The sequence below is a fragment of the Marinobacter sp. DSM 26671 genome, from assembly GCF_900112835.1.
Taxonomy (GTDB): domain Bacteria; phylum Pseudomonadota; class Gammaproteobacteria; order Pseudomonadales; family Oleiphilaceae; genus Marinobacter; species Marinobacter flavimaris.
The window spans coordinates 229,532-287,202 of the sequence record NZ_FONF01000005.1 but is presented as its reverse complement, the minus strand read 5'-3'; the positions used below and the strand labels follow the sequence as shown (position 1 = coordinate 287,202).

Sequence of the window (57,671 nt, the reverse complement as noted above, 5' to 3'; positions counted from 1 at the left end):
CACCGTGACCAACAAAGTGTTCGCCCGGCTCGGCTGAAATATGGTGTTTCCGGGCACCTGTAGTGCTATCGAAAACGTAGAATGACCAACCCGGGCGGCGCTCGAAAAACAGGGTCTCTTGCTGGTGCGGTCGGTTGCAGCCGCTATGGCAGCGGGAATCGACAGGCGCCTGCCACACTATCCGGCCGTTGCGGTTGAATGCGCTGACTCCAAAACTGCCATCCGGGAACCCGACGGCGCCGGCATAGCCATCAGGTTGGACTGACGCTTTTCGGGGCAGCAGGGAACAGCCGGTCAGGCCCACGGCAACGCCACCGGCAATGGACGCCTTGAGAAGGGCTCTCCGGTTCAAAAGCATAAGATCAGGTTCCTCAGTCGCCATCGCTCGAGTTGAAGCCTCGTACTACGCCAAGTGCCACTGCCGCCTGGTCATTCACCAGCCTGGTCAACTGGGAAATATCAACGTAAAGGCTCTGCAGAGCCCGGAACTGGTCTTCTTCTTTCAAAGCCGTTGCCAGGGGTAGGTGGGCACCGGGAAAGTTCTGCTGAACCTCGTTGAATTGTTTGCGAATGCGGTCTGCCAGGTCGGACGCCCCCTTTGCTTCCAGCGAAATTTCGAGCCCTGGTAAAAAGTACCGGTTCAGGCCGTCGACAGTCGCCGCGACAGTCTGCAGGCTTTTGCCGCTGCGCCAGGCGTCCGCGATGTAAGGGTTGCGTTTGTTAATGCCGCGAAGACCCATGGGTTGGGCCAGCCTTCTTTCTTCCAGAATTTCCAGTGTTGCCATACCCGCTCGGATAGTGGTGTCGAAGTACTGCTCGGTCTCCAGATAGTGCGGTCTGAAAGCCTGCCAGCCAGCCATCAATGCGTCACTGTTGCTTTTCAAGTGTCCCGCGACGTTCGTTAGCAGCTCGCAGGTCCGGGCGACTGGGAGTGAAGTTTCCCCGGCATTGAACTCTTGGTCGAACAGCAGATATTCGATCATCGGGAAGCCTTGCACAGCGACACCGGACTGATTGATCACGCTCGGGGTGATCGGTTCGTCGTTTCCGATCAGGTAAGCCGCTTTCCGTGCAATCAGATTCTTCGGATCCGGCCAGAACTGGAACTGCCAGGAAAGGTTGTTGTTTTCGACCGGGCCGAAATCGACTAAGCGCACCTTCTGCCAGGCCAGGAAGGCATTCAGCCAGGCGGCTTCCACGTGTTCCCGGCTTCCCTCGGCTGGATTCTGGCAGTAGTCACGGGCGGATTCAGCCAGCTCTCCCGCTTCTGTGGTCAACGATTGATAGCCGGTCGCAATGCCTTCATACCACTGCTGGCGGGCCTGGATGTTGGCATCGCTTGCCCACGCCAGGGGCGAGGTTAGTGTCAGGATAGATGTGCACAGCAGTCTGGTGATCCCTTGCATGGCTGATCCTCAGAGTGAATTCAGGAAATCGATCAGAGCGGATCGATCTTCGGGCGACATCTGGCGGTATCGGTCGGCGGCCGCCTGAGCCTCGCCACCGTGCCAGAGCACGGCTTCTTCCAGAGTTCGGGCGCGGCCGTCGTGCAGGAACCCGGCTTGCGGATTCACCACTTGGGCCAGGCCAATGCCCCAGAGCGGCGGGGTTCGCCATTCATTGCCATTGGCCAGGAATTCATCGCGGCCGTCGGCCAGGGCAGGACCCATGTCGTGCAGCAACAGATCCGAATAGGGCCAGATAGTCTGATTGCTAAGGTCCGGGCGATCGGCAACCTCGCCGGTCTGATGTCTCGGCGTATGGCAGCCAGCGCAGCCACTTTCGTTGAACAGCCTTGCTCCCTGCCGGACGGATTCAGACTCAATATCTCGACGCGCGGGTATTGCCAGACTCTTGGCGTAGAAGGTCACGAAGTTGGCGACCTTGTCGCTTACTTCCGGTTCACCGCCATGGGTAAACCGCTCACAATTCTGCTCGGGCATGCAGTCGGTTTTAGGTTTCAGAGTAGAGGTCAGTCCCATATCTCCGGCGAACGCACCCATGCTTTGCTGGTGGACATCGGGCTCGGCTGCCTTCCAGCCGAATCGACCGGGCACTGTCTGTTCCGTTGCCAGATCCCAGACCTGGTTAAGCTTTCCGGAGATGCCGTTTCCGTCCGCATCATCAGTGTCTTGGAGGGCTTGCAAATCTTCGATGGGGATGGCTTCCAGCAGACCCATTCCGATCATCTGCGGTGCTACCCGGGGCGATACCAGAAGGTCCTCGGGCAGTGGCCCATAATTTGGGTTCTCAATGCGGTACACGGGCTTGCGCAGTTCCACCACCGTCCCATCCGCGAGTGTTTCCTTCACTGGCGTCCATTCGACGATCAAATCAGCCTCTGGTTTGGCTGCAGGAAGCGCGGCTGTCTGGAGCTGGCTGCCATATACTGGCGCCGGTTTAAAACCGTGTTTGCGCAGAATGTCCGCGTCCAGCTCCGGATCAGCAGGGACTGCCAGTCTCAAAAACAGGGAGACCGGCGGCTCGTCGACACCGGGTGGGTGTCCGCGACCATCCTTGATATGACATCCCTGGCAGGAGTTGGTATTGAACAGCGGGCCCAGGCCGTCACGGGCGTCAGTGCTTGCCGGGGCTTCGACCCAGGGGTTCCGGAAGAAACTGTTGCCGACACTGAAGTCCAGACGTTTGGTCATGGACAGATTGCCCTGGGGAAGCGAGTAGGCATTGGTGTCTGACTGTTGTACGGTGCCCTCACCACCAGAGGCCGGAGATGTCTGGATCGGATAGCCCTCGTGAGTCTGGGCACAAACGTGGGCGCTGGCGATCGCCAGCGCCCCGATTAAGGCAAGCGGTTTCATCATGCTCAGGACGCGTGGCCGGCATCATCGGGAGACAGGGCTTCAATGCCCAGGTCGCGCGCAGCCTGCTCAATGGAACCGGTCTGTGCGACCAGCGCCATGATAGCGCCGTTGACGATACGAGTGCCCTCGGCATTCCCGGGTGCAATCATGGTGTCAAAAGCCATGGGATTTTCGCTGCTCTCCGCGCGGGCCTTCATTAGCGCCAGGGCTTCCATGGAGGCGTCCAGCTGGTTGTTAAGACGCGCGTCCAGCTCTGGGTCGCTCTGCTGAACCAGATCAGACAGGGAAGGGCCGGTCACCAGGCTGCCATCCACGCGACGATAGGTACCCGTGTAGACGTTCTGGATACCCTGGCCGTTGTAGTAGTGCGAATTGTGGGTATTGTCGCTGAAGCAGTCGTGCTCGTCCTCATAGGAGTTGGCTTCCAGAGCAACCTTCATTCGCTCGCCGGCCAGCTCGCCCAGAGACAGTGAACCCATGCCGAACAGCATTTTCTGAACACCCTGATTGGCGTCTGCAGCGGTCAATTGCGCCCGGTAGTTGTCACTGTCGCCCGGCGCCCACTGGGCCACCATCCACTCGAGGTCGGATACCAGAAGGTCTGTTACCGCATCCAGGTATTCGCCACGACGCTCACAATTGCCATTGGTGCAATCAGCGCCCTTCGCGTAATCCGTGACCGGACGCTCACCGGCGCCGCTTTCAAAACCGTGGAGATCCTGACCCCAAAGCAGGAATTCAACCGCGTGGTAGCCGGTAGCAACGTTGGCTTCAGAGCCGCCAACTTCGTTCAGATCTGCGAGCAGTGCAGGGGAAAGAGATGCCACATTCAGTGTCTCACCACCCACATTGATCCTGTTGCTTGCGATGATGTTTGCGGTGGCACCGGCGTTGCCCAGCTCGTGCTGGTACCCGTCTGCCTTCACATAATCGATCAGGCCTTCATCAAGCGGCCAGGCGTTCAGCTGGCCTTCCCAGTCATCGACAATAGCATTGCCGAACCGGAACACTTCTGTTTGCTGATAAGGAACCCTAGCTGCCAGCCAGGCTTCTTTTGCGGTCGCCAGATTGGCTTCGGTCGGATTGGCGATCAAGCGGTCAGTTGCTTCGTCCAGCGCGCGGGCGGTGATCAGGGCATCTTCGTAGTTGGCATGAGCCAGATCGGCGTAGTGATCGACCACTGAGTCTTTGGTTGCTGGCTGATAGTCCTTGGTGGACCAGGGATGATTAGCGCAGCCTGCAGTGAGCAGAGCGGTTACTGTCAATGCCAGGGGTGCTGGACGAAACATGGACGTCATTCCTTTTCCCAAGTTCTGTTAATAGTAGTAATAATGAGAAATATTCGCGTTAAATATTATGAGTTCCGTTTTATCGAAACGCAAGCGGGAAACGGACTCGATCGATCAGGTTTGACGATTGTGCTCTTGCCCCGGGCAACCGTGATCGGGCTTAATGGCCCCGTCACCAGGGAGCTATTCTTGTATGTTGAGTTATTTGCACGCCTTCCACGCCGGCAATTTCGCCGATGTCCAGAAACATGGAGCCCTGGCACTGGTCCAGACCATGATGCGGGCGAAGGCCTCCGGTATTGCCTGTTTCGATACCCATGCCGGCAGTGCCATATACGACCTGCGAAGTGAGCGGGCCCGCAAGACTGGAGAAGCCGACCACGGAGTTCAGAGACTTTGGGGCGCCAGAGATCGGTTGCTGTCCGGGGACTGGAAGCCGTTTCTGGACGTGCTGAAAGGATTCAATGCCGGCGGTGGTGAACTGTCCGTTTACCCCGGTTCTCCTGCGTGGTTTCAGCATTTTCTACGGGATGGAGATGCGCTGACGCTGTTTGAACTGCATCCATCTGAGGGCGAGCAACTGGCGGAATGGGCTTCCGAGGCTCCGATTCGGGTGCTCAGACAGGACGGCCTGGCAGGTCTGCTAAGACAGTTGCCTCCCAGACAGCCGCGCCTGCTGACGCTGATTGATCCCTCTTACGAGGTCAAAACCGACTACATTGAAGTGGCGCAAACTTTGGGGAAAGCATGGCATAAGTGCCGTCATGGCATTTTTCTTGTCTGGTACCCGATACTGACCAGTGGCCTGCAGGAACAGTTGAAAGATGCGGTCAGGGGCACTGATGCGCGCAAGATACTCTGCAGTGAGGTGCATCTGAATAATCCGCCGGAGCGAGGTATGGTCGGATCGGGCATGCTGGTGGTAAACCCACCCTGGGGTTTTGACTCCCGGTTTGCCGCAATGATGAGCGATGTTGCCGGGTCGGACGTTTTGAATTTGTCTCACGATATTGGTTGGCTGGTTCCTGAGTAATTGAAAGGACGGCAAGCAAGGGAGCAACGAGGTTGAAGGATAAGCCAGTAAACAAGGCAGGATCCGTGTGGATGCCCGGCGGCCTGATTCCGGTTGAGCAGTGGAAAGTGCCTGAAACGTCCGTGAGACGTTCACTCAAAGATGCGTTGCGCCATGCCCTGGCCCAGATTCGGGCGGGCGTGGTTGCAGAAAAGGAAGTGTTTGAAAGCCTCGATAACCTTCCCGAACTTTCAGCCGCCCGGCTCGAATCCTTTGCACCCCGGCCAGATCCAAGCGTGCTGGCGGAAGTGCTCTCAAGGGCCCTTGAAGAGCTTGGGCTAAACCATGATTCCGGCAAGAGAGTTGCGTTACTGGTGGCTCCACCGTTCTCAGGTATTCGTTCTGCCCTTGAGTGTTTTCCCGAGCTTGAATTGCAGCAAGAGGGCGAGGCGGGCCGGTGGTCGCTGATCCTGCCACCCGAGAATCTGCTTCTTGATGAACAGGGCGCCAGGGAGTGGTGGGACACGCAGGATCTTTCCAGGCCGTGGGTGATTCCGGAACTGGCTGATTTCTGGCTGCGCCATCTGTCCGGACTGGCTCTGGTTCGGGAATTACTCCGTCGGGTTGCCGCGGGAGGCACTGCTCCTGGCGCTATTGGTTGCTCGAGCTGGTGTTGGCAATTCTGGTCCTCTTACTTCAGGGATGCGCACTTTTCGCCGATGACACCTGCGCCGATGGCAGCAGTCGAACTTGGTGAATGGTTTGAATCCCTTGCTGCCGGTGATAGTGATTACTCAATCACGGCCCGAATGGCAGACGATGGCCTATGGGTATTGCCGATGACGGAAGGAAATGACGGGAAAAAGCGCAAACACAGTGGCTTTCTCCGGGATCTCGCCTCAGTAGCAAGAGGTAATCCCGGTGTTGCGCTGGCTATATGGCGACGCGCGCTGAGAGACCGCCCTGAAGAAGAGGCGGGCACGGAGGAATCCGGCCCGGGTTCTTCAGACGGCGGTTCAGTCACCCGGGCCTGGGTTATCCCTTTTGATCAACTGGGTTTGCCAGCGGTCCCCCAGAGCCAGGGCGACAACATTGGCCTGCTATTGCACGCCCTGCTGTTGCACGATGGACTGGACGCCTCTCATCTGCAGTTGGTAACAGGGGTCGCGGAACATGAGGCAGGGTTTGTGCTGGCACGTCTGGCCCGCGCGGATCTGATTGAGCAGCAGTCATCTGGTGGTCGCTGGCAAGTCACCGCTCAGGGATACCCCTCGATTCGTCGGCATTTGCAGAGCTGGGGATTTCCGGTCGACACTTTCTAGGAGATGAGTGATGGGTGATCTTGGCATTCGGGAGGCGTTTTCAGCGATCACGTCGGAAGCGTTGCTGGAATCGTTGATGGTTGTGCTGCTGGCGACGGGCCTGATCATCGTAATACAGAAGCTGTTTCCGAGAATCGCAGTGAAACTCGGGGGCAAGCCCCGGTTTTATATCCTGGCGTCGGTGCCCTTGCTGCGATTGATCATTATCGTGGTGACCATCATCGTTGTGGTTCCGATCCTGGTGGAACCTTCGTTCGAGAACATGGTTGCCATTTTCGGAGCCCTGGGACTGGCTCTCGGGTTTGCCTTCAAGGATTACGCGAACAGCCTGATTGCCGGAATCGTAACCCTCTACGAAATGCCGTATCGGCCCGGCGACTGGATCGAGGTGGACGGGCAGTACGGAGAGGTCCGTTCGATTGGCACCAGAGCCGCGGAACTTGTTACGCCGGATGATACCGTGGTGGTGATACCCCACGGCAAACTCTGGGCGTCCCTCATTGCCAACGCCAACAACGGAACGGATAACCTGATGTGCGTGGCGGAGTTCAACCTTGAACCCCACCATGACGTCAGCCGGGTTATGGCGCTCTTGCGGGATGTGGCCTACACCTGTCCTCTTACCCGCACGTTCCGGCCTGTCGTGGTGGTGGTCTCCAACAAACCCTGGGGCATGTGTTATCGGCTGAAGGCATACCCGATCGAGTTGAAGGATCAGTTCCGGTTTATTTCCGAGCTCACTGCAAAGGGCGCAAGTGCGTTGGCTTCAGAGGGCGTCAGGTTTGTCTCAGTCCCCGTCACCGGAAACCCCTGAGCTTTGCTTGCGGGTTTCCGTTTGCTCAATCAATTGATTCAACCTGCCGAGAATACGCTGCCCGCTTTCACCGGTGCGCTCGAGGTAAATGTCACGCACCGGCATGCTGGCTTCCCGAAACGCCTCGCGTTCTGAATCGGTCAGGCGGACCACTTTCATGTGGCCCCCTTCCAGCATCTGCTCGAGCCGGGTCTGATTTAGCTCCTCCTGAGTCTCCCAGGCGATCTGCGCGACGTCCTTGAGTCCGTTGTCGAGCCATTGTTGCTGGTTTTCGGGCAAGGCGTCGTACCACTCAAGATTCGAGACCACTGAAGCGACGAACTGGGCCGGTCGCGCCAGGGTCATGGTGGTCTGCACTTCGTAGAAATCCATTTCCTCGATGGCGAAAACCGGATTGCTCTGGCCATCGATCTTGCGCAGCTGCAGGTCACTGTATACCTGGGAATAGGGGATCTGGCTGGGCTCGGCACCATAGGCCCGGAAGGTTTCTTCCGCCATGTCGGAGGTCATGGTTCGGATTCGCTGTCCGGTGAAGTCTTCCGGCGACCGCAGCGCCTTGTTAGCTGTCCAGGCCATCCAGCCTTCAGGCACGAAACCCAGCAGTTTCATGTTCTGGTTGGCATAGGGTGATTCAAACAATTCGAGCAATTCTGCGCTGGCCAGAATCTCTCGTGTAACGTCGGCGTCGTCCGGAAGAACATAGTGCAGCGTGAAGAGACCGACTTCGGGGATGGTGTTGGCAAGATGCCCGGGGGAGGCGAACGCCAGGCTTATGGAACCATTGCGAACCAGTTCAGTAAGCTGTGCCGAGGTTCCCAGAGAACCGTAGGGAAAAATATCGATTTCAATCCTGCCGTCGGAACGCTCCTCAATCCGTTCCTTCAACGCTTCGGCATAAGCATGCTGAACGCTACCCTCGATCTCCTCAAGGGCAAAACGCCAGGTAACCGGGTAATCGGGGGGTTCCGGGACATCGGCGGTCTCGTCCTCACCGCTGGTCTGGCTGTCTGAACAACCGGTCAGTGCAATGGCCAATGCCAGGCTCAATGGCCAGAACCTGAAACGGACGGTGGGCATAACGGGAACTCCAGTTTTCTCGATCCTTGGTTGATATTGCCATACAAGGTAACACAAGAATGCGCACTGCCGTGGGTTACGGGGTTGGATTGAATTACACTGTCGACCCAGACGATCAAGTGCATATAGGAGACAGTTCATGGAGTTTCAGTGTTGGGCAGGAGGCCGGGAATGACAAACCAGAAGCAGGCGATGCTCTATGGCCTTGGCACGGTGCTGTTGTGGTCTACCGTGGCAACCGCGTTCAAGCTCTCGCTCAGAGAGCTCGCGCCCGTTCAGATGCTGCTGATTGCGTGCAGTGCGTCGGTGGTTGTGATGGCCGTCATCCTGATGCTTCAGGGGCGCTGGCACCTGGTGTTCTCGCTCAGTCGCAAACAGTATGCCCAGTCTTTTGGCATGGGGCTGATCAATCCCTGTCTGTACTATTTCCTGTTGTTCGGTGCCTTTGACCGACTGCCCGCCCAGGAAGCGCAACCGCTGAACTACACCTGGGCTCTGGTGCTGGCCTATATGTCGGTACCCTTTCTGGGGCACCGGCTACGCAAACTGGATATTGTCGCGGGCCTGATCTGTTATGCCGGGGTCGTGGTGATTGCCACCCGCGGGGCTGTCACTTCGCTGAGCTTCGAGGATCCACTTGGCGTTTCTCTCGCCCTCGGAAGCACAGTGGTCTGGGCGTCCTACTGGATTATCGCCACACGGGATACCCGGGATCCGGTGGTTGGCCTGTTCCTGAATTTCCTATGTGGATTGCCGGTGATTCTGCTCATTTGCTGGTGGACAGAGGGGCTCAGTTTTGCCCCGGGCACGTCGCTGGTTGCAGCGCTCTATGTAGGCGTGTTCGAGATGGGTATCGCTTTCGTGCTCTGGTCCTATGCCATGAAAAAAGCGGAGAATACTTCGAAAGTCAGCAACCTGATTTTTATCTCTCCGTTCCTTTCGCTGGTGTTCATCTACTTTATTCTGGGCGAGCATATCCTGCCCTCCACATACATTGGCCTGGTTCTGATCATGATGGGGCTATGGATTCAGCAGAAAAAAGTGAAGGATCGGGAAGAGGCCCTGAACCTTGGCTGACTGGTTTGTCTACATGGTTCGAACCGCCAGAGGTTCGCTCTATACCGGCATAACCACTGACGTTGAGCGGCGGTTCAATGAACATCAGGGAGGCGCTCCCCGGGGCGCGCGTAGTCTGAGGGGGAAGGGGCCACTGGAACTGGTGTTCAGCGCGCCAGCCGGAGACAGAAGCCGGGCTTCACGGTTGGAGTGGCGCATCAAACAATGGCCCCGGCCCAGGAAAGAGGCCCTGGCCCGGGGCGAGCTCAGTCTGCCAGATGACGTTTGATGTGTTCGCCTGCGGTTTCCAGCGCGGCAGTGGCTCGATCCAGCTGACCACTGTGTACCTGGAAAACGTGCCAAAGACTGTTATAGACCTCAAGGCGGGTTTCCACATCGTTCCGGCTTGCGGCCTCGGCGAGCCGTTCGGCGTCGTTCAGCAGGATTTCCTGGCTGCCTACCTGGATCAACAGGGGTGGCAGGCCGCTTAAATCCCCGAAGATCGGCGAGATCAACGGGTTGGTAAGGGGTTCCTTTCCGGCGTAAAGCCTGGCGGCCTTGCTGGTCCAGCTGGCCTGAAGTACCGGCTCAATTTCCGGCGCATAAAGCTGCTCCTGGGTGAGGTCTATCCAGGGTGAAAACGCCGTCAGCGATGCCGGAAGCTGCAGGCCCTTATCGCGCAGTCGCATCGCCAGGGCAACAGAGAGCCCCCCGCCAGCGGAATCGCCGGCGACGGCAATCTGGTCCGGTTTCAGGCCAGCCTCCAGAAGCCCGTTCCAGCAGGCTTCGGCATCATCCAGCGCAGCGGGAAACGGAAACTCGGGCGCCAGCCGGTAATCCGGCGTAACGATGGCGCAGCCGGTTGTTTTCGCCAGATGCCCGGTTATGCCACGGTGGGTACTCGAGGACCCGATGATGTAGCCTCCGCCGTGGAGATAGAGAACGGCGCCCCGGGGATCATTGCCGAAGGTTGTCCGGGTTGCTGGCACTCCCCCAATGGTTATGTTCTCGAATTTCGCGCCTCTCGGTGGTGTCGAACTCCGATAAGCCTGGCGAACAATGCGTCGCTGAAGTGGCACCGGTACCGCCGGGTTGAGAACCGGTCTGACCAGCCGGTTCATGGTCTGGCGCAACGCACTCTCTAAAACGTGTTGCAACATCTGTGTCTTTCCCCTGCTATGGGTTAGGCCCGCTATAGGTTAGGATTGAAACCCCGAAATAGATAACTCATTCATGACAGGCGTTTAACTCTACGTGTACTGGAAAACGGATACCATAGAAATACCGGATTGGGACAGGCACTCGCTCCTGGACAGACTCGAACCCTTCGACCCGACCCGCTCGCGTGATCTTAGTGATGAAATGGTGGCCTATTGTCGTTTTTATGGGCTGGATCTCTGGGTGGAACATCCGGACGTTGCTTATCATCAGGGTTACGTCAAAGCCTGCGGTCATGAAGTCATGGTGCATTATTTCCGATTGCCGGACCAGTCAACAGAGCGTGGCACGGTGTTCATTCTGCACGGCTATTTCGACCACGTCGGGTTGTACAGTCAGTTGATCGATCGGTGCCTGGGAGCCGGGTTTGATGTGCTGGCCTACGATCAGCCCGGCCATGGCCTTTCCAGCGGCACGCCCGCAGCCATTGGCAGTTTTCTTGAGTATCAGGGCGTTCTGTCAGACGTGATGGCTCAGGTCAGGGACAAGTTGCGTCAGCCCTGGTTCGCGGTTGGGCAGAGCACCGGTGGAGCGATCCTGATTGATTATCTGTTGTCCAACCATCACAGCCAGCAAACCTCCGACTTCCGGAAAGTGGTGCTTCTGGCGCCCCTGGTGAGGCCGGCCGGCTGGTTGGGCGCAAAAATACTGCATAGCATGGTGAAGCCGTTTATTTCCCGCTGGCGCAGGGTATTTGCAGAGAACAGTGGCAACGGTCGTTTCCTCAGGTTCTTGCGGGAGTACGACCCGCTTCAGGCGAGGGCAGTGCATGTCGACTGGGTGAGTGCACTCCGAAAATGGGTCCCCCATATTGAATCTGCGCGGCCGGTCGACTTTCCGGTGACCGTCGTGCAAGGTGAGAAGGATCTGACAGTCGACTGGCAACACAATTTGCGTATTATCCGGAATAAATTTTCCTCGGTTGAGGAACGGAAAATCCCTGACGGACGTCATCATCTTGTGAACGAAGCTCAGGATTTGCAGGCAACCGTATTCAATACCATTATTGATACATTCACGAACTCGGCGGAAAAGACCCGTTAAACCGGGTTGGCTGAAGAAACCAGGCACAGGAGAAAGCTGTGAAGAAGATGATTCTTGTATTTATGGTGGCAACTTTCGGTCTCGGCGGTTGTATGACCTACGACCCCTACACCGGTGAAGAGAAAACTTCGAATGCGACCAAGGGAAGCATCATCGGCGCTATTGGCGGTGCGGCTATCGGTGCGGCAACCTCCAGCAAGAGTGACCGCGGAAAAGGTGCCCTGATTGGTGCGGCCAGCGGCGCGGCCATTGGCGGTGGCGTTGGTTACTACATGGACAAACAGGAAGCCGAGCTGCGTCGCAAGCTGGAGGGCACTGGTGTTCGCGTGGTGCGCAACGGCGATGAGATTGAACTGGTGATGCCAGGCAATATCACCTTTGATCTGAATGAATCGAGCATCAAGCCGTCATTCAGCGGAACACTGGAATCCGTGGCTCTGGTACTGAAGGAGTATGACAAGACCATCATCCAGATTGAGGGGCATACCGACAGCTCCGGCTCTGACAGCTACAACCAGCTGCTCAGTGAGCGTCGCGCCTCATCCGTGCGTGACTTCCTCCTGAACCAGGGTATTGAGCCGAAGCGTACCCGTGCTGTTGGCTACGGCGAACGCTACCCGGTTGCCTCAAATGATACCGCGGCCGGCCGTGAGCAGAACCGTCGTGTTGAGCTGACGCTGGTGCCCATGCAGTAAGCAGGGCGTTCGCAGCCATAAAAAAACCGGAGCACAGGCTCCGGTTTTTTTATATCTGGCCGTTAATCAGAACAGTACGCGGCAGCGAATGGTCCCTTTCACTTTGAGCAGCTTTTCCTGCGCCAGTTCGCCGTACTCTTTGTTCACGTCGACGACAACATAGCCGATGTCTTCCTTGGTCTGCAGATACTGGCCGCAAACGTTGATGCCATTCTCTGAAAACACCTGGTTGATCTCTGACATCACGCCGGGAACGTTCTCGTGGATATGCAGCAGACGGTGCTGATTGGGGTGTGACGGCAGAGCGACTTCCGGGAAGTTCACGGAAGAAACCGACGTGCCGTTGTCGCTGTACATGGCCAGTTTTTCTGCCACTTCCCGACCGATGTTTGCCTGGGCTTCGATGGTGGAGCCGCCAACATGCGGGGTCAGGATGACATTGTCGAACTCCCGCAGCGGAGAGACAAATTCCTCGTCGTTGGATTTGGGCTCAACCGGGAATACGTCAATGGCAGCACCCAGCAGTTTACCGCTGCCCAGAGCATCGGCCAGGGCGTCGATGTCCACCACGGTGCCGCGGGAGGCATTCATGAGAATGCTGCCGGGTTTCATCTGGGCGAACTGCTCGGCCTTGAACATGTACTTGGTGGCCGGGGTTTCCGGTACGTGCAGGCTGACCACATCGGCAATGTTGAGCAGCTCCTGGAGCGTACCTACCTGGGTGGCGTTGCCGATCGACAGTTTTGAGACGACATCGTAGAAGTACACATCCATGCCCAGGCCCTCGGCCAGGACGCTGAACTGGGTGCCGATGTTGCCGTAGCCGATAATGCCCAGTTTTTTGCCACGGATTTCATAGCTGTCCTTGGCGGATTTCAGCCACTCGCCGCGATGGGCCTTGGCGTTTTTCTCCGGGACACCGCGCAGGAGCAGAATGGCCTGGGCGAGAACGAGTTCCGCGACGCTCCGGGTGTTGGAGAAAGGCGCATTGAAAACGGCAATACCGCGCCGGGTGGCCGCCTGCAGATCCACCTGGTTGGTGCCAATACAGAAGCAACCCACAGCCACCAGCTTCTTGGCGGCCTCAAATACTTTCTCGGTCAGCTGGGTGCGGGAACGGATGCCGACGAAGTGCGCATCGGCAATCTTCTCGATCAGCTCTTCCTCGGCCAGCGAGTGAGACAGGTACTCAATGTTGGTATAGCCCGCAGCATTCAGCGTATCAATGGCAGATTGATGCACGCCTTCCAGCAGCAGGATACGGATTTTGCTCTTCTCAAGAGACGTATTTGACATGGGCTTGCTTCCGAACCTTTCGTCACGTGAAATGACCCGTGGCCAGTGATCGTCAGGGCTGGCTCACAGAACAGGGGCGGTATGATACCATAAACAAAGATTTTCACAGCGCGCCGGTTTGCCTGAATCAACTGTCTGTGATTCCTGTTGCAGGATGCTCCGGCCCAAACCTGACGAGACCGAAAAATTCATGAATTCTGAACAGATCATTGCTTCTCTCAAAGACCTGATGGCCACCGGCGACGCGCCCGGCAAGGTGCTGACCGACCCGGCAGATCTGGATACCTACGGCAAGGACTGGACCAAGATCTACCCGCCCAAGCCCCTGGCGATCGCGTTGCCCAAGACCACCGAGCAGGTGCAGGCGCTGGTGAAGTTCGCCAACGAGAATCAGGTGGCACTGGTGCCCTCTGGCGGCCGGACAGGTCTGAGTGGCGGTGCTGTGGCCGCCAATGGTGAGGTGGTTGTGGCGTTCGACAACATGAACCAGATTCTGGACTTCAATGCCAGCGACAGGACGGTTCGGTGTCAGGCCGGTGTTGTGACCGAGCAGTTGCAGAATTGTGCTGAAGACAACGGTCTTTACTATCCGGTTGATTTTGCCTCCGCCGGTTCCAGCCAGCTCGGTGGCAACCTCTCCACCAACGCCGGCGGTATCAAGGTAATTCGCTATGGTATGAGCCGGGACTGGGTTGCCGGCCTCAAGGTCGTGACCGGCAAGGGCGATATTCTGGATCTGAACAAGGATCTGGAGAAGAACAACACGGGTTACGATCTGCGTCATCTGTTTATCGGCGCTGAGGGCACACTGGGCTTTATTACCGAAGCCACCATGAAATTGTCCCGGAAGCCGGATAACCTGACGGTGCTGGTGCTGGGTCTGAATGACCTGACCAACACCATGGATGTGCTGCAGACTTTTCAGAAAAAGATTGATCTCACCGCCTACGAGTTTTTCTCCCATCAAGCCATGGGACACGTGCTGGCCCACGGTCAGGTTCAGGCGCCGTTTGAAACCGAGGCGCCGTATTATGCGCTGCTGGAGTTCGAATCTGTCTCCGATCAGGTGATGGACGATGCTATGGCTCTGTTTGAACAATGCGTGGAGAACGGGTGGGTGCTGGATGGCGTGATCAGCCAGAGCGAAACCCAGGCCCAGAACCTCTGGCAGCTGCGCGAGCGCATTTCCGAGTCCATCGCGCCCCGCACGCCCTACAAGAATGATATTTCCGTGGTCGTATCCAAGGTGCCGGGCTTCCTGCAGGAAATTGATGCCGTGGTCACCGAGCACTATCCGGATTTCGAGATTATCTGGTTCGGGCACATCGGCGATGGCAACCTGCACCTGAATATCCTCAAGCCAGAGGACATGGCCAACGAGGATTTCTTCGAGAAGTGCCAACAGGTCAACAAGTGGGTGTTCGAGATTGTCGAGCGCTATCAGGGCAGCGTGTCAGCCGAGCACGGCGTGGGTATGACCAAGAAGCCTTATCTGCAGTACACCCGTAGCGAGGCAGAAATCGCTTACCTGAGGGGAATCAAGCAGGTATTCGATCCCAACGGAATCATGAACCCGGGCAAGATTTTCGACTGATGCAGGATCATATCGTAGTGCTGACAGGCGCGGGCATAAGCGCCGAAAGCGGTCTCTCCACCTTCCGGGACAACGGTGGGTTGTGGGAGCAGCACAGCGTCTACGATGTGGCTACGCCCGAGGCGTTTGCGCGCAATCAGGAGCTGGTGCTGCGGTTCTACAATGACCGACGCCGCCAGCTCGCCTCTGCCCAGCCGAACCGGGCCCATCAGCTGCTGGCGGAGCTTGAGCAGCGCTACCGGGTCACCGTGGTCACCCAGAACGTGGACGATCTTCACGAACGGGGTGGCGCGAGCAACGTCATTCACCTTCACGGTGAGCTTACCAAGGCGCGCAGTTCAAAATATCCGGAGCTGGTTTATGACATCGGTTATCGTGATATTAACCCTGGCGACACCTGCGACCGTGGCGCCCAGCTTCGTCCTCATATTGTCTGGTTTGGCGAGGAAGTGCCCATGCTGGACAAGGCTGCAGAAGTTGTCCGCACGGCCGATCACCTGCTGATCGTGGGAACGTCTCTGCAGGTATACCCGGCTGCAGGACTGGTTTACGAAGTGGACAGAGATGTCCCCATCACCGTGATTGACCCGGGCGAGCCGGCGTCAGTGTCACGGGCCCGGTTTATTCGCAAGGGTGCCGTCGAGGGTGTTGCCGAATGGGTTGCCCATTACCTGTAGGGTTCAGGCTTTCAGGTACCTTTCCAGTTCTTCCCTGAACGCAGCCTGAACACCCAGCCGCTTCAGCATCCAGTAATGACCGGCAATCATCCGGTCGATAAAGATGCTTTCCACCGGCGGCTTGAAGTAGTCGAGGTATTTGAACACGGTGCTGGTTTTCTCGGCCACGCGCTTGTGGATGTCGGCTTCTGCGAAGTTATAGGGCACCTCCCGATCCTCGAAGGGCACCACCAGAATGTCCCGCCACATAGCGTAGTAGGCTTCATCCACGGCTGGCTGGCTTCCGACACGCGCGCCCAGGTCAATCAGATGACGGTCAAGCGCTTCGTAGTCTTCCTCGAGGGCAGAAACCAGGGCGTTGCGGTAGGCGGCGATGATTTCCGGTTTCAGCTTCTTTACGCAGCCGAAGTCGTACATGACGATGGAGCCATCAGGCCGGTAGGCGAAGTTGCCGGCGTGGGGATCGCCATGGATGCACTGGAAACGGAAAAGCTGGTCCGCCATGAGCATGAAGATCCGGTGACCTATCAGGTTGATGGTGTCCTGGTCGTACCGGTCTCTCGTAACCTTGCTGACGTGATCTCCCTCAACCAGTTCCATCGTCAGGACACGTCGGGTTGAGTGGCTCTTCGCCACGGAAGGGATGAGCACCCAGGGCTGATCCTTGTGAAACTCCCGAAAGAGTTCGATATTTCGTGCTTCGTTCTCGTAATCCAGTTCTTCTTTCAGTCGCTCCCGGATTTCGGCGAACAGCCGGTCGACCGACTCCTTGGGCATTTTCAGCAGGCCGCCCAATCTCAGTGCCATGCGCAGTTGCTTGAGATCTGAATCGCAGGATTCGTCCACGCCGGGGTACTGGATTTTCACAATAACATCGGTGCCATCGTGGAGTCTGGCGCGATGCACCTGGCCGATGGAAGCCGCAGCGTAGGGTGTCTCCTGCAGGTACTCGAAAAGCTCGGAGACCGGTTTGCCCAGTTCCGATTCGATCTGCCCCACGATGACCTCAAAAGGCATGGGCGGGGCTTCTTTCTGAAGCTTCTCGAGCGCGTCCGAGAATTCCTTGGGCAGAAAGTCCTGGGTCTGGGAAGCGATTTGCCCGACTTTCATGACCGCCCCTTTCAGCTCGCCCAGGGTATCGGCGATCTGGTCGGCCATGCGTGTGTAGCTTTCGCTCTGCGCGCCCTCGTCATTTTCTGAGCGGAACAGGCGGCGCGCACGCTGGCCGGCATATTGCCCTGCCACAGAGGCAGTCATGCCAGCGAGTTTGAAGAAGCGACCACGTCGGGAGGTTACCGGTTTCTTTGCCATAAACAGATGTACGCCTTTGACCGGATTTGGGTTTAGCCGGCCCTGCACGTTAAACCACTTTGGTCTCCACGAACAGCAGGTCTTCCAGTTCAAGCGACAGGGTCTGGCCAGAAACCAGCGGGCCCACGCCTTTTGGTGTTCCTGTCAGCACCACATCGCCGGGCAGCAGAGTGAACTGGCTGCTGATGTGAGCGATCAGGGGAATGATGGGGTTGAGCATATCGCCGGTATCGCCGGTTTGCTGGCGGTTGCCATCAATGTCCATTGTGAAGTGAATGGGGGCATCGGGAAACTTATCGGCCGCGACAAACGGCGAAAGCGGACAGGCACCATCGAACCCCTTCGCTCTTTCCCATGGCTGGCCTTTTTCTTTGAGTTTGCCCTGTAGATCCCGCAGAGTCAGGTCCAGTGCCAGACCGTAGCCCAGTATCGCGGATTTGGCTTCGCTGGCTGAAGCCCGGGTCAAGGGGCGACCGATCAGAACCGCCAGTTCGGTCTCGAAGTGAACCGCCCCCTGGTCTCTTGGAAAATCCAGGGGACGGGTGATATGCACCGCCGAGGTTGCGGGTTTGATGAACAGCAGCGGTTCATCCGGCACCGGGTTATTGAGCTCCCGGGCATGCTCGGCGTAGTTGCGACCAATGCAGACGATCTTTCCCAGTGGCAGATGGACGGGTGTGCCATCCTTCCAGTGGTGTTGGTAATCCGGCATGGTCGCCTCCTGATTGCTGTTGATTATTCCCCTTCAAACGAGCAAACAGTATAAACCTGAAGGCCTTCGTCCTGCAGCTTGCGGGAGCCGCCGAGATCGGGCAGATCAATCATGGCTGCCACTTCCACAATTTCCGCGCCAATCCTGCGGATCAGACGGGTCGCGGCGAGCATCGTGCCGCCAGTGGCAATCAGATCATCCACCAGAACCACGTTGTCGCCCGGCTTGAACGCGTCCTTGTGCAGCTCTACGGAGGCAGTACCGTATTCAAGCTCGTAGTCCTCCACCAGCGTATCGAACGGCAGCTTGCCTTTCTTGCGGACAAGTACCAGGGAGGCGTTGAGCTCATAGGCCAGCGCCGAGCCAATGATAAAGCCGCGAGCATCCACCGCTGCCACGGCATCAATCTTGTGGCCGTGGTAGCGGTGTACGAAGGCATCAATCAGTTTCCGGAAGGCAGTCTTGTCTTGCAGTACCGTGGTTATATCGCGAAAAGCCACGCCCGGCTTTGGCCAGTCCGGGACCGTGCGAATGGCCTTTTTGATGCTTTCAGAAAAATAATCCATAAACGTTCCGGTTAATGCCCTGGAGGCGGATCAGGCCGCATCCAGGAAAATGAATTTCAGAACAAACACAACCGCAATGATAACAACACTGGCGTTCAGATCTGCCCAGCGGCCACTGAGTGCCTTCAGAATGGCGTAGGTGATGAATCCCAGGGCGATGCCGTTGGCAATGGAGAAGGTCAAAGGCATCATCAGGGCGGTGACAACAGCCGGGGCCGCGTCAGTGACATCCTCCCAATCAATCAGTTTGAGGCCGCTGGCCATCAGAACCGCCACGTAAAGCAGTGCCGGTGCGGTGGCGTAGGCAGGGATGATGCTGGCGATCGGTGACAGCAGCAAACAAGCAAGAAACAGCGCGGCAACCACGACAGCGGTCAGGCCGGTTCGGCCGCCGGCGGAGATGCCCGCGGTGGATTCGATGTAGCTGGTGGTGGTTGAGGTACCGAGGGCAGCACCGGACATGGTCGCAACCGAGTCCGACATCAGGGCCCGGCCGAGGCGCGGCAGTTTGCCGTCCTTGTCGAGGAGGCCACCGCGCTGTGCGGCGCCGATCAGGGTGCCGGATGTATCGAACAGATCGACGAACAGAAACGCAAAGATCACGCTGATCATGCCGATATTCAGGGCGCCCGCCAGGTCCAGCTGCATGAACGTCGGCGCTATGCTCGGGGGTGCTGAAACCAGACCGTTGTACTCCACCATTCCCAGTGCCATGGCTACGCCGGTAACCGCAATAATACCAATCATGACGGCGCCGGTTACCTGGCGGAAGGACAGTGCGCAAATCAGCACGAAGCCGCCGAAAAACAGCAGGCTCTCTGCCACTTTCACTTCACCCAGCCCCACAAGCGTGGCGGGGTGATCCACAACAATGCCGGCATTCTTCAGGGCGATCAGGGCCAGGAAGAAGCCAATGCCCGCGGAGATGCCGAAGCGCAGGGACATGGGAATGCTGTTGATGATCCATTCCCGCACCTTGAAGATGCTCAGCAGGAAGAACAGGAAGCCGGAAATGAACACCGCTCCGAGCGCTATCTGCCAGCTGTAGCCCATGCTGCCGACGACCGTGAAGGAGAAAAAGGCGTTGAGCCCCATGCCTGGTGCCATGGCGATCGGGTAATTGGCCCAAAGCCCCATGATCAGGGTGCCGATCACGGCTGCAAGACAGGTAGCAACAAAGACAGCCCCGAAATCCATGCCGGTCGATGACAGGATGCTCGGGTTGACCACGATGATGTACGCCATGGTCAGGAAGGTGGTAATGCCCGCAACCACTTCTTTACGAACAGTGGTGCCGTGGGCCTGGAGTTGGAACAGTCGTTCAAGCATGACGGGTGTCTGCCTCACAGGATGCTGAAAGTTTGTGTTTGGGGGTCTGGTCTGGACGGAATTCTTGAATTGCGTGAAAAAACGGCAATATTACCGGCTCAGCCTCCTGAGGCCAAGGGATGATTGACAGTTCGTCAAAGCGAATGTGGCGTTAGTTGCTGTGAGAGTCACGCTGGAGCCGGATATCGAAGCGGACCGCCAACATCCGCACGATGACGATAAAAAGCAGGCCAATGGTCAGCGGCAGGACCTCGTTGTCGAGGAACCACTGGCAGACAAAGTACAGCCAGCATCCGGCAAATGAAATCGAGGCGTAGATCTGGTCTTTGCGAAAAATATAGGGGACCTCGTTACAGAGGGTATCCCGCAGGGCGCCGCCAAAGGTGCCCGTCATCACTCCCAGCAGGGAAGCGACAAACCAGGAATGTCCCAGATCCAGGGCCAGTTGGGCGCCAAGGATGGAAAAAACGCCGAGTCCGATGGCGTCGGGGAACACAATTCTTGACTCCCGCAGCCGCTCAGCCTTTTTCCAATAACTGAAGACAACCGCCATGGCCAGAATCAGCATCGGTTGCTCTTCGTGCTTGATCCAGTAAAGAGGGTGGTTGTCCATGATCAGGTCGCGCAGGGTGCCACCCCCGAGTGCCGTGATGAAGCCGATGGTAAATACGCCCACAGGATCCATATTTTTGGAGCGCGCCACGATCATGCCGGAAATCGCAAACGCGACGATTCCAACCATTTCAAGCACGTAGATGATGTCGATCATGGCGAGCCCCGAGATAGGCCAGGAGTGGCCGGATGCCTAAAGTCGAAGCGCGCAGGATAGCGAAAAAGCGGATGGCTTTCACCTGAGGCCAGATAGGTGTCAGGAAGCGCGGGCCTCCGGACTGTGATCCATAGCGACAGTTCTGAACGTATCTTGCATTCAACTTACCTGTATCCTGTTGTACGGAGTTGCTATGTCCCTGATGCGCCTGGCCTATGCCAGTGAAGCCACGTTTGAAGCCAAACCGGTGGAAAAGGGTGTTGAACCCCACGTTGCACGAATTCTGATGACCTCCCGTAAGAACAATGCCAAAGACCAGTTGGTCGGTGGCCTCTACTACGGAAACGACCGGTTTTTCCAGTATCTGGAAGGTGAAGAGGACGCCGTCCGTCGCACGTATGACAGGATCCTGAAGGATGACCGCCACCGCAACATCGTCACCTTGATAGAAGAGCCCCTGAAGAGCCGAACGTTCAGTAACTGGTCCATGAAATACGTGCCGCTTTCGAGGGACGTTCGGGCATTTCTGGATGATCAGGGACTTGAATCCTTTGATCCGGCCGCGTTCACCTCTGAACAGTGCGAGAAAATGATCGAGCTCGTTCGCAACTCCAGCCAGGAACAGAATCTGTCTACCCGTGATGATCCTAAATCTGTCGGCGACGCGCCTCAGGTGCTGTCCTCAGGAATGAAAACTGGCCTGATTGTGGCCGGGGTGGTTCTGGTTGGCGCTCTCGTGATCGGCGGGACCATGCTCTGAATGGACTCGCTCTGAGAAATAAGCGCCGCTTATGCGCTTAGATAAAAGAACTTTATTTGCTTCATGTTAAGACTCTGTTTAGCTTGACGGATAACAATCACAGGCGCCTGTCGCCTGGAATCCGATCGAACAAAAACGGAGCACTCATGAAAGCCATCCTCTGCAAGGAATATGGTCCGGCCGAGAAGCTGGTCATCGAAGAAGTTCCCAGCCCCGAAGTGAAAGGCCGCGGTGTCAAAGTGCGCGTTAAAGCCGCCGGCCTGAATTTTCCGGACACCCTCATCATCGAGAACAAATATCAGTTGAAGCCAAGCCTGCCTTTTTCCCCGGGTGGCGAAATGGCGGGTGAGGTTATCGAGGTTGGCGACAAGGTAACCCGCTTCAAGGTAGGCGACCGTGTTGCTGGGCTGACAGGTTATGGCGCCTTTGCCGAAGAAGTCATCGTGCCGGAGCAGAATCTTCTCCCCGTCCCCGATGGCATGTCCGACGAGAAGGCTGCGGCCTTCACCATGGTTTATGGGACTTCCTATTATGCCCTCAAGCAGCGCGGCAACCTTCAGCCTGGCGAATCGCTTCTGGTTCTGGGCGCCAGCGGTGGCGTGGGCCTGGCAACGGTTGAGCTCGGCAAGGCCATGGGCGCAAAGGTTATTGCAGCCGCCAGTTCGGCGGAAAAGCTAGCGGTTGCCAAGGAAGCTGGCGCCGATGAGCTTATCAATTATGCCGAAGAGCCTCTTAAAGACGCGGTGAAGAAGCTTACTCACAGCAAAGGCGTGGATGTCATCTACGACCCCGTAGGCGGTGACTTCACCGAACAGGCTCTCCGCGCCATGGCCTGGAATGGCCGCCACCTGATCATCGGCTTCGCGGCCGGCGAGATTCCGAAAATCCCGGCAAATTTGACTCTTCTGAAAGGTTGTTCCGTTGTTGGCGTATTCTGGGGCAGTTTCACTCAACGCGAGCCGGAAGCCAGCGCCCAGAACATGATGGAGCTGATGAAGCTCTATGCCGAGGGCAAGATTGATCCGAAGATCAGTGCCGTCTATGACTTCGAGGATTACGCCTCTGCCCTTGGAGCCCTTACTGAACGCAAAGCGACTGGCAAGGTTGTGCTTAAAGTCGGCTCCTGAGTTTTATCGAAGCCTGAAAGCTTTGGGAGGTTGCCGGTTGGAAGCACCTCCCAAAAACCGCTACGAGCACATCCATGTGCGCTTGGCGTCGGCCATCCATGGCCGCCGACATTTTTGGGAAGTGCTTCCAACCGGCAACTTCTGGAATCAGTGGTATCTCTGAGTATCAAGACTATAACGCAATAGCCCGGTGGTGAGGGTGGGCACCTCCTCCCAAAAATGTAGAGGGCCATGGACGGCCCGAAACAAGCGCACACGGACGTGCTTGTAGCGGTTTTTGGGAGGAGGTGCCCACCCTCACCAATCCGCTAATCCATAAGGCTAGGGCCCAGACAAAAGGCCAATCATCAAAACCGGACCGAACCCGAGTCAATCTCCGAAACCAGCTCCGGCGTCAGCAGGGTATACCCATCAGTCCCGGGCAACCAGGCATAGACTTCCTCGCCGTCCCTAAGCGAATAGCCCAGCTTCTGGATATCCACCTTGCGGTATTTGAAGGTTCCGGTTTTCTCGATGGCGTGGGTGATGCGCACAAACACCGGTACTGCATAGGCCGGCAGATTGTCCCGCAGATAGGCGAATAATCTGTTCACATCGAACTCTTGGCCATTACTGTGGGGAACCAGGGTCACCATGCCGGCCTTACCGTTGGAGCCGGGGATCTCGACGCCGTAGACGATGGCTTCCTCGACCATCCCCGAGCCGTCGATGATGTTTTCCACTTCCGTCGTTGAGACGTTTTCGCCCTTCCAGCGGTAGGTATCGCCCATACGGTCGACGAACTGCAGGTGGCCGCACCCGATTTCCTTCAGGACATCGCCAGTGTTGAACCAGGCGTCCCCCTTCTTGAAAGCGTTGCGGAGGATCGATTTTTCCGTGGCCTCTTTCTGGGTGTAACCCTCGAACGACCATTTCTTGGTGATCTCGCCGATCAACAGGCCGGGCTCGCCTTTTGCGACTTCCTGCATGAAGCCTTTTTCGTTACGAACTGGATCCCGTGTGCCGTCGTGGAATTTCACCAGCTTGTAGGGGGCGGTGGAAAAGCCCACGGTGTTGTCCATATTGAAAAAGTTGCTGAAGCCGATGTTGCCTTCGCTGGAGGCGTAGAGCTCTGCGACTGTCTCTATCCCGAAGCGCTGCTTGAATTCCTTCCAGATGGAGGGGCGGAGGCCGTTGCCGATCATTTTGGTGAGGCTGTGGTTCCGGTCCTGTTCGCTGGGTGGCTGGTTCAGCAGGTAGCGGCAGAGTTCGCCGACGTAGCCGAAGGTGGTGGCGTGGTAATAGCGAACGTCGTCCCAGAAGGCGCTGGCGGAGAACTTGCGGCGCAGGGCAATGGCGGAGCCGCCGGCCAGGACGGACCCCCAGCAGACCAGCAGAGCGGTGCCGTGATAAAGGGGGAGCGTGCAGTAAAGAACGTCCTCCGGCTTCATGGCCAGAGACATCAGGCCAAACCCGCCGTAGGCCATTATAAATTTGCGGTGTGAGCCCGGGGCGGCCTTGGGCAGGCCGGTGGTGCCGGAGGTGAACAGGTAGATGGCGGTATCGCCCATTTTCGGCGCATCGCTCAGAACCGGGGCGTCGCTGTTGAAGGTGCTGACCTGCGCGGCCATGTTGGCGTAACCGGTCGGTGCGTCCCCAAAGGCGTTCAGCGTGTTGGTGTCTGCCAGAAACTGGAATGGCTGGGGATGGGCGGTCTTGAGATCTGTCTTTATGCCGTCGAACGCTTCGATCAGTTCCTCGCCAACCACCACCATTTTGGGCTCGATCAGGTTGATGCTGTGTTCGAGTACCTTGCCTCTCTGGGAGGTGTTGAGCATGGCGCAGGCGACCCCGAGTTTGGCTGCGCCGGCTACCACGGCCAGCAATTCGGGGCGGTTTTCAAGGAAGATCGCAATGGCATCCCCTTTGGCAAGCCCCTGGTCCTGCAGGTAGCGGGCGATGCGGTTAGCCCAGCCATTCAATTCGCTCCATGTGATCGAGCGGTCTTCAAACAGAATGGCGGGCCGGCTGCCCAGGTTCCGGGCGTTGTTCTCGATGAGTGTGCCGAGCGTAAGCTCACGGTTCTCGTTTTTCAGGGCATAGTAATACAGCCCCCGGGTTATGGCCGGCAAACGCCGGAATATTCCGGGCAGGCTGCGGGCAATGTCCAGTGCGGATACGTTGTCTTGGCTCATGGTGTTTCCATTGGTCCCTTTTATTGTGTGGACGTTGAGCCCGGAACAACGCATGCCTCGGGTTCAGTCCAGAAACAGGTCCGGCATCAGGGGCTTATCGCCCGGCTCATACCGGTAATGATCGAAGTCGGTGATACCGTCCTGCCGTAGCAGCTCCTCGTCGATCAGGGTCTGACCAGTCATAGTCTCAGACGACCGGTTGAGGATGCTGACAGCGGCATCGGCCATGATGTCCGGCTTCCTGCCCTGGGCCATCATCTGGGGCCCGCCAACTTCAAATTCGATGGCTGCCGTGGCAATCAGCGTTTTCGGCCACAGCGTGTTAACCGCAATGCCGTACCGCCTGAACTCCTCCGCCATGCCCAGGCTCAGCATGGTCATGGCGTATTTTGTGGTGGTATAGGGGCCATATTGGGCGAACCACCGGGTATTCAGATTCAGAGGCGGCGACAGGCTCAGGATGTGAGCCCGGTCCGACTGTTTCAGCCAGGGCAGTGCGGCCTGGCTGCAGGCCATGACGGCCCGGGCATTGACCTGATGCATCAGGTCGTACCGGCTGACCTTAAGGTTTTCCACACCGGTTAGCCGAATGGCGCCTGCGTTGTTTACCAGTGCGTCGATGCCGCCAAAATGCTCGCCGGCCTCATCAATGCGCTGGCGGATCTGCTTTTCATCCCGGACATCCAGAACCAGCGGTAGCGCTTTGCCTCCAGCATCCCGAACTTCCTCCGCCACCGTATGGATCGTGCCTGGCAGCTTCGGATGAGGCGTGTCTGATTTGGCGGCAATCACTACGTTCGCGCCCTGACGGGCGGCGGCGAGGGCGATGGCCCGGCCGATGCCACGGCTGGCGCCGGTGATAAAAACGGTACGATCACGCATGGTACTCATGCCTCGTTCTCCTGTTCGGCCGTCTCGTTGGCGGTTATCTGGACCAGTAACTGACTGCGTTTTACCTGGTCGCCTTTGCTCGCAAGAAACTCGGCGACTCTGCCGTCGCGGTCTGCTTTTACCGGATGCTCCATCTTCATGGCTTCCAGTATCACCAGCGTATCGCCCTGGTGAACGCTCTGACCAGCTTCAACTAACACATCAATGATGGCACCATCCATGGTCGCCTGGATGCGACCGCTGCCCGCGCCACCAGCAGTCCTGGCTGGTTGGTGGGTAACATCGCGCACCGACCAGGATTGCCCGAACGCCTGCAAATATAGGGAATCGCCCTGGCGGTGATATTGGCAGGCCTGACGAACGCCGCTGTCGATAATGCACAAATGGCCATCCCTCTGGCTCTCAAGTACCAGGGAATGCCGGGTTTCGCCCATACTGACAGACAACCGGCTGCCGCTGCGGGTCACCAGTAGCTCGACAGTGGTGTCGCCGGTTTCCAGCTTGATGGGGGTCATGGTGGCCGGCGCATTGCTCCAGGCGCTCTGGCCCGAAATGTCATGGTCGAGCACGCAGGCGGCCAGGGCCAACTGGCGAATGGTCAGGTTTTGCGGCTGAAGGGACGGATCGTCCTTGAAGGCCTGCTGCAGGAAGGCCGTGGTCGCCCCGCCGGCCCCGAAAGTCTCGTCTGCGATAATCCGGCTCAGGAAATGGCGGTTGGTGGTCACGCCGAACACGGTTGTGTCCTCAAGCGAGCGGATCAGCCGCCGGCGGGCTTCATCCCGGTTTTGGCCCCAGGCAATTACTTTTGCCAGCATCGGGTCGTAGTGGGGAGTGATAGCATCTCCAGATCGTACCCCGGTATCAAACCTTAAACCTTCGCCTTCGGCTGGTTCAAAGGCGTATAGCGGTCCGGTCTGGGGTGTGAATCCGTGGGCAGGGTCTTCTGCATAGAGTCGAACCTCAATGGCATGGCCATTCAGGTGAATATCGTCCTGGCCGAGCGGCAGCGGGCGTCCCTCGGCCACGTTGAGCTGCCAGGCGACCAGATCCTGGCCGGTAATGAGTTCGGTGACCGGATGCTCTACCTGCAGGCGGGTGTTCATTTCCAGAAAGTAGAAGTTTCGGTGCTTGTCGACCAGGAACTCGACGGTGCCGGCGCCTTCGTAGTTGCAGGCCAGAGCCGCTTTGACTGCAGCCTCACCCATGGCCTGTCGTAGTTCCGGCGTGACAAAGGGGGAGGGTGCTTCTTCCACTACTTTCTGGTGTCGGCGCTGTACTGAGCAGTCCCGTTCGCCGAGGTAGACCGCATTGCCGTGGCGATCCGCAAACACCTGGATTTCCACGTGGCGGGGCTCAATCACGGCTTTTTCCAGGATCAGTTCGTCGTCGCCGAAGGCCTGTTTTGATTCGGAACGGGCCCGTTTGATGTTGTCGGCCAGTTCGGATTCACTCTCAACCAGGCGCATGCCGCGGCCACCACCGCCGGCAGAGGCTTTGATCATGAGGGGGTAGCCGATGTCTTTGGCGGCGGTGATCAGTTCGTCGTCGTTGGCGTTGTCGCCTTCATAGCCAGGCACCACTGGCACGCCGGCCTCCTGCATGGCGATTTTGGATCGGCGCTTGCTGCCCATGAGTTCGATGGCCGAGGCGGGAGGGCCAACAAACACCAGGCCGGCGTCTTTGCAGGCGTTGGCGAAGGCGGCATTCTCGGAGAGGAAGCCGTAACCCGGGTGGATGCAGTCGGCGCCGGTTTTGCGGGCGGCTTCAAGAATTGCATCGCTGTTCAGGTAGGAGGCGGATACCTGTGCCGGGCCAATGCAGACGGCCTCGTCGGCGAGTTCCACGTGCATGGCCCTGGCGTCGGCCTCGGAGTAGACAGCTACGGTGCGGTAACCAAGGGCTTTCGCGGTGCGGATGACGCGGACTGCGATTTCGCCGCGGTTGGCTACTAGTAGTTTCTTTAACATGTTCTTGTTCTCTCCTTTGGAGTAAGCCGCGAGGCTGAGTGCCGTCTGGCTTCCAGAAAACCGCTACGAGCACATCCATGTGCGCTTGGCGTCGGCCATCCATGGCCGCCGACATTTTCTGGAAGCCAGACGGCACTCACCCTCGCTCCGCATCAGTCCGATTCGCTTGCCCAGGCTGGTGGACGTTTTTGCATGAAGGCCATGGTGCCCTCCGTTCCTTCGCTTCCCCGGATGGCTTCCGCAAATTTTTCAGCCGCGCTGTCCAGCAAACCGCTCATGGGTTCATGGCCAACCCTGTGTAGCAACGCTTTGGTTTCTGCCGTGGCAACCGGTGCGCAGTGGCGGACACGATCCAGAGCGCTTGTCAGCATCTCTTCCAGTTCATCCTCTGAAGAAGCCGCCTGGTGAACGATGCCAAGACTGCATGCTTCGTTCGCATCGATTCTCAAACCGAGCAGGGCCAGCCGCCGGGCCTGAGTGAGGCCGATTCGTTCAACCACAAACGGCGCAATCTGGGCTGGAATCACGCCGAGGGAGGTTTCCGGCAAGCCGAACTTGGCGCTCGGCCCGGCGATGGCGACGTCGGAAACGCAGGCCAAACCGAATCCACCGCCCATGACGGCGCCTTCGGTGATCGCAATGACCACTTTCGAGGATTCGTTGACCTGTTGAATCATCTGACCGAAGGCGCGGTTCAGACGATAGAACGGGTCCGCCTCACCCTCGGCCGCTTTCTGGCCGCGGGCTCCGGCCATGTCTTTGATATCACCACCGGCGCAGAAGTGCCCACCGGCGCCCCGGATGACGACGGCGCGAATGTGCAGGTCGTTTTCAATCTGGGTGAACACCGCGGACAGTTCCGCCACCATCTCGAGGCTCATGGCGTTGCGCACGTCCGGTCGGTTGATGGTGATAAACAGGGTAGGGCCCTGTTTTTCCAGAATCAGTGTTTCGCAATGTGGTACCTGGCCCATAAATGACTCCACCGTCCGTTTCCTAGTCGCGTTTCTTGCCCGGAAGGGTTCCCATCATCTTGCAGATAATCCCGAGCATGATTTCGTCGGCACCACCGCCAATAGACACCAGTCGAACATCCCGGTGCGCGCGGGAAATCGGGTTATCCCACATGTAACCGTTACCGCCCCAGTACTGCAGGCAGCTGTCTGTGACCTCACGCCCAAGACGTCCGGCCTTGAGTTTGGCCATGGAGGCCAGGCGGGTGACATCCTTGCCTTCAACGTGCAGCTCGCAGGCCTGGTAGGTGAGGGCGCGCAGGGCCTCGACTTCGGTTTGCAGTTCGGCCAGGCGGAAGTGGATTACCTGGTTGTCGATCAGCGGCTGGCCGAAGGTCTTCCGCTCGCGACAGTACTCGATGGTCTTGGTGATGCAGTTTTCCAGCGCCTTGATCACGTTCGCCGCACCCCAGATCCGCTCCTCCTGGAACTGCAGCATCTGCATCATGAAACCGGTGCCCTCGGCGCCGATCCGGTAGCGCTGTGGCACACGGACGTCGTCAAAAAAGATCTGGGCGGTTTCGGAAGAGCGCATGCCGAGCTTGTTCAGGTGCGGGCTGAAGGAGATGCCCGGCGTTTTCGTGGGCACGATGATCAAAGACTTGTTCTTGTGGGGCTTGTCGTCCGAGGTGTTGGCCAGCAGGCAGATAAAATCCGATTTGGGGCTGTTGGTGATCCACATCTTGGAGCCGTTGATGATGTAGTCGTCGCCGTCTTTCCTGGCGGTGGTTTTCATCCCCGCCACATCCGAACCTGCGCCAACTTCACTGACGCCAATACATCCCACCATGTCGCCGGCAATGGCCGGCGCGAGGAAACTGCGTTTCAGTTCATCAGATCCAAACCGGGAAATGGCCGGGGTACACATATCGGTCTGAACCCCGATGGCCAGCGGCACACCACCACAATGGGCCATGCCAAGCTCTTCCGCAGCCACGAGGTTGTAGCTGTAATCCAGCCCCATACCACCGTATTCTTCGGGCTTCTGGATCCCGAGGATTCCGAGGTTTCCGAGCTTTTTGAACAGTTCATGAATCGGGAATTCCCCGGCGGCTTCCCATTCGTCGCAGTGGGGATTGATTTCCTTCTCCACGAAATCGCGGACCGTTTTTCTGAGGGCTTCGTGTTCGGCTGTGAATTTCACGTTCTTGTTCTCCTGCTGGTAGAGAGTTCGTGCCGTATTTGTTTTGGTGGACGTTCTTTAGCTTGGCGGCAGGTGTGTGGGGCCGCTTCCAGAAAACCGCTACGAGCACATCCATGTGCGCTTGGCGTCGGCCATCCATGGCCGCCGACATTTTGGGCAGGGTGTCCCAACCGGTTCCTCCCGCAAAACAAGCAGACCTACAGGCGGGCCACACCAAAGGTATTGGGCCGCAACTGCCGAGCCTCGGCTTCCCGGCAAACGTCCAGAACCAGGGACAGAACGCGCCGCGTATCCCGCGGGTCGATTAGCCCGTCATCCCACAATCTGGCCGTTCCGAACAGCGCCGTTGAACCTTCCTCCAGCTTCTTCGCTGTGGCCTGCTCCAGAAAATCCAGTGTCTTCGGATCCGGCTCCATGCCGCCGCGGCGCTGCTTGTCTTCGGCTACGATACGCATCACCTTGCCTGCCTGCGCCGGCCCCATAACCGCGGTTCGGCTGTTGGGCCAGGCGAAGATGAACCTCGGGTCCAGGCCACGGCCGCACATGGCATAGTTACCTGCACCATAGGAACCGCCGATGACAATTGCGACCTTTGGCACCCGACAGTTGGCCACAGCCTGGATCATTTTCGAGCCGTGTTTGATGATGCCGTTCTGCTCTGAGTGAGTACCCACCATGAAACCGGTGGTGTTATGCAGGAACAAAAGGGGCGTTCCGGCCTGGTCGCAGAGCTGGATGAACTGGGCGGCCTTGGCGGATCCAGCCGGGGTGATCGGGCCGTTGTTGCCGATGATGCCGACTGAATGACCTTCAATTCGGATGGTGCCGCAGACGGTCTGGTCGTCGAACTCGTTCTTGAAGTCCATGAACTTTGAACCGTCGGCAATGCGGGCGAGGATTTCGCGCACATCGTAGGGCTTTTTGGAATCCGCCGGGATGACACCCAACAGCTCCTCGGCCGGGTAGAGCGGTTCCTCCCATTGAAGTTCGCGCCGGGGTGGCAGCTGCTCGTTCCAGGGCAGGGCTTCGAGGATGTTTCTGGCCTGGCGGATGCCGTCGGCGTCGTCTTCGGCCAGGTACTCTGCCGTTCCTGCCACGGTCGCATGCATCTCCGCGCCGCCAAGTTCCTCATCGGTGGCAACTTCGCCGGTTGCTGCCTTCAGCAGTGGTGGGCCGGCCAGGAACATCTTGGCTTGTTCGCGCACCACGATCACGTAGTCGGACAGACCCGGCTGGTAGGCGCCGCCGGCAGTGGCATTGCCGTGAACTACGGTGACCTGGGGAATGCCCGCAGCCGACATCCGCGCCTGATTGGCAAAGCCCCGGGCGCCGAGCACGAAAATATCAGTGGCGTAGTTCAGGTTGGCGCCGCCGCTCTCGGAAAGGGATACCACCGGCAGCTTGTTTTCCATGGCGATCTGCTGCAGGCGCAGCGTCTTGTCCAGGCCGGCAGGGGTAATGGTGCCGCCTTTGATGGCGCTGTTGCTGGCCACCACCAGACAGCGGATGCCGCTCACATAACCGATACCGGCGATGATCCCGCCGCCGGCGAGGCTGCCGTCCTTGTCGTCGTGCATCTTGTAGCCTGCCAGGGAGCAGAGTTCCAGAAAGGGCGTGCCGCGGTCCAGCAACCGGTTAATACGGTCCCTCGGGAGCAGCTTGCCCCGTTTGATGAACTTCTCCCGGGCGGCTTCCGCCAAATCCAGAACCTTTTGCTCAACGTCCCGGAACGTGGTGATGTGGGCGTCCATGGCTTCGGCGTTGGTGCGGAAGTCCTCGGACGTGGAGCTTACCGTGGATTCAAGTACCTGCATGGTCGGCTCCTCAGTCGTCGCTCAGAACTTTCGGGGTGATGGCCCGGTGAAAGCCGTTGTAGGGTTCGTTGTTCTTGGCTTTCGGTAGCGGCCAGACCCGACCTCCCTGTGACGCACCGCCGTCGATCCGCAGACAATCCCCGCTGATAAACGCTGCGCCAGGGCTGAGTAAAAAACAGATGGCCGAGCTGACTTCGGATTCGGTGCCCATGCGTTTGATCGGGACGTTATCACCAAGGCTGCGAATCCACTGCTTCATGTGTTCGGGGTAGTTATCCATGCCACTGGAGGCAATCCAGCCCGGAGCGACTGCGTTTACACGAACCCCGGACGCGCCCCACTCAACGGCGGCTGTCTGGGTAAAGTTCACCATGCCGGCCCTGGCGGCGCCGGAGTGTCCCATGCCGGGCATACCACCCCACATATCGGCCACGATATTTACAATAGCGCCCCCGGTTTTTGACAGCGCCTGGGTGTAGGATTCCCGTGCCATCAGGAAGCCGCCGGTCAGATTGGTTCGAACCACCGTCTCCCAGCCCTTCTGGTTGATCCCGGTCAGCGGCGCCTGGAACTGCCCGCCGGCATTGTTCACCAAACCATTCAGGCCTCCGTGTTCGGCAATGATCGCCTTCACCGTGGCCTTGACCGAGTCCTCTTCACGGATATCACAGACATGGGCGGACGCAATGCCGCCGTCCTCGGTGATCTCTGCTTTCACAGATTCCACTTTCTCGGCCTTGCGGCCGACCAGGGCAACCCGTGCGCCCAGGGCAGCGAGTTCATGGGCCGTACACCGGCCAATACCAGAACCGCCGCCGGTAACAATATACACCTGGCCCTTAAACAAGTCGGGATGAAACACAGACTGATAGCTCATAGTAACGAAGACCCTTTCAAAGTTCGGGCGCTCTGGTTGGTAGCGCGTTTCGGGACTGTGAGCAGCAAGGATGCTGCGATCAAGCCTACATGGATGTATTCACGGCGTGTCCCGGAACGCGCTATCAACCAGAGTGCATGCACCAATAAATCAATCTTTAACCAGACCAGAAGGAACAGGCACCGGAAACTCCAATAGCTGCTGCGCAAACGCCTTCCCTTGTGGATCAATCCGCAGGCTGGCCACGCCACCGCCGCCAAGGCTGTGCTCCAGCAGGAAATTGATGGCCTTCAGCCCGGGCATGGCCCAGCGGGTCACCCGGCCGGTTTCCGGATTCAGGGTATGGGCCATCCAGTCCGCAACCGCCGCTTCCGTCAGCGCGGTTTCAATGAACGGCAGAAATTCCGGTTTGCGGGCGATCACGCCAATGTTGGTGTGGTCGCCCTTGTCACCGCTGCGGGCCCAGGCAAGCTTCACCAGCGGCACAGTGGTGTCCGTTTCGTCTGTCTCGTGTGTGAACGACTGGGGCTGGAGGTCGCTGTTATCGAAACCGCCGCTGGTTTCGACTCCAACGGTTTGCCGCTCGCCGCCCAGATCCACGGACACATCAACTTCCGTTTTCGGCACCAGGCATGAATACAACCGGATCTTCGGCCACACGGTCGGCCGGCCACCCACAATCCCGGTGATTCCCGGTGCCATCCCCGTGGCTGCCTGGGCAATCTCGCGGGAAAACAGTACAAGGGCCTCTTTCTTGGGATGGGCGGTGCTGATCTTGACCACTACTTCGCGGCAATCCTCGCCACGGCCATGAGCACCGTAGGTCGTTTCCGTACCCAGAAGCTCAATACTGGTTTCGCTGTAATCAGGCAGGCCACGTTCGCTGAACATGCGTGAGGTCTTGGCCAGAATGGCCTGTGCGACAGTCTGGGCCTTGGCCCTGGCATTCATGCCTGCCAGCAGGAAGGTAACCGTGCACTTGAAACCATCCGGCCAGGTGCCCGATACCTTGTAACTGTCGGTGGGTGGTAGCCCCCGTGCGCCCCGCACCTGTACACGGTCTTTACCGGTTTCCTCCAGCTCTACACCTGTGAAATCGCAGGTAACGTCAGGCAGCAGGTAGGCCCTTGGGTCACCGATTTCGTAGACCAGCTGTTCCGCAACTGTGCCACGACTAACCAGCCCGCCGGTGTCTTCGGGCTTGGTGATAAAAAAGTCGCCGTTGGCACTCACTTCGGCTATCGGGAATCCCATGTTGGCGTAGCCGCCAGCTACCGCTTCCCAGTCGGTGAAGTTGCCGCCGGTGGCCTGGGCACCGCACTCGAGCAGATGCCCGGCCAGGCTGCCCTGCGCCAGTTTGTCGTAGTCTTGCCAGCTCCAGCCGAACTCGTGCACCAGCGGTGCCAATACCAGGGCACTGTCTGCCACCCGGCCGGTAATAACGATGTCCGCGCCCTGTTCCAGAGCCGCAACCAGACCTGGCGCTCCCAGATAGGCATTCAGGCTGACCATCATTGCGGGCATCGGTTGGCCGGAACCCATCTCCTTGACGCCCATATCTGCGAGATTTTTCTTTTTCATCAGAAGGTCGTCGCCCAGAACCAGGGCGATCTTCATGTCCACGCCGGCTTTTTCACAGAGAGCCTGAAGGGCGTCACGACAGGCCACCGGGTTGACGCCGCCGGCGTTGGCCAGCACCCGAATGCCCTTTTCCTTGATGTCACCGAGCAAGGGGCCCATGACCGTCTGTACGAAATCCCGCGCATACCCCTGGGATGGGTCCTTCATTTTCTGGCCCGCCATGATCGACATGGTGATTTCGGCCAGATAATCGGCTACCAGATAGTCGATATTGCCCTTGTGGACCAGCTGCGCGGCAGCCGTTTCCGTGTCGCCCCAGAAGGCGGCGGAGCATCCGATGCGAACAGTGTTGGGGGATTCAGCCATCTTCCTGTGCCCTGTAAATGATTGCTGATTGAAAATGGGAGCGGTGGCGGTTTTGCCACACGATGGAGATGACGATACCAAGCAAGCGCTTGGTTTGTAAACAGGCATGTTTCAGGTAGAATTAAAGGCCTCTTATGCCAACCGAGTAGCCGTAGTGAGCCAGAACCAGATCCTCCAGTCCCTGATCGCAGAAAACCTTGTGTCAGACCCCGAAGGCGCTCGCGGCCGTCTGCTCACTGAGGCGGCTCGGCTGTTCCGGGAAAAAGGCTACGAGCGCACTACAGTTCGTGACCTTGCCGCTGCCGTGGGTATTCAGTCCGGCAGCCTGTTCCACCACTTTCGAACCAAGGAAGAGATCCTCAAGGCAGTGATGGTAGAAACCATCCGGCTGAACACCGCGCTCATGCAGGCGGCTCTGGAGGCCGCCGATACCAGCAGGCAGAAGCTTCGTGGACTGATCCGCGCGGAACTTGAATCTATCAATGGCCAGACCGGCGAAGCGATGGCAGTCCTGGTATTTGAATGGCGGAGTCTGTCGGCCCCGTCCCAGGGCGAAGTGCTGGAACTTCGGGACATCTACGAGAAACTGTGGCTGGATGTGCTGGAATCATTGAAGCGCGAGGGCGCGCTGGAGGCGGATCCCTTCGTTGTTCGAAGGATGTTGACCGGCGCTCTCAGCTGGACCGTAACCTGGTACAAACCGGAGCGGGGAGGGCTGACACTGGATGGCCTGACCGATCAGGTAATGGCAATGATGGCTCTGTAAGCGGATTGGCGTTTTCAAAAGTCATTGTTTTATATCAATAATATTCTGGCAAATTCCTTTCCTTCCGGACCATTGGCCCGATCGGCATAACAAAATCGGCATTCGAGCCATTTTTGTAGGACAGTTTTCACCGCATTCTTGCACCCGTTGACAAAAACCGAGTTCAGATCGGGCAAACAAAAACAACGTGATGCAGGGTGAAATATGATCTCCTCTCTGGCAAAGCTCGGACCGCATGTCTTTGCGGCTCGCCTCAAGGCTCTCTCGCTGGCAGCCGTTGCCATACTCACAGGTTGCTCGGCCAACCCCATCTACACCACCACCGGCGTTGTGCTCTCCAATTATTCGGAGGGCGAAGCCACGCCCTACGTGTTGCAGATGTCCGACACCCAGATGGCGTGTGCGCTGGGCGAGGGCGTGGATCCGCTGCTCTATTCCTTCTCGCGGGTCACCGATGCACCTGACACCACCGGCTCCCTGTTGATGCTTCTGGCAGGCAATTGTGCGGAGTACAAGGCCTGGGAGGCTGAGCTCGCCTATCTCAGAGCGGATTATGAGGGAGATGTGGAAGCGGCAAAGGACGCCAGGGAAGTGGCAAAGCGATTGAATGCGCTGACCGCGAAACGTCGGTATGCCTCCTTTAAGCGAGCAATGGCCGCCTACGAGTTCGATCCCGCTGCTGAACCCCTCGAGTGCCCCTTTCTGTTCACCGAACAGGACGAAATCACCTTCCTGCTGGGCTTGCTGACCGGTATGCAGGCAATCGTAAACGATGCCAATTCCGGCGCCATGGCCGGAGTCCCCAGGAATATCGCTCCCCAGGCCGAGCGTGCCGCTACCTGTCTGGACAATGAAAAGTGGGGTGGTATGCCAAACGCCATCCGGGCCCTGGTCTGGCTGCTGCTGCCCGACACCCGTCCGGCTCTGGCGCCGGACCCCTGGCAGGTGCTTGAGCACAGCCGGGAACTGGGGGTTGAGAAAGGCATGCGGGTTCCGCACGCGCTTCAAGCGGTCGCCGCCGAAACCTTTGGTCGCCCGGAAAAGCTTGAGCAAGCCATCGCCAGTTTCGCCGCGGCCGATGCAACTATGGAGGTCTGGGACGAGTATCGTCTGGTGGATGAAGTCGCGGCGGGCGTGGTGCGCTTCTCTTCTGACAAACACTGGACCGCCAATTACGGCTACCGGACGCCGCAATCCTTCTTCGGCAGGATGAGCCCTGAGCGGCAAACCGACAACGTCGAAACCATGAATCTGGACGACCTGCTCTAAGGCAGGTTGCCGACATCCTCTGAAAACTGACAAACACAAGAATGACCCGGAGGTCGATATGATCCGCAAATCCCTCGCTGCCATGGCCCTTGTGGCCGCCGCTCCGCTGGCATCGGCACAGTCTGTTTCCATGTGCGTGTTCGATGTAATCGGCGCCAATGGCGACTTCTACAACTTCGTCAAAGACTATGCGCTAGAGATGAAGGGCCACGGCGTGGATTTCGAGCTGAAACCCTACACCGATGAGGGCGTGGCGATCGGTGATTTTAACGCCGGACAATGCGATGCCGTTGCCGCCACAGACATCCGGATTCGTCCATTCAACAAGTTCACGGGCAGCATCAGCGCTGTGGGAGCGCTGCCCACCTACGACAACCTGAAAACCTTGTTGGCCACGCTGGCGCAGCCGAAAGCCGCGCCATTGATGAAGGATAACGGTTACGAAGTGCTCGGCATCATACCGGTGGGTGCCGGTTACCTGTTTGTAAATGATCGCAGTATTGATACTGCCAGCGAGCTGGCGGGCAAGCGAATGGCAACCCTCGACTATCAGAAAGACGCGATTCACATGGTGAACTTCGTCAAGGCCACGGTCGTGCCCTCTGACATCACCAACTTCGCCGGCAAATTTAACAACGGTTCGGTGGATACCGCCTATGCGCCGGCCTTTGCTTACGAAGCTCTGGAACTCTATAAGGGCATCGGCGAAAGCGGTGGGGTTGTGGACTATCCGCTGGCACAGCTGACGCTTCAGATGGTTGCCCGTGATGACGTGCTGGACGACGACACAGCCCAGAAAGCCCGTGAAGTTGCCTGGAATATGTTTCCTCAGGCCATGGGGCTGATTGAAGGCCAGGAAGCAGCCATTCCCGAAGAAAAATGGGTGCGCATTCCTGAAAAAGACATCCGCGGCTATCAGGAGATGTTCCGGGAGAACCGGATCGAGATGCGCGATGGCCTGAACGGGGCGCCGGATGTGTATCACCCGAAAATGATGGGGCTGCTCAGCAAGATCCGCTGTGCAAGTAACCCTGCTGCAGCCGAGTGCACCGCGGACAACCGCGAATAACGGGGCGGAACCATCATGAACTGGCGAGCAATTACCGCTCCGGCAGCACGGACCCTCTACCCCGTACATCGCATTTACGGGGCGGTTCTGCTGCTTCTCCTGCTGTTTACCCTGCTGCTGGGGATGGGCAACTCGCTCCATTCCCGGTTGCTCTGGGTCGGAGAACAGACCTGGCCGAACTATTATCTGCTGAATCCCGAGGCGACAGAGCCGTCCTGTCAGTTGGAAATGGATGTTGATGCCGAAGTGGCTCGCCGGGTGGCCAATTACAAGCCCGACCCCGATGACCTGTTCAGCTCACCGCCCAATCCCGATGCCATCCGCAAATCGCTACAGAGCAATCTGGAACTCTGCCAGCAGCAATACGACGTCTATGAACAGAACCTGGCCCACGCTACGCCAGCCCTAGGGGCGTTCAAGACGGTAGAGCAGGGACTTGCGGACTTCCTGCTCGAGAACATTGAGCTGACCAAGTACCTGTTCATTGCGATGTTCGCGATGGCTGCGGCAATCGCTGCGCTGGACACGGACCACATAGCGTTGCGCCTGCCCCGCAATCGAGCTGAATGGCGGCTGAGCCAGGGTGTGCAGTTTGTGGTTAATGGTCTGATGGTGCTGTCGCTGAATGCTTACCTGGGCAAGCTGGCCACGTCGCCGGGTTCGGAGGGTACGATGAGCCTTCAATATGCCTGGGGCGGGGTCTTCGGCCTCTTTATAGTGATCAATGCAGTGCGTTTCCTGAACGTTCCGGAACGTATCCGCCCCGGCGGTCTTTCCGCTTCGTCCGGTCTGGTGATTCCTCTGTACTGTGCCATGGGCCTGATCGCCATAAGTTATTTCTTCCTGGTAGACGGGTATGCCTCGGGCCTGGCGATCTACTTTGGAATGATGTCCAACCTGTCATCCATGTTCATCAATATCGGACTTTACGTGCTGGTGGGCATGATGCTGAAGCAGACCAGAATTCCCGAGCTCCTGCTCAATCTCATCAAACCTTTTAATCTGCCAGCGCCGATGCTGGCTTCGGTGATTATCTTCGCAACGGCGTTTCCGACAGCGTTCACCGGCGCATCGGGCATTTTCATCCTGGCCGTGGGTGGTGTTGTGTATGACGAGCTGCGCCGAGCCGGGGCAGGGCGGCAGCTTTCCCTGGCAACGACTGCCATGTCCGGAAGCCTCGGCGTGGTGCTCAACCCGTGCCTGCTGATCGTTGTTGTGGCGGCTCTCAATAAGGAAGTGACAACCACTGAGATGTACAGCTGGGGTTTCTGGGTCTTTATCATGTCGGCAACGCTGTTTTCACTGATTGTCTGCAAGACCCAGGGAAACTGGAAGCCTCGTCCGGCGCCCGGCGCTTTCCGTGCGGCTCTCTCGGAAAGCCGGGCCCTGCTGCCTTATGTGGCCGTGGCAGCTCTGGTCATCCTGTCGATCTGGGTTGTTCTCGGCTTGAAGTTCAACGAGTACAGCGCTCCTTTGATCCTGCCCCTGGTAATGCTCGCGCTGGTGTTGCTGGATTCCGGCCGGAGTCGTGGTGAGCAGGGCCAGACCCGTTCCCAGGTGTTCTGGGCACGCAGCTCGGCCGCTGCCAGCGATTCGGCAGTGCACATTGGCGCGCTGCTGGCGTTGATCGGGTTTTCCATCTGCCTGGGGGGAATCCTGGAGCGCTCCGATATCGTTCACGCGCTCTTCCCGGAGGACCTGACCAGTCCCTGGATCGCCATGCTGGTGATCGTCGTGATGCTCACAGTTATAGGCATGGTCATGGACCCGTTTGGCGCGGTAATCCTGGTGTCGGCGACCATTGCCCAGCCGGCGATCCAGCTGGGTATTGATCCGCTGCACTTCTGGATTGTGTGCCTGGTGGCATTCGAGCTCGGCTACCTGAGTCCGCCAGTGGCGCTGAACCACCTGCTCACCCGACAGGTGGTGGGCGAGACCGAAGTGCTGGCGGCAGAGCGCACAGGTTCCTTCTGGCATCGCTATGAGCGGCTGCTGCTGCCCCTGGCCGTGATGGGCCCCACACTGTTGTTCGTTGCCTTTGTGCCGATGCTGTTCTACGCGTTGTAATGTTGAAGTGCGATAAAGAGGGCCGCCTGAGGGAAACTTCGGGCGGCTTTTTTGCATCTGGAATACAAGAGGAAACGTAGTTTGAACGAAACCGAACACGTGCAAGATGCGTGTTTGGTATACCCTATGAACTAAAATCGATCTGTTGCCAGTGGCCTGACCTATGAATTCGCTTGCCCACCTTAAATTGTTCTCGCTTTTCCTAACACTGTTTTCCTTTGTGGGTTGCGGGGGAGGTGGCTCCGGTAATGGAGAAGCTACACAGCCCATTGCCGTGGCTGGAACCATTGATATTGAGGCGGGCACACGGGTTGATGCAGATAATGCGGATGCACTCACTGGGAGAGCTCCCCTAACTACCATTCAAGAACTTCCTCCGGAGTTCGTGCTCGCTGGCTATGTCAGCGACACTGTTCAACCAAGGCCGTATCCTCTTCTGGAGTCACAGACTGATCTGTTCGAGTATTTTCCCGATGCTGATGATCGTTATGTGGCATCGTTGCAGGCGGGTTTGGAACTCACTCTCCAGAGCTTCACAACAAGGCTTGGAACAGCATCTGATTTGCTACTCACCGTAGAGGCTCCTGACGGTACTACTGTCGGGCAAGCTATTGCACCGGGTAACGGCGCAGCAGTCAGTGTAGCTATCGAAAGTCAGCAAGTGGGCGACTACGGAATAACTGTAACAGCTCTTGGCTCCTCGCCCATGCTGTATATCCTCTCCTCATCGAGAGCTGAAGCATCAAACATAACAAGCTATGACTGGTCAAAACACGAATTCGTAGAGAACGAAGCGATTATTTCTTTGTCTGGTCCTGGTGCGCAGAAGAACAGTCTCCCTCGCACTTCAATGACCGAGGCGGGCCTACAGATTGCTCCGGGAATCTGGAAAGTTCGCAGACCGGCCGGCTTTGCTGCGTTGAGTCACGTAAACGAAGCAGATCAGACGCTTACCTGGATTCAAAGTCTGCGGGCTGACCCCTCCATTCGGCATGCATCACCCAATTACAGGACTCGGGCCATGCTGACGCCGGTGGACGAGCCTTTCTATACAAGTGGAGTGCTGGCTCAGCAGTGGCATTACAGCCTGATCAACGGGCCGGTTGCGTGGCAACTGGCGCCCGGTGGTGGGAATGGTGTCAGCGTCGCTGTTTTGGATACTGGTTTGTTTCAGGACGGAGGTCAGTGGCATCCGGATCTTGCGAGCAATGTTATCGCTGGTTTTGATGCTGTGGACGGAGATGAGCTTCCAGCTGACCCAGGCAATTCGGTAGGTGGCAGTGTTTATCATGGTACCCATGTGTCAGGCACTGTGGCTGCTGCAGTTAATGGCAGCGGTGGCGCGGGCGTTGCTTTTGGATCGAGGCTGATGCCTGTGCGGGTTTTGGGTGAGGGCGGGACTGGAACGCTCAGTGACCTCCTTGAGGGGATGCAGTGGGTACTAGGGGATCAAAATAGGTCTTCAGCAGACATCGTTAATCTGAGCCTGGGGGGATTGCCTTGTGGTGACCCTGGCGTAGCTGTGACGCTGCAGCAGCTAATTGACGAAGGCGTAGGGAGAGGAATCTTGTATGTGGCTGCCGCAGGTAATTCCGCTACAAGCGAACCCTCCTGTCCCGCGGCACTCGAGAATGTATTCTCGGTCAGCGCTGTGGATGGTGCTGGAGTACCCGCATCGTATTCTAATTTTGGTAGTACGATTGATCTGGCAGCTCCAGGCGGAGACGCCAGCCGCGACGGGAATGGTGATGGAAGGGGTGACTTAGTCAGCAGCACAAGTGCGGCCATCGTCGATGGCCAGCTTCAGCCTGTCTACCGGGGATTACAAGGGACGTCTATGGCCGCTCCGCACTTCTCAGGTGTACTGGCACTTATGAAAGAAGCCAATGCAGCCCTTGATTCCTCTGCGGTTGAGGGATATTTGCGAAGTGGGGCATTAACCGAGCGGCCCTGCGAATCGGGCTGTGAACGAACCGACCAGTTGGGCTATGGTGTACTTGATGGTGGCAAGGCAGTTCAAGCGGTGCTTTCTGGAAATCCGCCGGAACTACTTACTTCCTCTCCGGCCATCGTAAATTTGTCCTCGGAATCCGGGCTTGCTGCAAACGATTCAATTGATTTGTCTCCGTTGGGCAATTACTCGGTAACAATAACCGATGTATCTGCTTCCCAGGACTGGTTTACTGCTTCGCTAACTTCTGCATCCTTACCATTGGAGATAGAGGCGAACCAGGTTGCTCAAGTAGAACTTGTTCTGGATCCGGACAAACTTGACCCTGGAGTTTCCTCTCGGGGTAATCTGGAAATCACATATGATTCGAGGACTGAAATTCAAGCACGATTGACAGTGCCCGTGATAGGTCAAAGGATCACTGATCAGCAAGCCCGAGACGCAGGTCGGCATTTCGTGTTGTTGGTTGAGCCTGAACCTGATCCCCAGACTGGCTTATATGTGACGGTCGGGCAGACTGTCGCCACTGTGAGCGATGGCCAATACACGTTCGAATTTGTTCCGGATGATGGTTTAGCCCCTTTGCTCCGGAACGAAGTGCCACCTGGGAGTTATGTCTTAGTGGCAGGGACGGATCTTGATAACGATGGCCTGATCTGCCACGCAGGAGAAGCCTGCGCCGAATACCCTGTTTCCGGTTTGCGCCAGGAAATTGAAGTGATTGAGGGCGGGTCTATTACCGGTATTCGCATGACCACTAGTTACTCAAGGCCCGCCTTATCCGTGGGTTCATCGGACCTGCTGCCGAGGCCAAATTTTAGGGGTTACCAACTACTACCAGAACAATCTGGTAGTCAATCAAATGCTAAAAGGGTTTTGCGGAATTGATGTTCTCGACGCACCTGCCTAAGGTCTGTTTAATTGTTTTGGGTGTTTTAGCGTCCGGGTGTTCTGTCAGTCAAACTGAGACTGAAACCGGTGCTCCCCTAGCGAGACAAATAACACAGTCAGCGCATTGCGGCTTAGTTGCTCCCGGATCCATACATATCGAGAGCCTGAAAGAGTTGCGACGTCTGGAAACGATGCCCATGAGAAATCTTTCATTAGAGTCAATGAAGGGAATTGATTATCAGCGTGAGCATATTGTGCTTGCTTCAATTGGCCAGAAGCCAACCGGCGGCTACAGTGTCACCCTTGACTTCTCTGAGATCCGTGGCGGAACCCTGGAGCTGAGGGTCAGAGTGGCTGAACCCGCCCCTGGCACCATCGTCACACAGGCGCTCACCACCCCCTGCGCGGTCATCGCGGTGACCGCTGAAGGCTGGGATGATATCCAGATCACCCGCGCCGAAAACAACCGTTGATCTTTCCTCACGAATCCCTAAGCTATGGCTCAGCTTTTCATATCAATCGCGGAGTCAGTTCCTGCCCATGAGCCAGCAACAATATAACGCCGATGCTATTGAAGTACTGAGCGGCCTGGATCCGGTGCGCAAGCGGCCGGGGATGTATACAGACACCAGTCGGCCCAATCACCTGGCGCAGGAAGTTATCGACAACAGTGTGGATGAGGCGCTGGCAGGGCACGCCAAACGCATCGACGTGGTGTTGTACAGCGATGGCTCGCTGAGCGTTGAAGATGACGGCCGGGGCATGCCCGTGGATTTGCACAAAGAGGAAGGCCTGCCTGGCGTTGAACTGATCCTCACCCGCCTGCACGCCGGCGGCAAATTCTCTCAGGGCAACTACAACTTTTCCGGTGGTCTCCACGGTGTCGGTGTATCCGTAGTCAACGCACTGTCCACCCATCTGGAAATAACCATCAAGCGCGATGGCCAATTGCACCGGATGACGTTTGCCAATGGCGACAAAGCGTCCGAGCTTGAAGTGATCGATACCGTGGGCAAGCGCAACACCGGTACCCGCCTGAAGTTCAAGCCCAACGTAACCTATTTCGACAGCCCGAATTTTTCCGTTAGCCGGCTCCGCCATAACCTGAGGGCAAAGGCGGTTCTGTGTCCGGGCCTGACGGTTACCTTCCTCCAGGAAAAAACCGGCGAAAAAGACGAATGGTTTTACGAGGACGGGTTGCGGGACTACCTGCGCACGGCGCTGGCCGATATCGAGGTTGTGCCGCTTGAGCCGTTTACCGGCAGCTTTTCCGGAAACAAGGAAGCGGTGGACTGGGCCATCCAGTGGCTGCCCGAGGGCGGCGAAGCGATCATGGAAAGCTACGTAAACCTGATTCCCACGGCCCAGGGCGGCACCCATGTGAACGGGCTGCGTACCGGCCTGCTTGAAGCCATGCGCGAGTTCTGCGAGTTCCGCAACCTGCTACCCCGTGGCGTTAAGCTCTCTCCGGAAGATATCTGGGAACGGGCAGCCTATGTCCTGTCCTTCAAGATGCAGGAGCCCCAGTTCTCAGGGCAGACCAAAGAGCGTCTGTCTTCCCGTGAGGCCGCGGCCTTCATCTCCGGCGTGGTCAAGGATGCCTTCAGCCTTTGGCTCAACCAGCACACCGATGTGGCAGAAGCACTAGCTGAGCTCTTCATCAGCAATGCCCAGCGTCGGCTGCGAGCCAGCAAAAAGGTGGCCCGCAAGAAAGTCACCTCGGGCCCCGCACTCCCGGGTAAGCTGGCGGACTGTTCCGGTGGGGATACCGCCCGGTCCGAGCTGTTCCTGGTAGAAGGTGATTCTGCAGGCGGTTCCGCCAAGCAGGCCCGGGACCGGGAGTTCCAGGCGGTGATGCCGCTTCGGGGGAAAATCCTCAATACCTGGGAGGTTGATTCGGGCGAGATCCTGGCGTCCCAGGAAGTTCACGATATTGCCGTTGCGATTGGTGTAGATCCCGGTTCTGACCAGCTGGATGGCCTTCGGTACAACAAGATCTGCATCCTTGCTGATGCGGACTCGGATGGCCTTCACATTGCCACGCTGCTGTGCGCGTTGTTCGTCAAACACTTCCGCCCTGTGGTTGCCGCCGGCCATGTGTTCGTTGCCATGCCGCCGCTGTATCGGGTAGATCTGGGCAAGGAAACCTTCTACGCCCTGGATGAACATGAAAAGCAGGGCATTATCGACCGTATTGCCGCGGAGAAGCGCAAGGGCAAGATTTCGGTGACCCGCTTCAAGGGTCTGGGTGAGATGAACCCGCTTCAGCTGCGTGAGACCACCATGGCCCCGGACACCCGTCGCCTGGTCATGCTGACCATCGAAGACGGGGATGATACCGATAGCCGGATGGACATGTTGCTGGGCAAGAAGCGCGCATCCGATCGAAGGGCGTGGCTCGAGACCTACGGCAACATGGCGGACATCGAAGTTTAATATTCTATAAGATGCTATAAAAAGCATCCTTTATTCTTTCTCTGTCTTCTGCAAAGTCGTTATCCTGCCAGTTTTCTGATCGGGAAGAACCGTTGATGGACTGGCAGGGCTGGTTTGCGCTGGGCCTCGCAGGCACCGCGTTGATACTGATGAGTGCAGGGCGATTTGCGCCCCATCTGGTGATGATGGGTGTGCTCGTGGTGCTCAGTGCCAGCGGGATTGTGTCCGCGGACCAGGCGCTCGCCGGGTTCAGCAACAGTGGTCTGATCACCGTGGTTGCCATGTTTGTGGTGGCTGCGGGCATTCATCATTCCGGCGGTGTCGATCTGCTGGTGCACCACCTGCTTCGCAATCCCAAGACCGTTCGTTCTGCCCAGGCACGGATTGCCCTCCCGGTATCCCTTCTCAGTGGTTTTCTCAACAACACCCCGGTTGTCGCCACCATGATCCCGGCGGTGCATGCGTGGTCCCGCAAGATCGGTATCTCACCGTCCAAATTGATGATTCCCCTGAGCTACTCCGCCATTCTCGGGGGTACCCTGACACTGATCGGCACCAGCACGAATCTGGTCGTCAACGGCCAGTACCAGCAGCTAACCGGCGAAGAGGGCTTCTCCATTTTCTCGATCACGGCGGTCGGGCTGCCGGTGGCGGTGATCGGCGTGGCCGCTTTGCTGCTTGTTATGCCCCGTGTGCTTCCGGATCGTAAGGATCAGCAGAAATTTGGCTCCATGAGGGAGTTTACCCTGGAGGTCGCGGTGTCGTTTGACGGGCCGCTGGTCGGCAAGACTGTTGGTGAAGCCGGGCTCCGGGAGCTTGAGCGATTGTATCTGGTTGAGATCGAACGCGATGGCAGCGTGGTTACGGCGGTGCCCTCGGAGGAGCGACTCAGGGGTGGCGATCGTCTGGTGTTTGCCGGTGATACCCAGGCCATTTCCGACCTCCTGCGGATAAACGGTATCGTCCCGTCAGTCCATGAAGACGAGCCGAGCTTGAGCAAGGATCGGGCGGAACGGCGTCTGGTTGAAGCGGCATTGTCGCCCCAGTCCGATGTGTTGGGGCTGACCATTCGCGACGCCCGGTTCCGGGACCGTTACGGTGCTGTTGTGCTGGCCGTTGCCAGGGGTGGGGAGCGTGTTTCCGGCAACCTGGGGAATATCCGCCTCAAACCTGGCGATGTGCTGCTTCTCGAAGCCCGCCCCGCGTTTGTCAGTCGGCAGCGCTACAACAAGGACTTCCTGCTCATTAATGATCTGGAAACCGAGACGCCCCGGCATGACCGGGCCTGGCTGTCCTGGGGAATCCTGTTGGTGCTGGTAGGGCTCGCCGCCTGTGGCACCCTGAGCATGCTGAATGCAGCCCTGCTGGGCGCCGCAGGAATGATTCTGACTGGCTGCTGCTCGGTGGGCCAGGCCCAGAAGTCCGTGGATGTGCCGGTGATCCTTACCATTGCGGCCTCCTTTGCCATGGGCGCGGCCCTGGAGCAGACCGGGGCGGCAGGCTTTGTGGCTGCAGGCATCCTTGAGTTCAGTCAGGGTGACGTCCTGTTAACGATCCTGCTGGTTTATCTCGTGGTGTCGGTCCTGACTGAGGTTATTACCAACAATGCGGCGGCGGTCCTGGTCATTCCAATCGTTTTGTCGATGACTAACAGTATGGGCGTGGCCGCCGAGCCGTTTGTGATCGCGGTGATGATGGCCGCGTCCGCCAGCTTTGCTACGCCGCTGGGGTATCAGACCAACATGATGGTATTCGGGCCTGGTGGTTACCGGTTCAGTGATTTTGTACGGGTCGGTTTACCCATGAACGTGTTTGTTGGTGCCGTTACCGTTGTGGTTATTGCCGTGGTCTACGACATCACTCCCGGTCTATGAGCGCTGTTCGGTCGGGTTGGCGAGAATGTCGCAGCACAGCACCTGAAGCTTGCCGTCCTGGTAGTACCCCAGTGACAGGGTCACGCACATATAGGCTCCGGTGACGCAAAGGTAGGGGGCGGTTACGTGCAGGCTTTCCGGTTGAGCCAGCGCCTGGCGAAGGAACTGCTGGCGAAACCAGTCGGCGCTGCTGGTGCTCTCCAGGGGTTTGAAACGCGGGTCCATACTGCGTGTGCCCGCATCGGAAACCAGGGTGTCGTCCATCTGAACGCCCTTGTCGTCGACCAGGTAGCAGCGGGAAACGGCTGGGTGGTTCAACAATTCCAGACAGGATTGCTGCATGCTCATCCCGCTGCGAAGCTTCGTGATTGCGTGGTCGAAGAAGCCACTGAAAAAGTCCACCAGTTGCCGGGTCGGATCCAGGGTAACCTGGTTGCGGGTTTTGTATTCCTGCAACAGATGATCGAAATCGGCGGGTGAGTGGGTCAGTTGGTCGAGGTCTGTGCTCGGTCTGCGGAAATAGAAGCCCTGAACGAAATCCACGCCCGCATCGATCGCAATCATTGCCTGATCACGGGTTTCCACGCCTTCCAGAAGAACCAGGCAGCCGGACTGGTGCAGCAGTGACACGATGCCGTTCAGAATCTGGCGAGCCTTGTGATCATCTGTCGCACGGGTAAGCAGTTGTCGATCCAGTTTCACGATGTCGGGTGACAGGTTCCAGATCCGCTCGAAATTGGAGTGGCCGGCACCGAAATCATCAATGGCCGTCAGACAGCCCAGTTTCTTGTAATAGGCAACCGTTTCCCGAAGCCTTTCGGCGTCGTCTGTGGGTTGCTCAACAATTTCCATAACAATCCGGTGTGGAGGTAGGCCGGTTTTGGCCAGAAGCTGTCCGAAGAACGAATCGGCCTGGCTGCCGCTGGTTACCACCTGGGGCGAAACGTTGAGGAACAGCCAGTTCAGCTGATCGCGGATGCCGCTGTAATTGCGTATGTGCAGATAGCGGCACAGGCGGTCAAGGAGAAGGTTCTCCGCCTCGGAAGCCGGTAGCTGGAACAGGTGCAGCGGCAGTACCGCGGAGTTATCCGTATCAAAGGCCCGGATCAGGGCCTCATAGCCGACGATACGTTTGTGTGAAATGCTGTAGATCGGCTGGAGCGCTGTTTTCAACGTCAGTCCGCGAAAATCTGCGGTCCATGTGTCACCGTCCCTGTTCAGCATAGGAGACAACAGGTCCACTTCCGGAGCTGTCAGCTTTTCAGGGAGGCGTCTCGACATAGATGATTCTGGTTGATTTAACGAACGCATCAGTCGCCCCAGTCTGGCGTCTGAACTGTCTTTTATCAGTACAGGTTTCGCCTGAAAAATCGGGAAGTTACTGATAGTTGGAAGGAAGATTGCCAAAAAACCGCGTTTATTACCACTGTTTCATTTAGAAACTGGAAACGGTTTGTATCTTTGAGGGTCTGCAAGGGGAAAGAAGAGAGGGGAGCCCAGCGGTCCGGACGGACCGCCAGAAAATCAGTTATTGCTGGGTACAACCACGCTTTCGTCGAATTCGAGTTCCATGTCCTGTCCTCTCGGTCAATGAGGCCCCAGACGGGGCAATCAAGTATGGGCCAATCTTATCGTTACTATAATTTTGAACAATCCGTAAAACCCCTATGCGACCAAAGGCAAAAGCCCGGGCGAATAGTCAGAATTTCTGATGTACCGCTGCAAAAGATTTTGATTTTTTTCGCACAACCAAGTTTCTAGACTTGGACTTAACGATGTAACCAAGGAACAGGGTGAATTCTCATCATGCAAATCAGGAACACGTCAGCCAGCTACGGTCTCGTGGCGATTATTATCCACTGGCTTGTAGCGCTGGTTGTCTTTGGCCTGTTCGGGCTTGGCTATTGGATGGTGGAACTGTCCTATTACGATGACTGGTATCGCAGAGCCCCGGACATCCACCGAAGTATCGGTATTCTTCTGTTGATGGTGATGGTTTTCCGGGTGGTCTGGCGAGCGGCGAATGTTTCGCCGGAGCCGTTGCCTGGCCACACACGCTGGGAAGTGCGCAGTGCCCACATGGCGCATTTTCTGCTCTATGTGCTGATTTTCGTCGCCATGGTGAGTGGCTACCTGATATCCACCGCGGATGGCTCTTCAATCAGTGTGTTCGATTGGTTTGAGGTGCCTTCAGTCACTGGCCAGATCAAGGGTATGGAAGACACCGCGGGGACTGTTCACTATTGGTCCACCTGGGCAATTGTTGGCCTCGCCGCAGTTCATGCGGCGGGCGCTTTGAAACACCATTTGCTTGATCGCGACCGAACATTGCGGCGTATGTTAGGGAAGTGATCCGACTGCGGCCTGTGTATTCATCTTGTAACGTCCGGAAGCCGGGCACCAATGAAATAAGGGAGATAACCATGAGAAAAGTACTGCTTGCCTCTGCCGTGTCGATGGCACTTGTCGGTGCAGTCCAGGCCAACGAGCACAGCGGCACCTATGCGTTTGATACCAAGGGCACTCACCAGTTCATTACCTTCAAGATTTCCCACCTTGGCTACAGCTGGCTGTACGGTCGTTTTAACGATTTCGACGGCGAGTTTGTCTACGACGCCGAGAATCCGGAGAACAGCACTGTCAACGTGACGATCGATACTGCGAGTGTGGATTCCAATCACGCCGAGCGCGACAAGCATCTGCGCAGCGAAGATTTCCTGTATGTGGACGAATTTCCGCAAGCAACGTTCAAGAGCAAGCGCGTGGTGCTGGATGAAGAAGGCGAGGCCGATATCATCGGCGACTTCACCCTCCGAGGTGTGACAAAAGAAGTGACCCTCGATGCCGAAATGCTTGGCCACGGGGACGATCCCTGGGGTGGCTACCGTATGGGTTTTGAAGCGGAAACCGAGCTTCGCCTGACAGACTTTGGCATCCCGATGGATCTCGGCAAGGCCTCCGAGACTGTCGAGATCATCATTTCTGTCGAAGGTATCCGGCAGTAAAACTGGCTGACCCTGTCAGAGGGGGTTCCGGGCGCAGGCCCGGAACCTCACTTCAGGATTCCCCTCTACGATGCATCATGATTGTCCGTGAATACAAATGCCGCATTCTGGCTGGTTCAGAGCGTGGATTCGCTCTGTGGATGATCTGACGATGACCTGTCTGTTTCACAAGATTTGCACAGGTGCCTTTGGCGCCAGAATTGTCCCGCGAAGATGACCAGCCAGATCAGCAAACCCGCCCAAAGGTAGGGCTCGGGAATCTGGAAGCTGCCGCTGATTGCAAACTCCACGAGGAGCATCAGTGCCACCGCCAGAACCGCATTTACCATGGCTGTCACCATGGCTTGCCCGCAGGCTTTGATGTTGGGTTTCATAGTGTTCCGCTTGTCAGAGAAGTAAAACGGTCTTCTATTCACTTCGACGGAGCATACGGCTCACCTTACGGACTCTCCATGCGGGAATTCCGCTATTGGAATCAGACGTCTGTGCGACACCTCGGCAGTTTTGGCCAATAAATCCGCAGGTTGTTGGTGTATCGGCGCCTTGCTCCATATAATGTGCGCTCCTGCTAACCGGTGATTATTCCGGGGCCAGGGCGTAGCATCACCGACGGTATTCAAATCAGGCAACACAGGCAATCAAAGAGGCATCCATGCCAGAGTTTCAGACAACGGATGAAGGCTTCGAGCGGGTTTCGCTCCGGGATTACACGGAAAAGGCCTATCTCGATTACTCCATGTACGTCATTCTTGACCGGGCACTTCCGAATGTCGGCGATGGCCTGAAACCGGTTCAGCGGCGGATCGTCTACGCCATGTCCGAGCTGGGGTTGAAATCCACTTCCAAGTACAAGAAGTCTGCCCGTACCGTGGGTGACGTACTGGGTAAGTTCCATCCCCATGGCGACAGCGCCTGCTACGAAGCCATGGTGCTGATGGCCCAGCCTTTTTCCTATCGTTACCCCCTGGTGGACGGGCAGGGTAACTGGGGCTCCCCGGACGATCCCAAATCCTTTGCTGCCATGCGCTATACCGAATCTCGCCTGGCGCCGTTTGCGGAAGTTCTACTGGGAGAGCTGGGGCAGGGAACGGTGGACTGGGTGCCCAACTTTGATGGCACCATGGATGAACCATCGGTGCTGCCTGCCCGGCTGCCCCATGTGCTTCTGAACGGCACCACCGGCATTGCGGTTGGTATGGCCACGGATATCCCGCCGCACAATGTGCGGGAAGTCACCGCGGCCTGCATTCGTTTGCTGGATCAGCCGGAAGCGACGGTTGAAGAGCTCTGTGAACACATCAAGGGCCCGGATTTTCCGACTGAAGCAGAAATCATCACCCCCCGGAAAGACATCCGGCAGATGTACGAAACCGGCCGCGGATCGCTGCGGATGCGGGCACGGTGGATCCGCGAGAGTGGTGAGATCGTGGTTACGGATCTGCCGCACCAGGTCTCTGGCAACCGGGTTCTGGAGCAGATTGCCCATCAGATGCAGACCAAGAAGCTACCGATGGTGGCGGACCTTCGTGACGAATCCGATCATGAAAACCCGACCCGCCTGGTGATCGTGCCCCGATCCAACCGGGTTGATCTGGATGGTTTGATGGCGCACCTGTTTGCCAGCACCGATCTGGAGAAAACCTATCGGGTCAACATCAATGTGATCGGCAACGATGGCAGACCGGGCGTGAAGGGATTGCACCAGATCCTTACCGAGTGGCTGACCTTCCGGCGCACCACTGTCATCCGCCGTCTCCAGCACCGCCTGGACAAGGTGCTTGCACGCCTGCACATTCTGGAAGGCCTGTTGATCGCCTATCTCAACATCGATGAGGTGATTGAGATCATTCGCACTGAAGACAAGCCCAAGGCCGAATTGATGGCCAGGTTCGGTCTGTCCCCGGACCAGGCGGAAGCCATCCTCGAACTCAAGTTGCGCCACTTGGCCAAGCTTGAGGAAATGAAAATCCGGGGCGAGCAGGATGAGCTCGCGGCTGAACGGGATGAGCTCCAATCCATTCTGGGTTCCGAGGAACGCCTGCGAGAACTTATCAAGAGCGAGATGCAAGCCGATGCCGAGACCTTTGGCGATGACCGTCGCTCACCGATAGTCGAGCGTGAGGAGGCCAAGGCATTCAGTGAAGTGGACCTGATCTCGAACGACCCCGTTACGGTTGTGCTGTCTGAAAAAGGCTGGGTTCGCGCCGCCAAGGGGCATGACATTGAGCCGGAAGGTCTGAGTTATAAAGCCGGTGACCGTTTCTCCCTCGCGGCTCGGGGACGGAACAACCAGCAGGCGATATTCCTGGATTCTACCGGGCGGGCCTATTCCTTGATGGCTCACAGTTTTCCATCTGCCAGAGGCCAGGGTGAGCCGCTTACAGGGCGCATCAACCCGCCCTCCGGTGCCAGCTTCTCAGGCCTGTTGATGGGAGATCCGTCCCGTAAGGCGTTGCTGGTTACCGACGGTGGCTACGGGTTTGTTACGTCGCTGAACGACATGATCAGCAAGAACCGCAATGGCAAGGCAGTAGTCAGTGTCCCCAAGGGCGCGAGGATCATGCCTCCACTGACCATACCGACGACCGAGAAAACGCTGTATCTGGGGGCGGTGTCCAACGAAGGACGGATGCTGGTGTTCCCGCTGAGCGAATTGCCGGAACTGGCCAAGGGTAAAGGCAACAAGATCATCAGCATTCCCTCTGCCAGGGTTCAGAACCGTGAAGAATATGTGGTGGCAGTAGCAGTATTTGCCGAGGATGACCAGCTGGAGATACGTGCTGGTAAGCGCAAGATGGGGCTACAGTTCAGTGATCTTGAACACTACCTCGGTGAACGAGGCCGTCGCGGCCACAAACTGCCCAGAGGGCTGCAGCGGGTGGATGGCATTGACGTGATTCCTTCCGCCGCACGAGCGCAGGAAGAGGCGGGCTCTGACAGCGAGGGTACCGACAGTGAGTGAACTGGTCCTGATTAATGTCTCCGGGCGTGACAAGCCTGGTCTGACGTCGGAAATCACCGGCATCATGGGGCGCTATGATGTGCGCATTCTGGATATCGGACAGGCGGTCATCCACGACCACCTGACGTGGGGCATCCTGATCGAGATTCCGGATGAGTCCAAATCCTCGCCCGTCATTCGTGACCTGCTGTTCCGGCTACACGCTCTGGATCTGCAGGTCAGGTTCGCACCGATCACCGTCGAGGAGTACCAATCCTGGGCCGCGGCCCGGAATCGGGCCTGCTACATCGTGACGCTGCTTGCCCGGGACATCAAAGCCGAGCAGATTGCCCGGGTTTCCGCCATCACGGCGCGTCATGGTCTGAACATCGATAACATCTCACGCCTGTCTGCCAGGCCCTCGCTGAATGCCGCAGACAATCGTATCGCCTGTGTCGAGTTCTCGGTAAGGGGCACACCATCAGATCTTGAGAAACTTCGGGCGGATTTCCTGCATATCGCTGGCGAAATGAATGTGGATATCGCCTTCCAGGAAGATTCCATCTTCCGCCGCAATCGCCGGCTGGTGGTCTTTGACATGGATTCCACGTTGATCGAAGCCGAAGTGATCGACGAGCTGGCTGCGGAGGCCGGAGTCGGGGAGCAGGTGGCAGAGATTACCGAAAGGGCCATGCAGGGCGAGCTGGATTTCAGCCAGAGTTTTGCCGAGCGCCTGGCACTTCTGAAAGGCCTGGATGAATCGGTCCTCGAGGGAATCGCCTCGCGGTTGCGGATGACCGAGGGTGCAGAGCACCTGATCCTCAGTCTCAAGGCGCTGGGATATCGCACCGCAATCCTGTCGGGCGGCTTCACCTACTTTGCGCGCCACCTTCAGCGCAAACTCGGTATCGATTACATCTACGCCAATGAACTCGAAATTGAGGATGGCAAGGTCACAGGCAAGGTTTCCGGGCAGATTGTCGACGGCAAGCGAAAGGCAGAACTGCTTTTGGAAATCGCCGAGAAAGAGCATATTTCCCGGGAACAGGTTATTGCCGTCGGTGATGGCGCCAATGACCTTCCAATGCTGAGCCAGGCCGGCCTGGGGGTGGCTTTCCGCGCCAAGCCCCTGGTCAAGGAATCAGCGCGCCACGCGATTTCGACGCTGGGGCTGGATGCGATCCTGTACCTGATTGGTTTCCGTGAGAGCGAAACCAATCAGAGTCTGGAAAACGCCGACTTCTGAGCCGTTCAGGCTCAGTTGTCGCCGAAGTCGTAGTTCATTTCAGGTACTGGTGCCTGCAGGTAGTAGCCCTGAATATAGTTCACGCCGGCCTGCCACAGGGTGGCGAGAACGCCGGCATTCTCCACAAGCGGGATGATGGTGAGCTTGCCGCTGGACTGCAGGCTCTTGACCATTTCCTTGACCTGTTCTTTGGCCTCGTCGCTCTTCTGGATTTCTTCCGTGAAGGAACCATCGATCTTCACATAGTCCGTATCGATGTGTTTCAGGGTGTTGAACGGATTGAGGGCGCAGCCGAACTGGGAGATGGATACCTTGCAGTGAAGCTCGTGCACCGCCTTGGTGAAGTCTTTCGCCTGCTTCATGTAGTTGTTGGCATCGCCTTCCCGGATCTGGAAAATCAGGGAATCGCCCGGCAGCCGTGCGGCTTTCAGGGCAACGCTCAGCCAGGGAGTGAAGGTTTTATCCTGCAGGGTTTCGGCCGTCACATTGAGGAACAGGCGGGTATCGTGGCCCCGTGAGCGATGGCTGGACAGCTGTTTGATGGTCTGCAGAATAACCCAGCGGTCAATCTTGATCGCGGTGTCGCTCGGACCTGTTGGCGGCAGGAAGTCATAGGGTGAGACTTCCTCATCGTCCTTGTCGAGCATGCGCACGAAGGCCTCGTAATGTTCCTCGCCTTCGCCACGCAGGTTGATTATCGGCTGGAACAGCAGCCGGAAGCGGTTTTCTTCCAGAGCTTTCTGAATCGCCTCCACCGAATTGCTTTGATCCAGAGCCTCGAAGTCGGCGGGGTTGTAGACCACCACACCGTTGCCCTCTGCATGACCTTCGAGCTTTCGTACTTCCGCCGATGCCGTATGGGCCCTGGCCATGAGTTCCTCGGCCTTCGGCGAATTCTCGGTAATCGCGGCGACACCGATGCTCACGGTCAACTGGACCGTGCGGCCATTGATATCAAACAGATGGTCTTCAACCGCCTTGCGGATGCGCTCTGCGTGCCCTGCCATGGTAGATTCATCGCAGGGCTGGCTCAGCAGACTGAAGGCATCATCGCTCAACCGGGCCAGGGCAAGGTCGCCACCGGCCTGCTCCTTGAGCAGGTTTGCAAGATCACCAAGCAGCAGGTCGGCGCCGGAAATGCCCACCTGGCCCTTCATGCTCATGAAGTTATCGAGGGCGATGTAGGCGAGTGCACCGGTTTCATTCTTCTTGCCGGCGTTGGCGATTGCTTCAGCGAGTGCATCCATCAGGTACTGACGATTATACAGCCCGGTCAGAAGGTCCTGGCTGCTGATCTGGCGCAGCTTTTCTTCCAGCTCTGCATCGCTGTGCTCTGGCTGCAGAACGATCTGCGTGCATTCCTCACCGTCGTAGGTGGCGGCCGAGACCGACATGGTCACGTTCAGTTCGTGGTCGTCGCTGCGTCGAGCCGTACAATTCATGGTCATGCCGTCTTCGCCCTTTTCGGCAAACGACTTCATGAATTCCTTGTACTTCTCCTGGCTTTCCGGGGTGAGGGTGTCCAGCACCGGAACGCAGATTAGATCGTCGATGTCATCGTACCCGAGAAACTCCATGTACGACTGGTTGGCGTAGATGTGCATGCCATCGTTGATGTAGGCAATCGCATCCTTGGAGCTTTCCAGCAGCAACTGGCACCGCTGTTCCGCTTCCCGCAGATGGGACTCCAGAACACGGCGCCGGCGACGTTCGTCAAGAGCTGCCAGCTCACGATTGACCTTCAGCACAATAAGATCGGTGTGCTCGAACGACACCGTATCCTGGGCGCCTGCCTTCATCATGCCTACTGTGCGCTCCCGGCTTTCTTCTTCCGTCAGGAGAATGAACGGAATGTCCTTGTCCATCCGGCGGATCATGGCGAGGGCGTCGTCGGCCGAAAATTCCTGCTCCAGGTCGCGGGCCAGAAGCAAATCCCAGTTTCCGGCCTTGAGCGTTTCTTCCAGATCTTCTTCCGAGGTGATTCTGTGGGCTCGGGTAGCCTTGCCGGAGTTACGGAGCAGGCTGACCAGTGATTCGGCATCGTTTTGCGATGGATCCAGGATCAGCAGGTGTACGGTCGCGTTCTTTTTCTGCATTCGAAGGGCATCTCGTGATACACGGTTCATTCACTAACGCTGAATGATGCAGGGGTTGCCGATCAATAACAACCCTCTGCGGGCTTCCGGTGTCTCAGTTTGGAGACCTTATAGAGATGGCCAGAGCGAGTCGAATTCGTCCTCGCTGGCTCCGGAGGATGCAGGCGGTGCGCCAGCATTCAGCGTTGCCGCGTTCTGCAGCTTGAGCTCGAACTGGCTGATGCTGCCAGTGGAGGACACCTTGCGAGACAACTGACCCTGATCTTCCCGGCCATCATGGAGCAGGGAGATGCGACTCCCCGACTGGAATGGCAGGCGAGGCGTGATCAGTGTGGCTGACTGGTTGACCACGCTGATTTCCGGTAACAGCAGGCCGCGCAGGTATTCACTGCTGTTGCCCACTTTCTGGATCAGGCGCACACCGCAGGGTGAAGCGCTCGGTGCGAGCAGCTCAATGCCCACCTGGGTGCCCTGGTTCTTGATCTGTCGAATCCAGCGCACCACCGCCACGCTCCAGGGATGTGAGCTTTGCTCACGAACGCCCAGAACCTCGCCGGCTTGCAATGACGGAGGCACATTGCTTTCCCATGCAACGCAGTAGCCACCGGGGCTGGTGTTGATCAGGAAAGAGTGGTGTGACTTTGGCCGGTTCCGGTCGGTCGACGGGGCCTGGGAGTTGCCGTAGGAACCCTTAAAGTTGATCGGCGTGTCGCCGGCGTGAAGCCGTTCGTCGCTGGGACTGGCGTCGTGGGCGCCCGACCAGGCGTCCTGCTTCTGGCGCGAAGACCGTGCGAACAGGTTTTCTTCTTCATGATGGCCGTTGTCGTTGCCATTCACGAATTCCGTAAAGGTTTTCTCGCCGGCAATGAAGTAGTGCGCGGCTGTGAGGCCCGCGCAGACTTCAAGGGACCCCTGGCTCGCGATGCGGTTGAAGTTCCGCTTCGCGAGAATGCCGAGGGCTTGGCTGAGGTGGGTGAGCAGGGTGTCGCTTACCTTTGCCGGCACCTGAAGTTCGTGGTCGGTATCTTTGTGCTCGCGACGGGCATGGAGCGTCTCCGACAGCATCGCCGAGAGATCCCGGGTATCAAAGCCGAAGCTGTCGTCACCTGGTTTCTGTTCGAGAAGGCTGCGGTAAACCGGCGGGTTGTCCCGTTCCATGTTGATTACAAAGAGGCTGTCGTCCTCAACATCCGGTCCGCATCGGGTATGGTCGGTCCAGGATTCGAAGAGTTCATAGACGTGCAGAAGCTCAGCCTGCCGAAGCTGATTCGGGCGCGCGCAGCCCAGCAGGAGGATACGCTTGTAGCTGTCGGCGACCGAGCTGCTGCGGCGATGCTGAAGTGTGTCGTCATCCACCTGAACCACTGAGAGCTTGTTGCGGTGTGCAAACCGGAATAGACGGTGACACTCCAGCCAGCTCTGGGCGGGGCTCGGGCAGTAGAGCTGGTGCGATCTCAGAATAGTTGCCGACAGCTCGGAAATGGCCCGGTGTGCGGCTGTGGCAATCTGGCGCCGATTCTTGTCCAGTCCCCCGTTGTCGATAAACTCCAGAACGCACAGCTTGTAGCCGCCGGCCAGATGTAATTGGAGCGCCTGGGACAGATTTGCGATCTTCCTTTGTTTTTCGGGCAGCGCCACGGCAAGACCGAGGTAGTGGCGGGAGAGCTCATTACAGACAAAATGAATCTTTTCCCGAATCAATTCCAGGAACTGCATGCGCTGCTGGGGCGCCAGGAAAAGGTG

General features: G+C 57.6%; 47 protein-coding genes (2 of these 47 running past the window's edge). 23 read left to right on the top strand and 24 right to left on the bottom strand.

Going from position 1 to position 57,671, the window contains the following annotated elements:
- The 4 genes in view from BM035_RS08105 to BM035_RS08090 are tightly spaced (at most 13 nt apart) and all read right to left on the bottom strand, a layout consistent with a single transcriptional unit that may run on beyond the window.
- A protein-coding gene (locus tag BM035_RS08105; RefSeq protein WP_092031050.1) for a DUF1513 domain-containing protein crosses the window boundary here: on the bottom strand, positions 1-358 show its start. It extends 737 nt beyond the left edge of the window; 358 of the gene's 1,095 nt are visible here — the first part of the coding sequence; it begins with the start codon at positions 356-358; its stop codon lies off the left edge, out of view.
- 13 nt (positions 359-371) lie between these two features.
- Positions 372-1,406 carry an imelysin family protein gene (locus tag BM035_RS08100; protein WP_092031048.1) on the bottom strand — a complete coding sequence of 345 codons (1,035 nt, stop codon included), beginning with the start codon at positions 1,404-1,406 and terminating at the stop codon, positions 372-374.
- A 9-nt stretch (positions 1,407-1,415) separates the two neighbouring features.
- Positions 1,416-2,822 (bottom strand): di-heme oxidoreductase family protein, encoded by a 1,407-nt coding sequence (locus BM035_RS08095; protein ID WP_053112746.1) that lies wholly within the window; start codon positions 2,820-2,822, stop codon positions 1,416-1,418.
- 2 nt (positions 2,823-2,824) lie between these two features.
- Complete coding sequence (locus BM035_RS08090; protein ID WP_092031047.1) at positions 2,825-4,111, bottom strand: imelysin family protein; 1,287 nt, start codon at positions 4,109-4,111, stop codon at positions 2,825-2,827.
- A gap of 193 nt (positions 4,112-4,304) precedes the next feature.
- Here BM035_RS08090 and BM035_RS08085 point away from each other — a divergent pair, with 193 nt between their 5' ends.
- Genes BM035_RS08085 through BM035_RS08075 form a run of 3 tightly spaced genes read left to right on the top strand, consistent with a single transcriptional unit; the run spans position 4,305 to position 7,259 of the window.
- Positions 4,305-5,144 carry a 23S rRNA (adenine(2030)-N(6))-methyltransferase RlmJ gene (locus BM035_RS08085; RefSeq protein ID WP_092031045.1) on the top strand — a complete coding sequence of 280 codons (840 nt, stop codon included), beginning with the start codon at positions 4,305-4,307 and terminating at the stop codon, positions 5,142-5,144.
- A 32-nt stretch (positions 5,145-5,176) separates the two neighbouring features.
- Positions 5,177-6,445: a hypothetical protein gene (locus BM035_RS08080; RefSeq protein WP_241956150.1), complete on the top strand. Its 1,269-nt coding sequence runs from the start codon at positions 5,177-5,179 to the stop codon at positions 6,443-6,445.
- A gap of 10 nt (positions 6,446-6,455) precedes the next feature.
- A complete protein-coding gene (locus BM035_RS08075; protein ID WP_008174028.1) occupies positions 6,456-7,259 on the top strand; it encodes a mechanosensitive ion channel family protein in 804 nt (267 codons plus the stop codon).
- On the opposite strand, the gene BM035_RS08070 is transcribed toward BM035_RS08075, so the two are convergent.
- Positions 7,233-8,336: a TRAP transporter substrate-binding protein gene (locus BM035_RS08070; protein ID WP_008174031.1), complete on the bottom strand. Its 1,104-nt coding sequence runs from the start codon at positions 8,334-8,336 to the stop codon at positions 7,233-7,235. The two genes, BM035_RS08075 and BM035_RS08070, sit on opposite strands and share 27 nt — an antisense overlap.
- 171 nt (positions 8,337-8,507) lie before the next feature.
- On the opposite strand from BM035_RS08070, the gene BM035_RS08065 reads away from it, so the two are divergent.
- Both BM035_RS08065 and BM035_RS08060 read left to right on the top strand, forming a co-directional pair.
- On the top strand, positions 8,508-9,413 hold the full coding sequence (locus tag BM035_RS08065; RefSeq protein WP_053112741.1) for a DMT family transporter: 906 nt from the start codon (positions 8,508-8,510) through the stop codon (positions 9,411-9,413).
- Positions 9,414-9,426: 13 nt separating this feature from the next.
- A complete protein-coding gene (locus BM035_RS08060; protein ID WP_014577843.1) occupies positions 9,427-9,681 on the top strand; it encodes a GIY-YIG nuclease family protein in 255 nt (84 codons plus the stop codon).
- Here BM035_RS08060 and BM035_RS08055 read toward each other — a convergent pair.
- The gene (locus BM035_RS08055) at positions 9,659-10,552 is read right to left on the bottom strand and encodes an alpha/beta hydrolase (RefSeq protein ID WP_092031043.1); all 894 of its coding nucleotides are present in this window, start codon (positions 10,550-10,552) and stop codon (positions 9,659-9,661) included. The two genes, BM035_RS08060 and BM035_RS08055, sit on opposite strands and share 23 nt — an antisense overlap.
- Before the next feature lie 94 nt (positions 10,553-10,646).
- Between BM035_RS08055 and BM035_RS08050 the strand changes: the two genes are divergently transcribed.
- The gene (locus BM035_RS08050) at positions 10,647-11,654 is read left to right on the top strand and encodes an alpha/beta hydrolase (RefSeq protein WP_008174039.1); all 1,008 of its coding nucleotides are present in this window, start codon (positions 10,647-10,649) and stop codon (positions 11,652-11,654) included.
- A 47-nt stretch (positions 11,655-11,701) separates the two neighbouring features.
- The gene (locus BM035_RS08045) at positions 11,702-12,349 is read left to right on the top strand and encodes an OmpA family protein (protein WP_227497835.1); all 648 of its coding nucleotides are present in this window, start codon (positions 11,702-11,704) and stop codon (positions 12,347-12,349) included.
- Between the two features lie 66 nt (positions 12,350-12,415).
- Here the strand turns inward: BM035_RS08045 and serA are convergent, their stop codons facing one another.
- Positions 12,416-13,645: a phosphoglycerate dehydrogenase gene (serA, locus tag BM035_RS08040; RefSeq protein ID WP_008174043.1), complete on the bottom strand. Its 1,230-nt coding sequence runs from the start codon at positions 13,643-13,645 to the stop codon at positions 12,416-12,418.
- A gap of 190 nt (positions 13,646-13,835) precedes the next feature.
- Here serA and BM035_RS08035 point away from each other — a divergent pair, with 190 nt between their 5' ends.
- Both BM035_RS08035 and BM035_RS08030 read left to right on the top strand, forming a co-directional pair.
- A complete protein-coding gene (locus tag BM035_RS08035; RefSeq protein ID WP_092031069.1) occupies positions 13,836-15,239 on the top strand; it encodes an FAD-binding oxidoreductase in 1,404 nt (467 codons plus the stop codon).
- Positions 15,239-15,916: an SIR2 family NAD-dependent protein deacylase gene (locus tag BM035_RS08030; protein ID WP_008174047.1), complete on the top strand. Its 678-nt coding sequence runs from the start codon at positions 15,239-15,241 to the stop codon at positions 15,914-15,916. The genes BM035_RS08035 and BM035_RS08030 overlap by 1 nt, the downstream gene beginning before the upstream one ends.
- Positions 15,917-15,919: 3 nt before the next feature.
- On the opposite strand, the gene BM035_RS08025 is transcribed toward BM035_RS08030, so the two are convergent.
- The 5 genes from BM035_RS08025 to BM035_RS08005 form a co-directional block, all read right to left on the bottom strand.
- Positions 15,920-17,227: an ABC1 kinase family protein gene (locus BM035_RS08025; RefSeq protein WP_008174049.1), complete on the bottom strand. Its 1,308-nt coding sequence runs from the start codon at positions 17,225-17,227 to the stop codon at positions 15,920-15,922.
- Positions 17,228-17,276: 49 nt separating this feature from the next.
- A complete protein-coding gene (locus BM035_RS08020) occupies positions 17,277-17,939 on the bottom strand; it encodes a fumarylacetoacetate hydrolase family protein (protein ID WP_008174051.1) in 663 nt (220 codons plus the stop codon).
- A gap of 23 nt (positions 17,940-17,962) precedes the next feature.
- Positions 17,963-18,505 (bottom strand): adenine phosphoribosyltransferase, encoded by a 543-nt coding sequence (locus BM035_RS08015; protein WP_008174054.1) that lies wholly within the window; start codon positions 18,503-18,505, stop codon positions 17,963-17,965.
- Positions 18,506-18,535: 30 nt separating this feature from the next.
- The gene (locus BM035_RS08010; RefSeq protein ID WP_008174056.1) at positions 18,536-19,834 is read right to left on the bottom strand and encodes an NCS2 family permease; all 1,299 of its coding nucleotides are present in this window, start codon (positions 19,832-19,834) and stop codon (positions 18,536-18,538) included.
- 151 nt (positions 19,835-19,985) lie between these two features.
- Positions 19,986-20,603, bottom strand: a complete 618-nt coding sequence (locus BM035_RS08005; protein ID WP_008174057.1) for a trimeric intracellular cation channel family protein — start codon at positions 20,601-20,603, stop codon at positions 19,986-19,988.
- 193 nt (positions 20,604-20,796) lie between these two features.
- Between BM035_RS08005 and BM035_RS08000 the strand changes: the two genes are divergently transcribed.
- Positions 20,797-21,363 (top strand): BLUF domain-containing protein, encoded by a 567-nt coding sequence (locus BM035_RS08000; RefSeq protein WP_008174059.1) that lies wholly within the window; start codon positions 20,797-20,799, stop codon positions 21,361-21,363.
- 146 nt (positions 21,364-21,509) lie between these two features.
- Positions 21,510-22,490 carry an NADPH:quinone oxidoreductase family protein gene (locus BM035_RS07995; protein ID WP_008174060.1) on the top strand — a complete coding sequence of 327 codons (981 nt, stop codon included), beginning with the start codon at positions 21,510-21,512 and terminating at the stop codon, positions 22,488-22,490.
- Between the two features lie 347 nt (positions 22,491-22,837).
- Here the strand turns inward: BM035_RS07995 and BM035_RS07990 are convergent, their stop codons facing one another.
- The 8 genes from BM035_RS07990 to BM035_RS07955 all read right to left on the bottom strand — a co-directional run bounded on the left by BM035_RS07990 (position 22,838) and on the right by BM035_RS07955 (position 34,317).
- Positions 22,838-24,664: a long-chain-acyl-CoA synthetase gene (locus tag BM035_RS07990; protein WP_008174062.1), complete on the bottom strand. Its 1,827-nt coding sequence runs from the start codon at positions 24,662-24,664 to the stop codon at positions 22,838-22,840.
- Between the two features lie 63 nt (positions 24,665-24,727).
- Positions 24,728-25,555, bottom strand: a complete 828-nt coding sequence (locus tag BM035_RS07985) for an SDR family oxidoreductase (protein ID WP_092031041.1) — start codon at positions 25,553-25,555, stop codon at positions 24,728-24,730.
- Positions 25,552-27,522 carry an acetyl/propionyl/methylcrotonyl-CoA carboxylase subunit alpha gene (locus BM035_RS07980; RefSeq protein ID WP_092031040.1) on the bottom strand — a complete coding sequence of 657 codons (1,971 nt, stop codon included), beginning with the start codon at positions 27,520-27,522 and terminating at the stop codon, positions 25,552-25,554. Before BM035_RS07980 ends, BM035_RS07985 begins: the two co-directional genes overlap by 4 nt.
- 152 nt (positions 27,523-27,674) lie before the next feature.
- Complete coding sequence (locus tag BM035_RS07975; protein ID WP_092031038.1) at positions 27,675-28,496, bottom strand: enoyl-CoA hydratase/isomerase family protein; 822 nt, start codon at positions 28,494-28,496, stop codon at positions 27,675-27,677.
- Positions 28,497-28,518: 22 nt separating this feature from the next.
- The gene (atuD, locus tag BM035_RS07970; RefSeq protein ID WP_014577830.1) at positions 28,519-29,679 is read right to left on the bottom strand and encodes a citronellyl-CoA dehydrogenase; all 1,161 of its coding nucleotides are present in this window, start codon (positions 29,677-29,679) and stop codon (positions 28,519-28,521) included.
- 197 nt (positions 29,680-29,876) lie between these two features.
- Positions 29,877-31,493 carry an acyl-CoA carboxylase subunit beta gene (locus tag BM035_RS07965; RefSeq protein ID WP_008174071.1) on the bottom strand — a complete coding sequence of 539 codons (1,617 nt, stop codon included), beginning with the start codon at positions 31,491-31,493 and terminating at the stop codon, positions 29,877-29,879.
- Between the two features lie 10 nt (positions 31,494-31,503).
- Positions 31,504-32,370, bottom strand: coding sequence for an SDR family oxidoreductase (locus tag BM035_RS07960; protein WP_008174073.1), 867 nt, complete (start codon positions 32,368-32,370; stop codon positions 31,504-31,506).
- Positions 32,371-32,520: 150 nt separating this feature from the next.
- Complete coding sequence (locus BM035_RS07955) at positions 32,521-34,317, bottom strand: acyclic terpene utilization AtuA family protein (RefSeq protein WP_008174075.1); 1,797 nt, start codon at positions 34,315-34,317, stop codon at positions 32,521-32,523.
- A 106-nt stretch (positions 34,318-34,423) separates the two neighbouring features.
- On the opposite strand from BM035_RS07955, the gene BM035_RS07950 reads away from it, so the two are divergent.
- From BM035_RS07950 to BM035_RS07915, 8 genes are all read left to right on the top strand, one after another.
- Entirely contained in the window at positions 34,424-35,083 is a 660-nt protein-coding gene (locus BM035_RS07950; RefSeq protein WP_008174077.1) for a TetR/AcrR family transcriptional regulator, read from the top strand.
- 204 nt (positions 35,084-35,287) lie between these two features.
- Positions 35,288-36,352 carry a hypothetical protein gene (locus BM035_RS07945; RefSeq protein ID WP_008174078.1) on the top strand — a complete coding sequence of 355 codons (1,065 nt, stop codon included), beginning with the start codon at positions 35,288-35,290 and terminating at the stop codon, positions 36,350-36,352.
- Between the two features lie 58 nt (positions 36,353-36,410).
- Positions 36,411-37,421, top strand: a complete 1,011-nt coding sequence (locus BM035_RS07940; RefSeq protein ID WP_092031036.1) for a putative solute-binding protein — start codon at positions 36,411-36,413, stop codon at positions 37,419-37,421.
- A 15-nt stretch (positions 37,422-37,436) separates the two neighbouring features.
- On the top strand, positions 37,437-39,488 hold the full coding sequence (locus BM035_RS07935; protein WP_092031034.1) for a TRAP transporter large permease subunit: 2,052 nt from the start codon (positions 37,437-37,439) through the stop codon (positions 39,486-39,488).
- A 163-nt stretch (positions 39,489-39,651) separates the two neighbouring features.
- A complete protein-coding gene (locus tag BM035_RS07930) occupies positions 39,652-42,327 on the top strand; it encodes a S8 family serine peptidase (RefSeq protein ID WP_092031032.1) in 2,676 nt (891 codons plus the stop codon).
- 200 nt (positions 42,328-42,527) lie between these two features.
- Complete coding sequence (locus tag BM035_RS22615) at positions 42,528-42,803, top strand: protease complex subunit PrcB family protein (protein ID WP_217646330.1); 276 nt, start codon at positions 42,528-42,530, stop codon at positions 42,801-42,803.
- Between the two features lie 67 nt (positions 42,804-42,870).
- On the top strand, positions 42,871-44,766 hold the full coding sequence (gene parE / locus BM035_RS07920) for a DNA topoisomerase IV subunit B (protein WP_092031029.1): 1,896 nt from the start codon (positions 42,871-42,873) through the stop codon (positions 44,764-44,766).
- A gap of 95 nt (positions 44,767-44,861) precedes the next feature.
- Complete coding sequence (locus BM035_RS07915; protein ID WP_008174090.1) at positions 44,862-46,640, top strand: SLC13 family permease; 1,779 nt, start codon at positions 44,862-44,864, stop codon at positions 46,638-46,640.
- Here the strand turns inward: BM035_RS07915 and BM035_RS07910 are convergent.
- Complete coding sequence (locus BM035_RS07910; protein ID WP_039882022.1) at positions 46,635-47,921, bottom strand: EAL domain-containing protein; 1,287 nt, start codon at positions 47,919-47,921, stop codon at positions 46,635-46,637. The two genes, BM035_RS07915 and BM035_RS07910, sit on opposite strands and share 6 nt — an antisense overlap.
- Positions 47,922-48,446: 525 nt before the next feature.
- Here BM035_RS07910 and BM035_RS07905 point away from each other — a divergent pair.
- The gene (locus tag BM035_RS07905; RefSeq protein WP_053112723.1) at positions 48,447-48,992 is read left to right on the top strand and encodes a cytochrome b; all 546 of its coding nucleotides are present in this window, start codon (positions 48,447-48,449) and stop codon (positions 48,990-48,992) included.
- Between the two features lie 71 nt (positions 48,993-49,063).
- A complete protein-coding gene (locus tag BM035_RS07900; RefSeq protein WP_053112722.1) occupies positions 49,064-49,645 on the top strand; it encodes a YceI family protein in 582 nt (193 codons plus the stop codon).
- 116 nt (positions 49,646-49,761) lie between these two features.
- On the opposite strand, the gene BM035_RS07895 is transcribed toward BM035_RS07900, so the two are convergent.
- Positions 49,762-50,019 carry a hypothetical protein gene (locus BM035_RS07895; protein ID WP_053112721.1) on the bottom strand — a complete coding sequence of 86 codons (258 nt, stop codon included), beginning with the start codon at positions 50,017-50,019 and terminating at the stop codon, positions 49,762-49,764.
- 278 nt (positions 50,020-50,297) lie between these two features.
- On the opposite strand from BM035_RS07895, the gene parC reads away from it, so the two are divergent.
- Positions 50,298-52,607, top strand: coding sequence for a DNA topoisomerase IV subunit A (gene parC, locus BM035_RS07890; RefSeq protein ID WP_092031027.1), 2,310 nt, complete (start codon positions 50,298-50,300; stop codon positions 52,605-52,607).
- Entirely contained in the window at positions 52,600-53,832 is a 1,233-nt protein-coding gene (gene serB / locus BM035_RS07885; protein WP_008174104.1) for a phosphoserine phosphatase SerB, read from the top strand. The genes parC and serB overlap by 8 nt, the downstream gene beginning before the upstream one ends.
- 11 nt (positions 53,833-53,843) lie before the next feature.
- On the opposite strand, the gene BM035_RS07880 is transcribed toward serB, so the two are convergent.
- Positions 53,844-55,928, bottom strand: a complete 2,085-nt coding sequence (locus BM035_RS07880) for an EAL domain-containing response regulator (protein WP_092031025.1) — start codon at positions 55,926-55,928, stop codon at positions 53,844-53,846.
- 108 nt (positions 55,929-56,036) lie between these two features.
- On the bottom strand, positions 56,037-57,671 hold the 3' portion of the coding sequence (locus BM035_RS07875; RefSeq protein ID WP_092031024.1) for a GTPase. Its footprint extends 171 nt past the window's final position; 1,635 of the gene's 1,806 nt are visible here — the last part of the coding sequence; its start codon lies beyond the right edge, outside the window; the stop codon is at positions 56,037-56,039.

Excerpts from the sequence above, each read along its gene's own strand:
- BM035_RS08075 (WP_008174028.1), top strand. The coding sequence starts at position 6,456 with ATGGGTGATCTTGGCATTCGGGAGGCGTTTTCAGCGATCACGTCGGAA.
- BM035_RS22615 (WP_217646330.1), top strand. The coding sequence starts at position 42,528 with ATGAGAAATCTTTCATTAGAGTCAATGAAGGGAATTGATTATCAGCGT.
- BM035_RS08090 (WP_092031047.1), bottom strand. The coding sequence starts at position 4,111 with ATGTTTCGTCCAGCACCCCTGGCATTGACAGTAACCGCTCTGCTCACT.
- BM035_RS07945 (WP_008174078.1), top strand. The coding sequence starts at position 35,288 with ATGATCTCCTCTCTGGCAAAGCTCGGACCGCATGTCTTTGCGGCTCGC.
- BM035_RS07935 (WP_092031034.1), top strand. The coding sequence starts at position 37,437 with ATGAACTGGCGAGCAATTACCGCTCCGGCAGCACGGACCCTCTACCCC.
- BM035_RS07895 (WP_053112721.1), bottom strand. The coding sequence starts at position 50,019 with ATGAAACCCAACATCAAAGCCTGCGGGCAAGCCATGGTGACAGCCATG.
- BM035_RS08005 (WP_008174057.1), bottom strand. The coding sequence starts at position 20,603 with ATGATCGACATCATCTACGTGCTTGAAATGGTTGGAATCGTCGCGTTT.
- BM035_RS07940 (WP_092031036.1), top strand. The coding sequence starts at position 36,411 with ATGATCCGCAAATCCCTCGCTGCCATGGCCCTTGTGGCCGCCGCTCCG.
- BM035_RS07985 (WP_092031041.1), bottom strand. The coding sequence starts at position 25,555 with ATGAGTACCATGCGTGATCGTACCGTTTTTATCACCGGCGCCAGCCGT.
- BM035_RS07900 (WP_053112722.1), top strand. The coding sequence starts at position 49,064 with ATGAGAAAAGTACTGCTTGCCTCTGCCGTGTCGATGGCACTTGTCGGT.
- BM035_RS07955 (WP_008174075.1), bottom strand. The coding sequence starts at position 34,317 with ATGGCTGAATCCCCCAACACTGTTCGCATCGGATGCTCCGCCGCCTTC.
- BM035_RS08055 (WP_092031043.1), bottom strand. The coding sequence starts at position 10,552 with ATGTTGCAACACGTTTTAGAGAGTGCGTTGCGCCAGACCATGAACCGG.
- BM035_RS07915 (WP_008174090.1), top strand. The coding sequence starts at position 44,862 with ATGGACTGGCAGGGCTGGTTTGCGCTGGGCCTCGCAGGCACCGCGTTG.
- BM035_RS08060 (WP_014577843.1), top strand. The coding sequence starts at position 9,427 with ATGGTTCGAACCGCCAGAGGTTCGCTCTATACCGGCATAACCACTGAC.
- BM035_RS07975 (WP_092031038.1), bottom strand. The coding sequence starts at position 28,496 with ATGGGCCAGGTACCACATTGCGAAACACTGATTCTGGAAAAACAGGGC.
- BM035_RS07930 (WP_092031032.1), top strand. The coding sequence starts at position 39,652 with ATGAATTCGCTTGCCCACCTTAAATTGTTCTCGCTTTTCCTAACACTG.
- BM035_RS07995 (WP_008174060.1), top strand. The coding sequence starts at position 21,510 with ATGAAAGCCATCCTCTGCAAGGAATATGGTCCGGCCGAGAAGCTGGTC.
- BM035_RS08025 (WP_008174049.1), bottom strand. The coding sequence starts at position 17,227 with ATGGCAAAGAAACCGGTAACCTCCCGACGTGGTCGCTTCTTCAAACTC.
- parC (WP_092031027.1), top strand. The coding sequence starts at position 50,298 with ATGCCAGAGTTTCAGACAACGGATGAAGGCTTCGAGCGGGTTTCGCTC.
- BM035_RS08020 (WP_008174051.1), bottom strand. The coding sequence starts at position 17,939 with ATGCCGGATTACCAACACCACTGGAAGGATGGCACACCCGTCCATCTG.
- BM035_RS08085 (WP_092031045.1), top strand. The coding sequence starts at position 4,305 with ATGTTGAGTTATTTGCACGCCTTCCACGCCGGCAATTTCGCCGATGTC.
- BM035_RS07950 (WP_008174077.1), top strand. The coding sequence starts at position 34,424 with ATGTTTCAGGTAGAATTAAAGGCCTCTTATGCCAACCGAGTAGCCGTA.
- BM035_RS08000 (WP_008174059.1), top strand. The coding sequence starts at position 20,797 with ATGTCCCTGATGCGCCTGGCCTATGCCAGTGAAGCCACGTTTGAAGCC.
- BM035_RS08070 (WP_008174031.1), bottom strand. The coding sequence starts at position 8,336 with ATGCCCACCGTCCGTTTCAGGTTCTGGCCATTGAGCCTGGCATTGGCC.
- BM035_RS07960 (WP_008174073.1), bottom strand. The coding sequence starts at position 32,370 with ATGAGCTATCAGTCTGTGTTTCATCCCGACTTGTTTAAGGGCCAGGTG.
- BM035_RS08010 (WP_008174056.1), bottom strand. The coding sequence starts at position 19,834 with ATGCTTGAACGACTGTTCCAACTCCAGGCCCACGGCACCACTGTTCGT.
- BM035_RS08045 (WP_227497835.1), top strand. The coding sequence starts at position 11,702 with ATGATTCTTGTATTTATGGTGGCAACTTTCGGTCTCGGCGGTTGTATG.
- BM035_RS08035 (WP_092031069.1), top strand. The coding sequence starts at position 13,836 with ATGAATTCTGAACAGATCATTGCTTCTCTCAAAGACCTGATGGCCACC.
- BM035_RS07905 (WP_053112723.1), top strand. The coding sequence starts at position 48,447 with ATGCAAATCAGGAACACGTCAGCCAGCTACGGTCTCGTGGCGATTATT.
- BM035_RS08030 (WP_008174047.1), top strand. The coding sequence starts at position 15,239 with ATGCAGGATCATATCGTAGTGCTGACAGGCGCGGGCATAAGCGCCGAA.
- BM035_RS07910 (WP_039882022.1), bottom strand. The coding sequence starts at position 47,921 with ATGTCGAGACGCCTCCCTGAAAAGCTGACAGCTCCGGAAGTGGACCTG.
- BM035_RS08100 (WP_092031048.1), bottom strand. The coding sequence starts at position 1,406 with ATGCAAGGGATCACCAGACTGCTGTGCACATCTATCCTGACACTAACC.
- BM035_RS08095 (WP_053112746.1), bottom strand. The coding sequence starts at position 2,822 with ATGATGAAACCGCTTGCCTTAATCGGGGCGCTGGCGATCGCCAGCGCC.
- BM035_RS07980 (WP_092031040.1), bottom strand. The coding sequence starts at position 27,522 with ATGTTAAAGAAACTACTAGTAGCCAACCGCGGCGAAATCGCAGTCCGC.
- BM035_RS08015 (WP_008174054.1), bottom strand. The coding sequence starts at position 18,505 with ATGGATTATTTTTCTGAAAGCATCAAAAAGGCCATTCGCACGGTCCCG.
- BM035_RS07880 (WP_092031025.1), bottom strand. The coding sequence starts at position 55,928 with ATGCAGAAAAAGAACGCGACCGTACACCTGCTGATCCTGGATCCATCG.
- BM035_RS07965 (WP_008174071.1), bottom strand. The coding sequence starts at position 31,493 with ATGCAGGTACTTGAATCCACGGTAAGCTCCACGTCCGAGGACTTCCGC.
- serA (WP_008174043.1), bottom strand. The coding sequence starts at position 13,645 with ATGTCAAATACGTCTCTTGAGAAGAGCAAAATCCGTATCCTGCTGCTG.
- BM035_RS07990 (WP_008174062.1), bottom strand. The coding sequence starts at position 24,664 with ATGAGCCAAGACAACGTATCCGCACTGGACATTGCCCGCAGCCTGCCC.
- parE (WP_092031029.1), top strand. The coding sequence starts at position 42,871 with ATGAGCCAGCAACAATATAACGCCGATGCTATTGAAGTACTGAGCGGC.
- BM035_RS08065 (WP_053112741.1), top strand. The coding sequence starts at position 8,508 with ATGACAAACCAGAAGCAGGCGATGCTCTATGGCCTTGGCACGGTGCTG.